Annotated in this window: 44 protein-coding genes and 3 pseudogenes; 21 read left to right on the plus strand and 26 right to left on the minus strand. The window is 52.5% G+C overall.

Going from position 1 to position 50,969, the window contains the following annotated elements; all coding sequences use genetic code 11:
• Window positions 1–62: 62 nt before the first annotated feature.
• The 5 genes from KO498_RS17820 to KO498_RS17840 all read right to left on the minus strand — a co-directional run bounded on the left by KO498_RS17820 (window position 63) and on the right by KO498_RS17840 (window position 6,543).
• Window positions 63–2,345 (minus strand): molybdopterin-dependent oxidoreductase, encoded by a 2,283-nt coding sequence (locus tag KO498_RS17820; protein ID WP_215961257.1) that lies wholly within the window; start codon window positions 2,343–2,345, stop codon window positions 63–65.
• A gap of 57 nt (window positions 2,346–2,402) precedes the next feature.
• Window positions 2,403–3,155 carry an amino acid ABC transporter ATP-binding protein gene (locus tag KO498_RS17825; RefSeq protein WP_215961258.1) on the minus strand — a complete coding sequence of 251 codons (753 nt, stop codon included), beginning with the start codon at window positions 3,153–3,155 and terminating at the stop codon, window positions 2,403–2,405.
• A 7-nt stretch (window positions 3,156–3,162) separates the two neighbouring features.
• A complete protein-coding gene (locus tag KO498_RS17830) occupies window positions 3,163–4,242 on the minus strand; it encodes an amino acid ABC transporter permease (RefSeq protein ID WP_215961259.1) in 1,080 nt (359 codons plus the stop codon).
• A gap of 11 nt (window positions 4,243–4,253) precedes the next feature.
• Window positions 4,254–5,420: an ABC transporter permease subunit gene (locus tag KO498_RS17835; RefSeq protein ID WP_215961260.1), complete on the minus strand. Its 1,167-nt coding sequence runs from the start codon at window positions 5,418–5,420 to the stop codon at window positions 4,254–4,256.
• 82 nt (window positions 5,421–5,502) lie between these two features.
• Complete coding sequence (locus KO498_RS17840; protein WP_215961261.1) at window positions 5,503–6,543, minus strand: amino acid ABC transporter substrate-binding protein; 1,041 nt, start codon at window positions 6,541–6,543, stop codon at window positions 5,503–5,505.
• 511 nt (window positions 6,544–7,054) lie between these two features.
• Here KO498_RS17840 and KO498_RS17845 point away from each other — a divergent pair.
• Together KO498_RS17845 and KO498_RS17850 are read left to right on the plus strand one after the other, a co-directional pair.
• Entirely contained in the window at window positions 7,055–7,960 is a 906-nt protein-coding gene (locus KO498_RS17845) for a LysR substrate-binding domain-containing protein (protein ID WP_215961262.1), read from the plus strand.
• A gap of 68 nt (window positions 7,961–8,028) precedes the next feature.
• A complete protein-coding gene (locus KO498_RS17850) occupies window positions 8,029–8,802 on the plus strand; it encodes an HpcH/HpaI aldolase family protein (protein WP_215961263.1) in 774 nt (257 codons plus the stop codon).
• 302 nt (window positions 8,803–9,104) lie between these two features.
• On the opposite strand, the gene KO498_RS17855 is transcribed toward KO498_RS17850, so the two are convergent.
• The 14 genes and pseudogenes from KO498_RS17855 to KO498_RS17920 form a co-directional block, all read right to left on the minus strand.
• Window positions 9,105–10,388: an NAD(P)/FAD-dependent oxidoreductase gene (locus KO498_RS17855; protein ID WP_215961264.1), complete on the minus strand. Its 1,284-nt coding sequence runs from the start codon at window positions 10,386–10,388 to the stop codon at window positions 9,105–9,107.
• Window positions 10,389–10,412: 24 nt separating this feature from the next.
• A complete protein-coding gene (locus KO498_RS17860) occupies window positions 10,413–11,315 on the minus strand; it encodes a dihydrodipicolinate synthase family protein (protein ID WP_215961265.1) in 903 nt (300 codons plus the stop codon).
• An 18-nt stretch (window positions 11,316–11,333) separates the two neighbouring features.
• Entirely contained in the window at window positions 11,334–12,131 is a 798-nt protein-coding gene (locus KO498_RS17865; protein WP_252731523.1) for an SDR family NAD(P)-dependent oxidoreductase, read from the minus strand.
• 3 nt (window positions 12,132–12,134) lie between these two features.
• On the minus strand, window positions 12,135–13,868 hold the full coding sequence (locus KO498_RS17870) for a hydantoinase B/oxoprolinase family protein (RefSeq protein WP_215961266.1): 1,734 nt from the start codon (window positions 13,866–13,868) through the stop codon (window positions 12,135–12,137).
• A complete protein-coding gene (locus tag KO498_RS17875) occupies window positions 13,865–15,970 on the minus strand; it encodes a hydantoinase/oxoprolinase family protein (RefSeq protein ID WP_215961267.1) in 2,106 nt (701 codons plus the stop codon). The genes KO498_RS17870 and KO498_RS17875 overlap by 4 nt, the downstream gene beginning before the upstream one ends.
• A complete protein-coding gene (locus KO498_RS17880) occupies window positions 15,967–16,719 on the minus strand; it encodes a ribonuclease activity regulator RraA (protein ID WP_215961268.1) in 753 nt (250 codons plus the stop codon). The genes KO498_RS17875 and KO498_RS17880 overlap by 4 nt, the downstream gene beginning before the upstream one ends.
• Window positions 16,720–16,728: 9 nt before the next feature.
• Window positions 16,729–17,952: a pyridoxal phosphate-dependent aminotransferase gene (locus tag KO498_RS17885; RefSeq protein WP_215961269.1), complete on the minus strand. Its 1,224-nt coding sequence runs from the start codon at window positions 17,950–17,952 to the stop codon at window positions 16,729–16,731.
• A 592-nt stretch (window positions 17,953–18,544) separates the two neighbouring features.
• Window positions 18,545–18,885: pseudogene (locus KO498_RS18485) on the minus strand (transposase); the annotation flags it as partial.
• A gap of 520 nt (window positions 18,886–19,405) precedes the next feature.
• On the minus strand, window positions 19,406–19,804 hold the full coding sequence (locus KO498_RS17895) for a RidA family protein (protein WP_215961270.1): 399 nt from the start codon (window positions 19,802–19,804) through the stop codon (window positions 19,406–19,408).
• 264 nt (window positions 19,805–20,068) lie between these two features.
• A pseudogene (locus KO498_RS17900) lies at window positions 20,069–20,964 on the minus strand (IS481 family transposase).
• A gap of 90 nt (window positions 20,965–21,054) precedes the next feature.
• Window positions 21,055–21,711, minus strand: coding sequence for an EamA family transporter (locus tag KO498_RS17905; protein WP_215961271.1), 657 nt, complete (start codon window positions 21,709–21,711; stop codon window positions 21,055–21,057).
• Between the two features lie 640 nt (window positions 21,712–22,351).
• Window positions 22,352–23,131, minus strand: coding sequence for a carnitinyl-CoA dehydratase (locus tag KO498_RS17910; protein WP_215961272.1), 780 nt, complete (start codon window positions 23,129–23,131; stop codon window positions 22,352–22,354).
• A 1-nt stretch (window position 23,132) separates the two neighbouring features.
• Complete coding sequence (locus KO498_RS17915) at window positions 23,133–25,148, minus strand: acetate--CoA ligase family protein (RefSeq protein ID WP_215961273.1); 2,016 nt, start codon at window positions 25,146–25,148, stop codon at window positions 23,133–23,135.
• A 45-nt stretch (window positions 25,149–25,193) separates the two neighbouring features.
• Window positions 25,194–26,354 (minus strand): acyl-CoA dehydrogenase family protein, encoded by a 1,161-nt coding sequence (locus KO498_RS17920; RefSeq protein ID WP_215961274.1) that lies wholly within the window; start codon window positions 26,352–26,354, stop codon window positions 25,194–25,196.
• Between the two features lie 78 nt (window positions 26,355–26,432).
• Here KO498_RS17920 and KO498_RS17925 point away from each other — a divergent pair, with 78 nt between their 5' ends.
• Entirely contained in the window at window positions 26,433–27,374 is a 942-nt protein-coding gene (locus KO498_RS17925) for a GlxA family transcriptional regulator (RefSeq protein ID WP_215961275.1), read from the plus strand.
• On the opposite strand, the gene KO498_RS17930 is transcribed toward KO498_RS17925, so the two are convergent.
• Entirely contained in the window at window positions 27,358–28,326 is a 969-nt protein-coding gene (locus KO498_RS17930) for a GlxA family transcriptional regulator (protein WP_252731524.1), read from the minus strand. The genes KO498_RS17925 and KO498_RS17930 overlap by 17 nt on opposite strands.
• A gap of 249 nt (window positions 28,327–28,575) precedes the next feature.
• Between KO498_RS17930 and KO498_RS17935 the strand changes: the two genes are divergently transcribed.
• From KO498_RS17935 to KO498_RS17945, 3 genes are read left to right on the plus strand one after another with little or no spacing between them, the layout of a single operon-like run.
• The gene (locus KO498_RS17935) at window positions 28,576–29,271 is read left to right on the plus strand and encodes an AMP-binding protein (RefSeq protein ID WP_252731525.1); all 696 of its coding nucleotides are present in this window, start codon (window positions 28,576–28,578) and stop codon (window positions 29,269–29,271) included.
• 16 nt (window positions 29,272–29,287) lie between these two features.
• The gene (locus KO498_RS17940; protein WP_215961278.1) at window positions 29,288–30,205 is read left to right on the plus strand and encodes a 3-keto-5-aminohexanoate cleavage protein; all 918 of its coding nucleotides are present in this window, start codon (window positions 29,288–29,290) and stop codon (window positions 30,203–30,205) included.
• Entirely contained in the window at window positions 30,202–31,653 is a 1,452-nt protein-coding gene (locus KO498_RS17945; protein ID WP_215961279.1) for a carnitine 3-dehydrogenase, read from the plus strand. The genes KO498_RS17940 and KO498_RS17945 overlap by 4 nt, the downstream gene beginning before the upstream one ends.
• Window positions 31,654–31,771: 118 nt before the next feature.
• Here KO498_RS17945 and KO498_RS17950 read toward each other — a convergent pair whose 3' ends face one another.
• The 3 genes from KO498_RS17950 to KO498_RS17960 are packed head-to-tail and all read right to left on the minus strand — an operon-like array spanning window position 31,772 to window position 34,432.
• Entirely contained in the window at window positions 31,772–32,482 is a 711-nt protein-coding gene (locus KO498_RS17950; protein ID WP_215961280.1) for a TetR/AcrR family transcriptional regulator, read from the minus strand.
• Window positions 32,406–32,894 carry a flavin reductase gene (locus KO498_RS17955; protein ID WP_215961281.1) on the minus strand — a complete coding sequence of 163 codons (489 nt, stop codon included), beginning with the start codon at window positions 32,892–32,894 and terminating at the stop codon, window positions 32,406–32,408. Before KO498_RS17955 ends, KO498_RS17950 begins: the two co-directional genes overlap by 77 nt.
• A gap of 5 nt (window positions 32,895–32,899) precedes the next feature.
• Complete coding sequence (locus tag KO498_RS17960; RefSeq protein ID WP_215961282.1) at window positions 32,900–34,432, minus strand: 4-hydroxyphenylacetate 3-hydroxylase N-terminal domain-containing protein; 1,533 nt, start codon at window positions 34,430–34,432, stop codon at window positions 32,900–32,902.
• Window positions 34,433–34,642: 210 nt separating this feature from the next.
• Between KO498_RS17960 and KO498_RS17965 the strand changes: the two genes are divergently transcribed.
• Window positions 34,643–35,530 (plus strand): LysR family transcriptional regulator, encoded by an 888-nt coding sequence (locus KO498_RS17965; protein ID WP_215961283.1) that lies wholly within the window; start codon window positions 34,643–34,645, stop codon window positions 35,528–35,530.
• 75 nt (window positions 35,531–35,605) lie between these two features.
• Here the strand turns inward: KO498_RS17965 and KO498_RS17970 are convergent, their stop codons facing one another.
• Entirely contained in the window at window positions 35,606–36,499 is an 894-nt protein-coding gene (locus KO498_RS17970) for a VOC family protein (protein ID WP_215961284.1), read from the minus strand.
• A 159-nt stretch (window positions 36,500–36,658) separates the two neighbouring features.
• On the opposite strand from KO498_RS17970, the gene KO498_RS17975 reads away from it, so the two are divergent.
• The 7 genes from KO498_RS17975 to KO498_RS18005 all read left to right on the plus strand — a co-directional run bounded on the left by KO498_RS17975 (window position 36,659) and on the right by KO498_RS18005 (window position 43,551).
• Complete coding sequence (locus KO498_RS17975; RefSeq protein WP_215961285.1) at window positions 36,659–37,453, plus strand: 2-keto-4-pentenoate hydratase; 795 nt, start codon at window positions 36,659–36,661, stop codon at window positions 37,451–37,453.
• A 10-nt stretch (window positions 37,454–37,463) separates the two neighbouring features.
• The gene (locus KO498_RS17980; RefSeq protein ID WP_215961286.1) at window positions 37,464–38,222 is read left to right on the plus strand and encodes an HpcH/HpaI aldolase family protein; all 759 of its coding nucleotides are present in this window, start codon (window positions 37,464–37,466) and stop codon (window positions 38,220–38,222) included.
• 235 nt (window positions 38,223–38,457) lie between these two features.
• On the plus strand, window positions 38,458–39,402 hold the full coding sequence (locus KO498_RS17985; protein ID WP_215961287.1) for a tripartite tricarboxylate transporter substrate binding protein: 945 nt from the start codon (window positions 38,458–38,460) through the stop codon (window positions 39,400–39,402).
• 76 nt (window positions 39,403–39,478) lie between these two features.
• Window positions 39,479–40,045, plus strand: a complete 567-nt coding sequence (locus KO498_RS17990) for a tripartite tricarboxylate transporter TctB family protein (protein ID WP_215961288.1) — start codon at window positions 39,479–39,481, stop codon at window positions 40,043–40,045.
• Between the two features lie 7 nt (window positions 40,046–40,052).
• On the plus strand, window positions 40,053–41,543 hold the full coding sequence (locus KO498_RS17995) for a tripartite tricarboxylate transporter permease (RefSeq protein WP_215961289.1): 1,491 nt from the start codon (window positions 40,053–40,055) through the stop codon (window positions 41,541–41,543).
• Window positions 41,544–41,561: 18 nt separating this feature from the next.
• Window positions 41,562–41,858, plus strand: coding sequence for a DUF2218 domain-containing protein (locus KO498_RS18000; protein WP_215961290.1), 297 nt, complete (start codon window positions 41,562–41,564; stop codon window positions 41,856–41,858).
• Window positions 41,859–41,889: 31 nt separating this feature from the next.
• The gene (locus tag KO498_RS18005; protein ID WP_215961291.1) at window positions 41,890–43,551 is read left to right on the plus strand and encodes a sulfatase-like hydrolase/transferase; all 1,662 of its coding nucleotides are present in this window, start codon (window positions 41,890–41,892) and stop codon (window positions 43,549–43,551) included.
• Window positions 43,552–43,965: 414 nt separating this feature from the next.
• Here the strand turns inward: KO498_RS18005 and KO498_RS18010 are convergent, their stop codons facing one another.
• Both KO498_RS18010 and KO498_RS18015 read right to left on the minus strand, forming a co-directional pair.
• Complete coding sequence (locus tag KO498_RS18010) at window positions 43,966–45,399, minus strand: aldehyde dehydrogenase family protein (protein WP_215961292.1); 1,434 nt, start codon at window positions 45,397–45,399, stop codon at window positions 43,966–43,968.
• Entirely contained in the window at window positions 45,392–46,879 is a 1,488-nt protein-coding gene (locus KO498_RS18015; protein WP_215961293.1) for an aldehyde dehydrogenase, read from the minus strand. Before KO498_RS18015 ends, KO498_RS18010 begins: the two co-directional genes overlap by 8 nt.
• 209 nt (window positions 46,880–47,088) lie before the next feature.
• On the opposite strand from KO498_RS18015, the gene KO498_RS18020 reads away from it, so the two are divergent.
• The 7 genes and pseudogenes from KO498_RS18020 (at window position 47,089) to KO498_RS18050 (ending at window position 50,966) form a co-directional block, all read left to right on the plus strand.
• Window positions 47,089–47,811 carry a ribonuclease activity regulator RraA gene (locus KO498_RS18020; RefSeq protein WP_215961294.1) on the plus strand — a complete coding sequence of 241 codons (723 nt, stop codon included), beginning with the start codon at window positions 47,089–47,091 and terminating at the stop codon, window positions 47,809–47,811.
• 67 nt (window positions 47,812–47,878) lie between these two features.
• A complete protein-coding gene (locus tag KO498_RS18025) occupies window positions 47,879–48,202 on the plus strand; it encodes a RidA family protein (RefSeq protein ID WP_354667686.1) in 324 nt (107 codons plus the stop codon).
• A 4-nt stretch (window positions 48,203–48,206) separates the two neighbouring features.
• Complete coding sequence (locus tag KO498_RS18030; protein ID WP_215961296.1) at window positions 48,207–48,632, plus strand: GlcG/HbpS family heme-binding protein; 426 nt, start codon at window positions 48,207–48,209, stop codon at window positions 48,630–48,632.
• Between the two features lie 122 nt (window positions 48,633–48,754).
• Window positions 48,755–48,895, plus strand: coding sequence for a LysR family transcriptional regulator (locus KO498_RS18455; protein ID WP_354667687.1), 141 nt, complete (start codon window positions 48,755–48,757; stop codon window positions 48,893–48,895).
• A 198-nt stretch (window positions 48,896–49,093) separates the two neighbouring features.
• Window positions 49,094–49,774: pseudogene (locus KO498_RS18040) on the plus strand (IS6 family transposase); the annotation flags it as partial.
• Between the two features lie 50 nt (window positions 49,775–49,824).
• Window positions 49,825–50,112, plus strand: a complete 288-nt coding sequence (locus tag KO498_RS18045) for a transposase (protein ID WP_215958660.1) — start codon at window positions 49,825–49,827, stop codon at window positions 50,110–50,112.
• Between the two features lie 23 nt (window positions 50,113–50,135).
• Window positions 50,136–50,966, plus strand: a complete 831-nt coding sequence (locus KO498_RS18050; protein ID WP_215961298.1) for an IS3 family transposase — start codon at window positions 50,136–50,138, stop codon at window positions 50,964–50,966.
• Window positions 50,967–50,969: the final 3 nt, after the last annotated feature.

Here is a 50,969-nt window from a genome sequence, read left to right on the forward strand (position 1 = left end):
GGCCGCTTTTAGGGTGTTCGTCAGATAGCGATCTGTCGGCCTGACTGTTAGCATCAAGTTACTCAGATGATAACCGGACCATCATAAGCCCGAACCGCCGGGGCCGGGTCTGGCGCAGCCGCAATTTCAACCAAACAAGTAAGTGCGCTCGGCCCTTGTGCCAGACTCGATGTGCCCTTGTCCGGTGTCAGGACGTTTGGATTGCCATTGCGACAAAGCTCACCGTCTGGATCATACCAGGCGCCAGTGGGCATCTGGACGACACCTTTGCGTAGCCCATCGCTGATTTGCAGCCCCGCAATGCAGGCTCCGCGCTTATTGAACACGCGCACAAGTTGCCCGGATTTCAAGCCACGCGCTGCGGCGTCTTCGGGGTGCATGTATACCGCTTCACGCCCTGACACCTTCGCCGCGCGGCTGACCGAGCCGTGATCAAGTTGCGAATGCAACTTCGTGCTAGGTTGGTTGGATACCAGATGAAGCGGACAGTCGGTTACTTTACCGAGCCACTCGAGAGGCTCCAACCACGCCGGATGACCGGGACAATCCACATATCCAAACGCCGCAACAGTCTCTGAGAATATCTCGATTTTGCCGCTGGGAGTCGAAAGCGGGTTGGCCACTGGATCGGCGCGGAACGCTTGTAACAATATTGTCGGTTTAGCTGGTGCTGCAACTTTGAACCAACCCTTGTCTTGAAAGCTGTCCCAGTCTGGCATGTCGATTTCTTCACGTGCTGCCGACTGCCGGGTGACTTCATAGATCCAGCGCTGCCAATCTTCGGGCGATTTGTCTTCAGTAAAGGCATTTTCCACGCCCATTTGCGCGGCGATGCCTTTACAAATGTCGTGATCCGATTTTGCCTCTCCGACAGGTTCGATCGCTTGATCCATGACCGTCTGATAAGGATCGTGCGGCGTCAACGCGATATCCGCCCGCTCCAATGTCGTGGTGGCGGGCAACACAATATCGGCATGTCTCGCGTTGGAATTCCAACACCATTCATTAACGATGATCGCTTCAGGTCGCGCCCAGGCCGCCCGTAGGTTGTTGAGGTCTTGATGGTGGTGAAAGGGATTGCCGCCCGCCCACCAGACAAGTTTGATATCAGGATAAGTAAGCCGCTTGCCATTGAAGTCGATTTCAGCACCCGGATTCTGCAACATGTCAGCAATCCGTGCAACGGGGATATGGTCTGCAACTGAATTCCGCCCCTGCGGCATGGCGGCAACGGGCAGTTTCCGCATGCTCAGACCAACCTGATTTTCGGCACCATAACCGAATCCGATACCACCGCCGGACAGGCCAATCTGGCCGAGCATGGCAGCAAGAGCTATCCCAGCCCAATATGGTTGCTCACCATGATCCTGCCGCGTCAGTGACCATGCAACGGAAATCATCGTGCGGCCACTCGCCATACGACGAGCCAAATCGCGGATATCCTGTACCGGTAAGTCACAGATCTCGGCCGCCCATTCCGCCGACTTTGGTATGCCGTCATTTTCACCGTTTAGATAACTTGCATATATATCGAAACCAACGGCATAGTTTTCTAGAAAATCTCGATCATGCAGGTTCTGCGACATAAGCTCGTGCGCGAGGCCCAGCATCAACGCGGTATCAGTCGAAGGCCGCAGGGCCATCCAGTCTGCCTCGACTTCTGCCATCAGATCGCCGCGCACAGGCGAGATATTTACGAAGTCGACACCTGCCGCTTTTGCGCTGCGCAGGCTGGCTTGCTGAATGTGACACCCTACACCGCCAGCCGCAATTTGTCCGTTTTTCAGGGCGACCCCACCGAAGGCAACAAAAAGCGTCGAATCCTTAGCAATCGAATCCCATCCGGTCGTATCGGTGAACATGGCTTTGAAATTGCCGAGTACATGAGGTACGACGACTTCGGCAGCGGCATAGCTATAGGTATTAACTGACTTGGTGAAGCCGCCGATGCAGTTCAGAAGCCGTTTCAGTTGGCTTTGTGCGTGATGAAACCGTCCGGCACTTGCCCACCCGTATGACCCTGCGAAAATCGCCTGATTGCCGTATTCGGTGCGCACCCGCTCCAATTCCTGGGCGACAAGCGCGTTTGCCTGTTCCCAGCTGACTTTGACGAAAGGCTCGTCACCCCTGCCCGTCTTCCGGCGACCTTCTAGCCAACCTTTTCGTACCATTGGTGACGTAATTCGGGTGGGCCCGTCGAGCACATCCACAATGCCCGATCCAATGGGCGATGGATCAGTGTCCTCGCCAAAAGGCCTAAGCTTGCTCAATACTCCATCTTTGACTTCAGGATGGTATGCACCCCAGTGATTATTCGTTAATAATGGACGGTTTGGCTTGTTCATGTTTCTGTTCCGCATCCGTTAGCGTCATTTATCCGCCTTTACTACTATCGTTGGGCCCTAGTGCCCCAACACCTGCGACAGAAAGGTTTTCGCACGTGCCGTTTTTGGATCCTTAAAGAACTCTTCAGGCGGCGCTTCTTCCACGATCTCTCCTTCAGCCATGAAAACCACCCTGTCCGCGATTTCGCGGGCAAACCCCATTTCGTGTGTCACGCAGACCATTGTCATCCCATCCCGCGCAAGCGACGCCATGACGTCAAGCACTTCGGCGATCATCTCGGGGTCCAACGCAGATGTCGGTTCATCGAACAACATAATCTTAGGGTTCATCGACAACGCCCGCGCAATCGCGACGCGTTGTTGTTGGCCACCTGAAAGCTGCCCGGGAAATTTATCGGCCTGCTCAGGTATCTGGACTTTCTCCAGAAAGCCAAGCGCAATCTTCTCAGCCACGGTCCTTGACATTTTGCGCACCAACATGGGCGCAAGCGTACAATTTTCCAGTACTGTCATATGGGGGAACAGATTGAAGTTCTGAAAAACCATTCCTGTTTCACACCGGATTTCGTCGATGTTGGACAGGTCATCATTCAGCTCGGTTCCGTAGACCGTGATGGTCCCGCTGCGATGCTCTTCAAGCCGGTTAATACAGCGGATCATCGTTGATTTCCCTGACCCCGAGGGGCCGCAGACGACGATACGCTCACCAGTCTTAACCTTTAGATTGATATCTTTCAGCGCATGAAAGTTGCCATAGAACATGTTCATTTCGCTGATCTCGATCGCGATTTCTTCGGGAGCTGTGGTCATGGGTCACCTACCTCGTGGCAATTGTGTGGCGTCGTTCCAGATAAGCGCCATATCGGGACAGACAGAAGACAAAGGAAAAATAGATCAAACCGATGAAGACATAGACTTCAACGTAGGCGAAACCCCATTCGGCTGACCCGAAAGCAGCAGCACCAGATGCCAAAATTTCAAAAAAGCCGATGATCGTGATGATCGAGGTATCCTTGAATGTCACAACGAATTGGTTGATCGTGGGCGGTAAGGCGGCGCGAAATGCCTGTGGCAAGACGATGCGCGAGACACGGTGCCAATAGCTAAGCCCAAGTGCCTTGGCTGCCTCTTCTTGTCCAGCAGCGACGGCTTGCACACCGCCGCGCAGAATTTCTGCCTGATAGCAGGCGAAGAACAATGCAAACCCCAAGATGACCCGATAAAGCTTGTCTCCGTGCATCCAACCAGGAATGACAAAGGGCAACACCACTGCTGCAGCGAACAGGATTGTTAGCAATGGCAACGCCCGAACGACATCAATAATAACGCCGGTGGTTTGGCTGATTATTGGCATTTCAGAACGTCGCATCAGCAACAGAATAACTGCCAACGGCATCCCAATAACCGCAACAGAAGCAAAGACAAACACGGTCAAGGCCAGGCCGCCCCATTGATCAATGGAAACTGAGGAAAGTCCAAAAATGCCGCCTTGCATCAGGATATAGAACGATCCGTATCCAAGCAGCCAAATCGTACCGATTTTCTTGGCGCTCCAGAAACGGGGAATACATGATAACACAACCGTTAGAACGACAGCGAAGCACCCCAAGGCGGATCTCCAATGTTCGTCATAGGGGTAGAGCCCGAATAGGATCAACCGCCAGCGAGCTGCGATGACAGACCAGCACGCACCGGCATCGTCCAATTTGCACAATTGGTGATCTTCAGCCAGCCAAATGGCACGCAAAATAGCCCAATCGAAGGCTGTCCAAAGGACAAAAATCAGGAGCGTAAGCAATAAGAGTGAGACAGTGCCACCAATTTTGCTAGAAAAGAAGTCGCGTCGTAGGTTCAGAAACGTCGACTGAAAGAACGAAGCGGATTGCGATGATGTCATAGTTGTCTCCATCAGATTCGTAGCTGCGTGCCCTGCAGCTTGATCGCGTCATTCAAACGGTTTAAAGCCCAAGCAATAAAGTAATTGACCAGAACAAACCCACCCATCAACAAACCGATCAGTTCAAGTGTTTGACCGCTTTGGCTAATGGACGTCGAGATAACCGCAAAATAGTCTGAAAAACCAATGGCGACCCCCAAAGTCGTTGCTTTCATGAGCCATACATATTGGTTTATCAGCGTCGGCATTACGATCCGCACTGCCAACGGCAGGCGTATGCGCGAAAAGATATTCCATTCCGAGAGACCCACTGCTCTGCCAGCTTCGGCCTGACCTGAGGGAACCGCATTAAAGCCTGCGCGAATGATTTCGGCAATATAGGCCCCGCCATAGACTGAAATCGCAAGGATCATAGCCGAAATTTCCGTCGTAAGATTAAGACCACCACGGAAGTTCAATCCTTTAAGCGAGGGAAAAGTGACTAAGGGCAGCCCGGCCTCGCGGGTGGCTGTAATAATACCGGCAGCCACGACGAGTCCGATACCTATGATGGCCAACGACCCATTGCGTTTTGTTTGGGCCGCAACATGATAAAAGCGCCGCGCTTTTCGAAACCATTGCATGACAAACAAACTGGTGAGCAGAATTAGAAAAGCGGCTATTGTCCAGAGCGCTGGTACATTGAAACCTGGCATAAAGATGCCTCGACCTGTCAAAAACACGCTTTCGCCAATAGAAATTGCAGAACGCGGAGGCGGAAGCGCTCGCAACAACGCGTACCAAACGAGAAGTTGAAGAATGAGAGGGATGTTTCTGAAAATTTCGACGTAGGTCGTGCCGACGATACGTGACATCTTGTTGTCGAGGGTCCGCATGACCCCCACAATCACACCGAGCACTGTCGCCAACGGTAATGTAATTGCGCCAAGAAGAAGTGTGTTGAGGAACCCGACGAGAATGACCCGACCATAGTTGTCCCCGGCCTCGTAAGGGATCAGCGAAAAGCCGACTTCCCAACCGGTTGTTCTTTGCAAAAAGGCAAACCCAGAGGTAATCCCTTGTGCGGCAAGATTATCCCGTGCGATTAGTATCGAGAAAATGAGAAGAAAAAGCAGTGAGCCCAAAAATCCATATTGGATGAATAGGCGTTGCACCTTTTGGTTTCGAATGGTTTTCATCGCAGCGGTCTCTTCCAGTTCTGCTAATTATCTACGCCTCTGGGTACATCCAGAGGCGTAGAACAGGTTTTCCGCCTTAGGTTCAATCGAGAACAAGTGCGTAGAAAAGTCCGCCGTCGGACCAAAGACCATTCAGCCCTCGATCAAGTCCGTATACGCTCTCTTGGCCAAGGGAGCGTTCAAAGATTTCACCGTAGTTTCCCACTTCTTTGATCATGGTGTATACCCAGTCATCCGATAGACCGAGCTGCTCGCCCATTCCTGGCGTCACACCCAACAATTTGGCCAAAGCAGGGGTTGGGGGGTTCGCTCTGATTTCGTCAACATTGGCTTGCGTGATACCGTTTTCTTCGGCCATCAACAAAGTTGAGAACGTCCAGTTCACCACATCGACCCAATTGTCATCGCCTTGACGCATCGCCGCGGCGGTTGGCTCCATTTCCAGAACATCGGGCAAGATCATGTGGTTTTCTGCGCCATCGGGCGCTTCATTACGAACCACAGCGAGGTTTGGTCCCCACCCAGCGTACGCATCGCAACGCTGACTGAAATATGCCGCAAGGGTTTCTTCAGATTTTTCAAACGGCACCATGTCGACTTCGATACCTAGCGCTTGCATGTGGTTCGTCACTGTACGCTCAGTGGATGTGCCCCCTTCAACGCAAACGGTTCCGCCATCCAGATCGGCAGTGGACGTGGCTCCAAGTTCCCGGCGAACGACTAACTGAGTGCCACCGATAAAGTATGGTCGACTAAATTGCAGTCCGACATCTGTATCACGTCCGAGCGTCCACCCAGTAACCTTGATGATGACATCAATGTCGCCCGATTGAATTGCTGGAAATCGCTGCGCCCAGCTGATCGGAACAAACTGCACCGCTTCCGCTGATCCAAGAACTGCGGCAGCAAGAGCACGGCACAGGTCAATATCAAGGCCCTGCCAATTCCCTTTGTCGTCTACTTCTGCGAAGCCCTTGAAGCTGCCGTTGTGGCCGGTACACAAAAGCGTTCCACGCTCTTGCACCATTTTCAAGGTTTCTCCGGCCTCAGCCATTACCTGGCTGGGTAAAACCATAGCGCCCGCAACCGCCAACGTCGCCAAAGTCCGCTTCATTCTTCTCATTTTGGAATCCTTCCTATTGTGGTTCGTGGCTTTCAACGCACACTTGCTGAAACAGTAGGGTGCGTTTCGGATCGCGGACAATTTACATCGACGCAACAAACTGTTCCGATAGATCATGAGACGACTCGAGTGGAGATGAATGCACGCAATCAATCTCTCTACAGCGCTTCCACGCTCACCGATAATATGACGCGTAGGCAAGCTCTGCCGGGGTGCCGGGTGAAATGTGCTGTGCTGGTCACAGAATGCATGAATCCATCGGAGAAAATTAATGCCTATAGATGTGATTCAAAGTGCCTTCCCAACGTCACCTCAAAACAAATTTCTATTTTATAATTAGTTAAGGGATGGGCATATGGGTTTCAAAACTGGACGTAAGGAATGTCGGGAAGCGATATTTCAAAAAACCCCCTTCATTCATTCCATTCAGTACTATGTTAGTGACAAGGCACCTAATGTTGATGTAGAGCTTTAGCGTAAATATTCCCCGCTCCTAAGGCCGGAGGTTCAGATGCTTGATCGACAACATATACCTTCACTGAGTATTCTTTTCGCTTTCGATGCGGCAATGCGGCATCAGAGTTTTACATTGGCCGCAGAAGAGCTGAATGTGACTCAAAGTGCGATCAGCCGCCAGATCAAGCAACTTGAGGCCATTCTCGGAATGCAACTCTTCTTGAAGAGCGGGCGTAATGTCCGATCGACTGATGCTGCGGCGCTTTATGCAAAAAGAGTGCATAGCGGTTTAAAGGAAATCGCTGATGGCACAAAGTTCATCATGGGTCATCAAGGCGCAGAAACCGTCAAGCTCGGTGTTCTGCCAACGACATCCAGCCGTTGGCTTGTGCCACGGCTTTCCACATTTATTGAAGAGAACCCACGAATTTCAGTAGTGCTTTCGGTCCAGACCCGCCAATTTGACTTCTCAAATGCCAATATCGACTCCGCGATCCATTGCGGCTTACCTGATTGGGAAGGCGTTGAGTATGATTTGCTCGGCGAAGAAGAACTGCTTGTTGTTTGTTCGCCCGACCTCATCTCTAACCGAAAGGTCAGGTCGGTTGAGGATCTTTCACGCCACACGCTTATTACAACCAACACACGGCAAGATGACTGGCACCGCTTTTTCCCGAAAGGTGTTGGAACACCTGAAGGCAATCGTCGGCTAGAGTTCGAGACATTTTCATCCGTCATCAAAGCCACGATGGCGGGACTAGGTCTTGCTATCATCCCGACATTCTTGATCCGAAATGAGTTGGCGGATCGGCGGCTCGTGTCAGCATACGGCAAGAAATATCTTTCAGGCCGCGGCTACTATCACGTCTACCCCAAGGACAGGTTGGACTATCAGGCATTTCGGTCGTTTCGAATGTGGCTCTTGAAACAGGCCCGCGAAAGCCTTCAACCGACGCAGTGATACGCGCAAGAAACGCTCAGAACAACATCTTCCCAGAATGCAGTCTTACTAAGAAAGCCAAGAAATCTATGCAACTTCAGAAAAATGAGTTTACGCACGCAATTACAGCCGGAAAAAAGCAGTTGGGTCTTTGGATAAGCCTTTGCAGCCCATTTGCTGCCGAAATAACGGGTCCCGCCGGTTTTGATTGGCTGCTTATCGATATGGAGCATTCGCCTAACGACTATTTCAGTGTACTTGGGCAATTGCAGGCATTTACAGCAACAAATTCCACTGCGATCGTGCGGCCTGAATGGAACGATCCAGTCATAGTCAAACGTCTTCTAGATCTCGGCGCACCCGGTCTGTTGTTCCCGATGATCCAAAACGTAGAAGAAGCGGAAAAAGCTGTGGCCGCCACACGCTATCCACCGCACGGCGTACGCGGAGTTTCTGGTGCGACCCGCGCCAACAAATTCGGACGAGTCAAAGACTACGTTGCAAAAATCGAAGAAGAAACAACCGTCATTTTGCAGCTTGAAACGCGCCACGCAATCGAAAATGCCGAACAGATCGCAGAAGTTGAAGGCGTTTCCGGCATCTTCTTTGGTCCAGCCGATATCGCAGCGGATATTGGAAAGGTCGGTAAACCGATGGACCCCGAGGTATGGGATCTTATTAAACCGGTTGCTCAAAAGCTGATCAAAAAGGGAATGCCCGTTGGTACGTTGGTGCTTGACCCTGCGTTTGCCGCAGAACTTTTGAACGAGGGATTCACCTTTGTAGCCTGCGGCACGGATACCGGATTGCTGGCAAAATCTTCGGATAACCTGTTGGCAGATGTTCGCGGAAAGTTGTCCTAATACCGGGGACCATGCCACCACGGTGATCCCAAATTGGATTCATCAAAACGCATCACCGCGCTGCCAAAAACAAAGTAGGCAGCGCGGCACACGCACCAAAATAGCATCTAATACTTGTGGCATTCTGGCCGTTAACAAGACATTCCCCAGAACGATGTATGCGCAGCCGTGCGATTCCGCTATGGCCAAGCGGGTTAAATGGCCCTGTTTTCGGACCATGTTCCGGCAAGTTTTTGAAACCCTGTTAGCTGGCCATCCAGGAAACAGCAGCACGCTTCCCAGATAACACTGCTATGGTGATCTTACCCGCGGTCTGTAACAAACTGCATCGCAGCACTGCCAAATTCATAATAAGCAGAGCGCGCCGTACGCATTCCAACCGTACTCAATTCATGCAACGGAAGCGGGAAGTCAGACAAGGGTGCCCCTTGCACATAATCTGCGCAGGCTTTGCCAATGACCGTTCCGTTGCCGATACCACGCCCATTATATCCCAGCGGAATGATCAGCCCTGCTTCAGGGCTGTGCACTCTTGGCAAATGATTGGGCGTAAATCCAACAGTGCCGGACCAGTGGAAAGACCACTTTGCGCCCTTAACCTGAGGATAAAGACGATCCCGTGCACGCGTGACCCATGCTTGCTTGATCGCTTTGAAGGCCCACTTGAGGGATCCAGCGGAACACATTATCAGACGTCCTTTGGGATCAATGCGCGTTGAAAGCATCACAGTTCTTGTATCCCAAACGCCGTGACGTTCCGGCACGATAGAGGCTGCCACTTCGGGATCAAGAACATCCGTAGCAACGTGAAACATCCCAACAGGAATCGTTGCTTCGCGTGTTTTCGGCAATACATTGTCTGAATACGCGTTGGTCGCGAGAATAACTTGTTCGGCGGAAATGGTGCCGGTGCCATGCGTGGCAACCCATTTCCCCCCAGATTTAGCAAGCGAGCCTATGCGAGCGTTCTGAAAGAGCCGCGCACCGAACTGTTGAGCCACCCTTGCCATTTCTCGGGTATAGGACATCGGGTGGATCGTGCCAGCGCGGGGATCAAACAGACCTCCGTGCCGATAAAGCTGTGATCCGGTGAGACGTACTGTTTCCTCACCCCCAACAACCTCGCAAGTAGCGCCACGCTCCGACATTTGGGCATGGCGTTGTTTGAGATAATCAACTTTGCCCGCATTATGCGCGAGATAGATCGTCCCGCCGTTGTAGGCATCGCAGTTCAGATTATGTCGCTTAACAAGTCCAAAGACGGCCTCTGGCCCTTGGTCCAGTGCCGCGTTCAGCTTGTCACCGGCTTTTGCACCGATCCGTTGGTCTACTTCTTGCGGGGTCAGCCAGACACCGGGATTAACAAGTCCGGCATTCCGTCCTGATCCGCCAAAACCAAATTCTTCGGCCTCGATGACGATGACGTCGGCGCCGCCCTCCGCGAGGTGGAGCGCAGCAGAAAGTCCTGTATATCCAGCACCCACGATCAAAACATCCGCGTTTAGATCACTTATTAATTGCGGCGTTTCAACCCGTGGGACAGCTGTATGCGGCCAGAGAGGTATTTCATTTAGTTCTGACGGCATCAGATATTCTTTCGACGTTATGATTTAGATTGAAAGTGGGACATCGAACGAAAGGCCGGCTCTGGCAATTGTTCGCTCGAACTCATCGATGGTGTACTGATCAACCGGACCTGTTGGGGGGCGGATATAATCAGATGTGAAGATGCCACGTTTCTTGTAGACATGCTTGCGGAATGCAAGACCGGGGCCAGGCTGGAACTCATAGCGTAACAAAGACACGTATTTGTCGAAACACTCTGCGGCACCTTCGCGGTCGCCTGTTTCAAAAAGGTTGTAGATTTTGACCAACACTTCCGGGAAGGAGAAGCCAGACATGATCCCTTTGGCGCCACGCTCCATTTCTTCTAGCATATACATGGCTCCAAGCCCGCCGAATACACCCATTTTGCCATCAGCCAACGCAAGAGTCTTGGACGTCTTTGGGCCAGTAGGGATCTCTTCGAGTTTGATATAGTTCGAAACATCATCTTTCGCCATCCGCGCGATCAATTCAGGTGACATCACGATGGCATCAAACATATCTGGCAAGTCATGCAGTGCTACGGGTATGTTCACCGCGTCGTTGATGGCCTTATAGTGTGCATAGATCGCATTGTCGTTTTGAATGCTGACCGGAGCAACGAATACAGCATCCGCGCCAAGCGCCTCTGCTTCGATGGCTTGCTCAACCGCGCCCATCGTTCCCATCGTGCGAATGCCGACCCAAACTTCCAAACCATCGCGTTTGGTGTCCATCGTCACGTTGATGATGTCTTTGCGCTCAGCGTTGGCTAACTTATGAGATTCACCCATGAACCCCATGATGTTAACACCATTGACACCCACTTCATTTTGAAATTTGATGAGCCGCTCCATGCTTTCCAGATCAACTTTGCCGTCATCTGTAAAGGGAGTGGGTAGAATTGGATAAACGCCTTTAGGGTCCATTTCAGAGATACCTTTTGATTAGTTGTTTTTGACAGGAACGGTATAACCAAGAGCCAATCGACCCCCGTCCGCATAAATAGTTTCACCGGTAATATAGCTGGAATAATCGCTAGCCAGATAAAGCGCGATATCGCCGATCTCCGATGGTTCTCCCAAACGACCCAATGGGGTCCTTGCGAGAATCCCGGTTAGGTTTTCAGGGTTGGCTTTGATCGCAGCCTGCAACAACTCTGTTCCGATGGAACCGGGGCCAATTGCGTTGACACGAACCCCCTCTGCGGCAAGCCGCACGGACATTGCACGGGTCATTTGCGCGATGCCGCCCTTGGCCATGCAATAGGCAAGCTGGTTGGGCAGTGACATCACCGAGTTAACAGAGGACATGTTGATGATTGAACCCTGCTTGCCCGCTGCTACCATTTGCCGGGCGACTGCCTGAGCCATCAAAAATGCACCACGTAGGTTGACGCCCATTAGTTTGTCAAAGTCGGCAACCTCCAGCGTCAGAATATCGCCCGCAATAGCAATGCCCGCGTTATTGACTAACACGTCCAGACTACCGGTTTGCGACACGATGCTTTCAACCAGCCTGGTACAAGCGTCAGCGTCACTAACATCCGACTGCATGGCAATCGGCTTCACCGAGGCACCGACAGCCAAAGTATCAGCTGCCTTTGTCACCGCTTCGCCGTTAATATCCGACATGCAGACAGTCGCGCCATGTTTTACAAAAGCCTCTGCACAAGCATAGCCGATACCCTGCGCAGCACCTGTAATCAGAACCGTTTTGCCCGAGAAATCCATCCGGTTTTCCATACTTTAAGTCCTTTCCATTTTGGCACGCGCCGCTTCGGTGGCTTGCACATCAACGTTGCCTAGTTTGTCAGAGATCACACCATAGGCATCGCGAGCTTCTTCTACGCTCACAAAACCAAGCCGGACATCTTCGCCAACAGCTTCAGGTGCACGGGTCTGTGCTTGGCCGTAACCACCCCCACCAGGAGTGTGGAGCACAAGGCGATCGCCCGCTTCAACTGTCTGCTTGCCTTTAGACCTCAGGGTCTCGCCGTTAACTGTAAAGACCCGACCACGGTGTCCAGATGCGCCGCCTGCTTGTCCGCGCGCAGGATGATCGACCCGATCAAACATTGCAGAAATCGCAAACGGTGCTTCTTCACGGTGAGCAACTTCAATGTGCTGTCCGGCACCACCACGGTACTTACCTGCGCCGCCTGAGTTTTCCAGATAGACCTTGCGCCAAACCACAATCGGAGCGAGTGCTTCGGAAATCTCAACTGGAACACTACGGATACCTGTCGGAAAGCCAGTCGTGTTCAAACCATCCAGCATAGGACGCGCGCCAGTACCGCCGGTATTAAACATAGTGACTGTGAAGTTTTCGCCACGTTTGTCACTGGCAGACGTTCCGTGCCCCCCCATCAAAACAGGTGCCCAAACACTGGACGCCCCTTCTGCTGGAGCCAATGTAGGATCAACCTGATGCAAACAGCCAAGCATCACGTCGGGCAACATTTGCCCAATCACGTGGCGTGCGCAAACGGCACAGGGTGGTTGCGCGTTTGTGATTGTTCCTTCTGGTGCAGTCACAGTGATGACACCCAAGGAACCGGAGTTGTTAGGCACTCGGTTCCCGACAACGACGCGGATACCGAACGAAGCGTAGGCCTTGGTATAGCAAAGTGGCACGTTGATACCGAAGGACGACACGCCAGATGTTCCAGCAAAATCAACACCAACCTGGTCACCCTTGATGGTCAAGGTCGCCATGATTGTGATCGGGCTTTCATATCCGTCAGTTGTCATTGAATTGGTATAAACGCCATCGGGCAACGCACGCACAGCATCTTGCATAGCAGTACGCGAGGTCTCGATGATTTTGTCGCCCAACCCATCAATCGTTTCGAGTTGGTATTCCGCCATCATATCTATCAGGCGGCGTCCACCGTCTTCGTTACAAGCAACCAGAGAATAGAGATCACCAACCACCTGCGCGGGTTCGCGCACGTTGGCATTTACCATTTCCAGCAAGTCCGCGTTCATTTGACCGTCTGAGGCCAAACGCATCAAGGGAATATAGAGACCCTCCTCAAATACCTGCCGTCCATCAGCGGTAAAGCCCAGACCGCCAACGTCAACGACGTGGGTTGTACAGGCAAACAGGGCCACTGGCTCTGTGCCCCGGAAAACCGGTGTGACAACTGTGAAATCGTGCAGGTGGCCCGTACCCTTCCAAGGGTCGTTGGTCATATAGCTTTCACCGGGCTTCATCGTTTCGATCGGGAACTTATCAAGAAAGTGCCCTACCGATTCCGCCATAGCGTTCACGTGACCCGGTGTACCGGTCACAGCTTGAGCCAACATCTGTCCGCGAGTATTGTATACCCCGGCAGACACATCGCCCGCCTCACGTGTGGAGCTTGAAAATGCGGTGCGGATCAGCGTTTGAGCCTGCTCTTCGACCACAGCGATCAAGCGATCCCACATGATCTGCATTTGAATCTTGTTCAGCGAAGATGAGAATGTGTCGCTCATTGTGCTGCCCCTTCTGTTTTGCGCCGAATATCCAAGTAACCAAAATCGTTAGTGTAAGCCGTAAAGCGTTTGGTCAGGATCGTCGTGGTTTGGTCTTCGACAATTGCGGCGGGTCCTTCGATCTTTTGGCCAGCACTCAGCTCTGTTCTGTTATAGACCTGTGCTGTTAGGAACTGCCCGGTATCGGCATCGAAAATCTCGCGAGTTCCTTGCGATTGCGGCACCACTGATTCAGATTTAGTGGGATCTTCCGCAGTTCTGATGCTGTCTGTGCTGGCAGTTCTGACGGTCATCGTCCATGTCAGTGCTTCTGTCCCGACTGAGGGTACTGAGCGGCTATAGTTTTTCTCGTATTGACGATCGAAACTCTTAGCCAAATCAGCCACGTCATCTTCGGTCAGTGTGCGCGCAGGAAACGAGACCGACAATTCGTGGCCCTGTCCGATGTAACGCATAAGAGCAAAGCATTCCGCTTCAAGAGGTGCCCCGAAAGAACCCTGCTCTACCACGGCTGTCGCTTCTGCACGCATGTCCTCAATCATCGTATTGATTTCAGCGATATTCGGATGAGCGAGATTCACGTGACGACTGCGAACAACTTCGTACGCAACAGGCGCGCGCAAGAAGCCGACTGCGGAACCAACACCCGCGTTATTGGGAACGATGATACGATCAATACCAAGCTTTTCGGCCATGCGTGTCGCGTGCAAAGGTGCGCCGCCGCCTGTCGCAACGATGGTACAGGTCGCGATGTTTTTGCCGATTTCGATGGCATGTACGCGCGCTGCGTTCGCCATGTTCTCATCCACGACTTCGCCAACCGCAAATGCGGCCATAGGAGTCTCGAGGCCAAGTGCGGTGCCAATTTTTTCGTCCAAAGCACTGCCAGACTTAGAGGCGTCCAGCGTCATACGGCCACCCGCAAAGTTTGACGGGTCGATCCGGCCCATGATGACATTTGAATCAGTCACAGTAGGTTCTGTTCCGCCAAGATCATAGCAGGCCGGTCCCGGTTCTGAGCCAGCAGACTGTGGTCCGACTTTGACCCGTGCAAGTTCATCAATATGCGCGATTGAACCGCCACCAGCACCGATTTCAACCATCTCGATTACAGGGATTCGAATTGGCATACCTGAACCTTTGAGAAAGCGATACTGGCGGTCAACTTCAAAGGCACGTGACGTGGTTGGTCTGCCATCGTCGATGAAACAAATCTTGGCCGTTGTGCCGCCCATATCATAGGCCAGAACACTGGGCAGATCACACTCACGCGCGATTTCCGCACCAAGGATCGCGCCACCGGCCGGTCCTGATTCCACCAAACGGACAGGGTACAATGACGCGGTCTCTACTGTGGTCAAACCACCACCAGAGGTCATCAACAGAAGTGGGCACGTCGAACCCAAGTCACGCAATGCAGCCTTCAACCGCATCAGATAACTTTCCATCATCGGCCGCACATACGCGTTGGCAACGGTTGTGCAGCTGCGCTCATATTCCCGAATTTCCGGTGCCACGTCGCTGGACAAGCTGATCGGCATTCCGGGCATAAGTTTGGATAGGATTGCGGCTGCCCTGTCTTCATGTTCCCGGTTGGCATACGCATTCAAGAACATGATGGCGACGCTTTCAATTCCTGCGGCCTTCAGTGTTGGCACGACGGCAGCCACTGCTGCTTCATCGATGTCCATAAGCACATCGCCTTGCGCCGACATCCGCTCTGGGATCGGCAGGCGCAGAGTGCGGTCAACCAATGGTTTTGGCTTCACAATATTGATGTCATATTGTTCAAATCGGTTTTCCATCGCCATTTCAATGACATCAACAAAACCATCCGTCGTGATCAGCGCCGTCTTCGCCCCGTTGCGTTGAATCAGCGTGTTCGTGGCAAGCGTTGTGCCATGAATCACCAAATCCACGTCCTTGATTGTCAGCCCTGCTTGATCCAAGACGATGCCGACGCCTTCCATCAACCCGCGTTCTGGCGCATCATAATCCGTCAGAACTTTGGTTGCGCGGATACCTTGAGGTGTCTCGAGAACAACATCTGTAAACGTGCCTCCAATATCTGCAGAAAGTTTAATTCCCCCTTTATCGCTCATTCTGGTTCTCCCGCGGCCAACCATTCTTGGTATTCAAGCTGAACTGCCTCGTTTGGCGGATAAGTACCAAGTGCTGGGCGCCCGTCTTTTTCGATCAATTTACGTACGAAGCGCTCTAGCCTCTCCTGCTCAAACGCTGCGTCAGCAACGTCGTTAGCCATTGCTCGTGGAATAAGAATAACACCGTCTTGGTCACCCATAACAATATCGCCAGGGATGACAGCCGTGTTTCCGCAAGAGATTGGGTTCTGATAATCAGAGCTATAATGAGCATGCAGGCTGGCAGGCGCCGCTGGGCCAGTGCAATAGACAGGCAACGTGCCTTCACGCAGATCGCGCACATCACGCATCGCGCCATCAGACACAATCGCCTTAACACCCCGGTCCGTCAGTCGAATGCCAAGGATACCACCAATAGTACCAACGTCAGTTACGCCGCGCGCATCGATAACCAGAGCGTGGCCCTCACCAACCTCTTCGATCAATTTGCGTTGTGCGTATTCTGGATCTCCAAGAACTTCCGGCACACTCAGGTCTTCGCGCATCGGGATAAACCGCAAGGTAAATGCCTCCGCAACAAATTCGCACCCTTCAATCACCAGCGGCATTGCACCACTAATATGGCAAGCACGAATGCCACTCTTGAGGAGAATAAGCGAAACAGTAGCAGTTGATACTGCGGCAAGTCGCGAGAGAGTAGTTTCTTTCAAAACAATTTTTTGATTTGCGAGTACGAGACGGTCAGTCATGATATTCCCTTAATTTAGATTAGCGATAGCAGCGGCCATACGATCCAAGCCCTTAGAGAGCTCTGATTGACTTGCCGCAAAAGACATTCGGAAATGGTGCTCCGCACCAAAAGGCGCACCGGGCACGATAGCGACTTTTGCCACATCCAGCATGTAGCGAACAAAATCGAGATCGGTATTAATAGTGTGCTCACCCGCGGACTTGCCAACCAATCCGGCCATTGAGGCAAACAGATAGAAGGCGCCTGCTGGGGCTTGGCAACTTAGGCCCGGCATGGCGCGGATTCGATCCACCACCATATTCCGGCGGGATTGATATTCGGCGCATTGCTCTGCCAAGATATCCTGCGGTCCTGTCAACGCGGCAATCGTGGCCGCTTGGCTGATCGAACAAGGGTTCGTGGTCGATTGACTTTGCAGAGCAGCCATAGCCGACACCAGGTCTGCTGGGCCTGCGCCATACCCAACGCGCCAACCCGTCATGGCATAGGCTTTGGAAACCCCATTCACCAAAAGGATCCGCCCAACAAGATCAGGCGCAGCTTCCACAAAAGAGACAAACTTCTTATCATCAAAAATGATTTTTTCGTACATTTCGTCACTCAGGACCATAACCTTTGGGTGCCGACGCAATACTTCAGCCAACCCCTCAAGGTCCTGTCGGCCATATACTGCACCTGTCGGATTATTGGGCGAGTTGATCATCAGCCAGCGGGTCCGATCTGTGATCGCCCGCTCAAGATCCTCAGGTTGTACCAGAAAGCCATCTTCTGCGCGTGCAGGAACTTTGACAGGTATCCCGCCAGCAATCTTAACCATCGCACCATAGGAGCCCCAAACTGGCGTTGGGACAACAACCTCGTCGCCTTCACTCAAGGTGACAGAAAGCGCATTGAACAAGAGTTGCTTGGCACCGGCGCCAACGCAAATTTGATCAATTGCATAGTCAACGCCTTGGTCATGTATAAATTTCTGACGAACAGCTTCTCGCAGTTCCAGTGTTCCATGTACGGAAGTATACTTTGTTTGACCGGCGTGAATTGCTGCTATGGCAGCTTCCTTTACATGCACTGGCGTGTCGAAATCCGGTTCACCAGTGACAAATGCTACAATATCTTCGCCCGCAGCTTGTCGCATCGTCGCCATCTCGAGGATGGCCATGATTGGCGACATGGGGCGTTCAGAAAATCGCACATTCAACTCCACCGATATTTGGTCAAAATCTTCGAGCATCGCCAGCTTCCTCCATTAGCAACGGTCCCATAGATGGGCCCTAAAAGCTTGGAGAAACAAGCGAGAAAGCCGCAAAGAACCATTCCGAATGGTCATGAACGGAGGCCTGAAACAAGTGCGGTCGCTAACCATTATTTGGGGTGGCGATCCCATGACGTTCTTCTCCCATAATGCTTCCTTCCATTCCAAAGAATAGTCCGCGCCATCAAACGATGGGATCAAACACCTAGTCGATTTCCTTTGCAACCAATCTGAGAAACTCGTTAGGGTCAGGGCTTCGGTAACGGGGGTGGTTCAGTCAAGCCCTTTCTTGCAAACGATTTGATCCGCTAGGTCGGGTCGTTCATGTTTCTTGCTGCCCCAAAATTCTGTCACAGGTGCCGCGTGAGGTCTTTCGGGTGCATGCTTCGGTTCGTGGTCAACGCTTTGGTTGCCAACATGATGCTAGTTCGATGTAATTCCGATGTGCCCACCTCATAGGCGTGCTCGACAAAGGCCGGCGACGGTCCTGACCGCGGCATCATCGGAACCACGTCCTCGTAGGACCTCATGAACCTGCGTTCAAACAGGTAACGGTTGGGGTATCATTTCATCAGGCCGCTTTTGGTGCGGCACCTGATTGGAAGACAGTGCCATCGATCCAAATCCGATGGAGTATGACCGCGATACGGCGAGCCAGGGCGAGCATGGCAATCTTGTTGCCCCGGCGCCGTGCGAGCTCGCTCCCCAAGTTCTCAGCCAGATCGACCGACCACGATTCATCATGACAGTTGCAGCTTGCCACTATGCCCGCCTCAGGTTGACATCACCGGCCTTGGTAATGCCGCCAGATACATCTCGCTCACCGGATTGGTTGCGCGAAGGCGTCAGACCGATCCAAGAACCAATCCTCTTTGAAGACCGGAAGAGTACCGGATCATCGACGGCTAGCCTGGCAGCAGCGTCTCTGACGCCAACTCGGTCACCAGTTCTAGGGGCTGAAACACAATGCGCTGTGGGCCACCTGAATAGGGTCCATTGGGTCGCTGTTTGATCCACGGCCAAGCACGCGCTCTTGATCCGCGACGCATTGGTGCAATCCTGTCCGAGAAACTTCAACGCAGTTGCGGCAAGATCGCCCACGCTTCGGAGCGCCTCTTGGCACGCGGCAGCGATGGCGGGTAGGTTGCCGCTGATCAAAGAACTTCCTGGCCAGAGCGGACTTTTTCGGCATTCGGGCACAGCCACTACGGATCAATGACCTGTCAGATTTTTGCAAGCTTGGTTACCAAAACACATATTAATCAGAACATCTCGAGATTCGAGGGCGACCATATTCTGGAGGAATATTTCAGGCTCGCGGGATCTTTCTTGCAAAAGTCAGAAAGCATGCCCGACCGATAGATGCCAACAATACCAACAACCGAGCTGATTGATTCAATCCAAAGTGTGTTTTCACACCCATAATCGATGATCAACCTTGACTGCTCCCGACTACGGCCATCGCCTCTATTTCGACAATCAGGTCTGGTGTAGCCAAAGCCGAAATGCCTACGGTCGAGCTCGCAGGAACACCATCAGGGAAAATCTCTGAGCGTGCGCGTGAGTATTCTTTGTAGTCATCCATGCTAGTTAGATAGGTTGTGATCTTAACAACTTCGTCAAGGGAGGAGCCGGCACTTTCGAGTGCTGCTTTGATGTTCTGAAAAATCTGTATGCTTTGAGCGTAAGCATCATTCTTGCCAACGACGTTGCCCGACTCATCAAACGCCACAAGGCCCGAAAGCTGTACGGTATCGCCCATCTTCCATCCGGCATGAAAATTGAATTTCTTAGTCCAGCCCCATCCGGGATCAACGCGCTGCCAATTCATATTTTTCTCCACTGTTTTACACATCATACAACATCAAAGTACTGATCAGCTCGAAGACTAGGATTCCGACTAGTCGAGAACCAGTGAATTATCTTGCGCGATTGGTGCCTTCTGCTCATGTTGCTGGTGGTCATTACTAGGTGTGCTGCATCGAACTCATCAAATTCCCCTGCAGGGGAATAGGCAACGGCCACTTGAATTGCCCTGGAGCATATGATGCAGCATCATTGTAGATATGGACAGACCCTCAGGACACTTTCCTCGTTATTGTAGCTTGTCTCTGAGCGCTTCGTAAGGGGTCTGACCGTTATGCGCGCCGTGGGGTCTGGCGAAGTTGTAGAACCGCTCCCATTCGTCAAGTTTAGCCTCCAGATCGACGTCGCCTTTGTAGCTAAGAAGTTGATAGAACTCTTGCTGATCAGAACGGTGGGATCGTTCGACTTTGCCGTTGAGTTGAGGAGTGCCGCGTTTGGTGTAAGCGTGCCTGATCCCGAGATCTTCGACATGCCAATGGAATTTGGCTTGGAACTCATGACCGTTGTCAGTTCGAACCTCGCGAATGCGGAATGGGAACTTTTCGATGATGTGGTCAATGATGTCGATGGCGTTTGCCTGCGTGTGTTTCTCGTATATCTTGAGGGCGCGAACTCTGGTGGCATCGTCGATCGTTGTGTATTGGAACCGACGAACCTTTTCGCCCATTTTTCCTTTGAAGGTCAGAAACTTAACATCCACTTGAATGTGGCGCCTGGGACCTGCTTCTGATAACGTTTAGTGTGCAGCTTGCGCATTCGTGTGCCTCTGGGCAACCGGTTAAGACCGTTGCGTTTGAGGATACGGTAGACACCAGCATCTGAGATTTTGATGCCGTGGTAGCGTGCCAAGTACCAGACGATCCTGATCGGCCCCAGATGATACTTCCGGCGCAGATACAGAACTTTCTCAACGATCTCGGGTGGCGTTTGATTAGCTGGGTTCTTGGGAATTGGCCTGGCATTCTTCAAACCCGCTTCGCCATCCTTTTGATAGGCATCGCGCCATCTATAAAAGCTGGATCTGCCAATTCCAAAATACCGGCACACCTTACGGACGTTGCCGATCTTCTCGGCGTGCTGGAGCACTCTAAGCTTGCGTTGAATGTCGCGTTCTTCGTTCGTCATGAATACTTCCTCCATCCCAAATTAGGGAATATACAGGAAGTGTCCCGAGAGTCCGGACATATCTACAACCAGCGAGGATCGCGGCCCCCATCAAAATGGAGGTGCCAGATGTGGGCAACACAAGAGGCGTGGCTTGCCAGATTGTGATGAGAATACCGGCAACGACCACAGAGAGGAAACCGTAAAACCCCAGCACAAGTGCGCCCAGAGATTTCGGGGCTGCCCTGCTCGCAAGGTCGCGCCCGGCGAAGCCGATCTTGCCGATAACCGCGAGGATCGACAGCATTGAAAAACTGTCGCTGCTCGGTTGGCTAATGACCAGCCCCCCCGCAAGCCCCAGAAAGATCGCGCCCACCTACGCCAGCCAACGCGTTCACCAAAGAACAACGATGCCCCTGCGACAACAATGAGCGGTGTGGCCTGCAAAATTACGGTGGCGGCAGACAGGGCCGACAACGAGATCGCCAGGACATAGAAAAGCCGGCCGATGATCTCGAACACCACGCGGATGCACATCGGTTTTGACAGTACATCAGGGGTCCACAGGCGTGCGCCCATAAGCAGGGCAAGACAGGCAAAGATGATGCTGCCGCCAAGCCCGAAGAGGATCAAAATTTGCCCTACCGGCAGGCTTTGCGAGACAGCTTTGACAAAGGCGTCCTCAATGGCGAACGGGGCCATTGCCCCCACAATCCACACGCTGCCCACGCGGCTCGCCTTGGTATCTGTCGCGATGTCATTGCGCACAATTCTATCCAAAGGTTTGAAGGTTTAAGGCCCTGGCAGGCAAAACAAGGAGCCTGAACTTATGCCTTGGTGTTTGCATTTCTTTGAGTCTCTACTGGCCTCTCGTTGTGGTGAGGAATAACGCGCGCACTGCAGCTGGGCAATGTATCTTACGCGCGGTACTAATGAGTTTATGGTAAGCATTCCTTTTCAGATCTCTAGCTTCGCATCCGTGCGTAGTCGGGATCATATGGTGACGGCGCGATAACCTCTGCCGCGACCAGTTCACCGCAGAGGTCCAACTGCATCAAAGGAAGGCCTCAATTTTTTTACCTGAGGCGTGATGTGCCTCTTATGAGGAGTAGCCAGTGCAGCAGAAGAAATGCACCGCAGGCCACAACAAGCATGTTGCTGAGCGGCTAAGAATACCACCTAGGAATGGCCCTTGTTGAAAAGGCGGGACAGAGAAATAGACATTTTTAGTCTTTCCGAAGCTCGTCGCCTGCGCACCGTTTATTGCCATATTCTTGTACCGGAAGAGCCACATTGTTCTTTGGGCCAACGAAAAAAAGAGTTCAACGGACCTTGTGACTTTTTCGATAAGAGGCGAATTTGTTAAAGATAGAGACCTTCTGCAAACGTCGAGACGCTGAGTTCTGAGCTATGAACCCTTCCAAAGGGGTTCTCGCTTTTCGGCGAAAGCTATCGCCCCTTCTAGTTGGTCTTCCGACGTATATAGCGTCCGAACCGTCTTAAGCTGGCTCTTAGTTACACGGTTCATGCTATCTTGAAAGGTGCGGTCTTCGGCATCCCGCACAATCTCTTTGATGGCGGCGTAAACCAAAGGCGGACCGCTCGCCAGCAACCGTGCTAGGCTCCATGCCCGATCTAGCAGTTCACCGCCAGCGACAATCTCGTTCACCAATCCCCAACCCTGCGCCTCCTTGGCATCAAACCAACGGCCCGTCAGCAGCAGTTCCATCGCGATGTGATAGGGAATGCGTTTGGGCAGTTTGATGCTTGCAGCATCCGCAACTGTGCCGGATTTGATTTCTGGCAGTGCAAACGTCGCATGATCTGCCGCCAATATCATGTCAGCGGATAAGGCCAGCTCGAGCCCGCCACCGCAGGCAATGCCATTAACAGCCGCAATGACGGGTTTGTTCAGGTCGGGCAATTCCTGCAAGCCGCCAAAACCACCAACCCCATAGTCTCCATCAACCGCATCGCCACCTGCGGCGGCTTTCAGATCCCAACCAGGGCAGAAAAACTTATTGCCGCTGCCCGTCAAAATGGCAACGCGCAGCTCAGGGTCATCTCGGAAATCGCGGAAGACCTCGCCCATTAACCGGCTTGTCGCGAGATCAATGGCGTTGGCCTTGGGGCGATCTAGGGTGACTTCCAAAACAGCGCCCTCGCGCTTGATTTTAACAGGATCCATGTCAGGCCTTTCTAATAAGCGCATCGACCGCAATGGCACGGTCCGGAGTGCAGAGTAGCGGGTTAATTTCGACTTCACTGGCTGCTTCAGCATTTTCTAGAACGTAAGACTGGACTGCAAGTACCGCATCAATGATTGCTGCCATATTGGCGGCCGGCCTTCCACGATAGCCGTGTAGCAACGGGGCACAGTTCAAGCGGTTCAGCGCTGCCACAATGTCATCGGCATTGACGGGTAATAGCAATGAGGTCGTGTCGCGCAGTATTTCGGTCAGCACGCCACCGGCCCCTAAGGTCAATACATAGCCATGGGCCGGATCGCGGGTCACACCGACAAGCAATTCAGCGACCTGACCGACGATCATTTCCTCGATCAGTATTTCATCGGTCCCAATTGCTTTTGCGATGTCTGCGACATCCTTTGCCGCGATGCCAAGACGCACGGCTTCATGCTCAGACTTATGCGCCAACCCCACTCCCTTTACGGCAAATGGCGCGTGCAGTTCAGTGACCGCTTGGGATATTTCTGCATCGCCTCGCACAGAACGGCTTTGTGGAACCTGCAAACCATGTGCGGCCAAAGCCTCTTTGGAAACGGCCTCTGTCAGGGTCTGGGTTGCAGGCAATGTGCCGGGCAAACAAACGGGTTCCTGCTGGGGCGGACGCAGGCGTGCGGCGGCCTCTGTTGCGGCAAGGGCTTCGTTCAATCCAAGGAATGGGACAACGCCACCGGCCATCAATTCCGCCGCCACGTCTTGCGACAATAGCTCTGGCAATGTCGCCACTACGCCAAATCTGGCAGCGGTCTGTTTACGAACTTTCAATGCCGCATTTGTTGCACAGGCCCAATCGGTAGGATCAGTGGTCGGGTAGTCAACAACTGAAAACGTCATCGTAATGTCCCCGCCCGTCATACCGGACCACGCCCGTGCCATCGCGCCCTGATCACGCCAAATGTAAGTGTGATAATCCAGCGGATTGTTCAGTGCGACCATCGGGCCCAATGCCGTGCGCAACTGGGTTTTTTGATCCGCGGACAGTTTAGGGAAATTCAACTTTTTCCCCACAGCCATGTCGGCGATCAGGCTCGCCTCACCGCCCGAGCAGCTGATGGATGCAATGTTGCCATTGGGTAGCGGCCCGTAGCAATGCAGAACCTTAAGGGTTTCCAATAGGTCAGGCAGCGTTTTCAAACGGGGTACGCCCAACCGTTCCAAAAAGGCTTGCGCACCTGCGTCGCTTCCTGCAAGCGATGCGGTATGTGACACCGTGGCCTGCCGTGCCTGTTCAGACGCACCAACCTTCAGCGCAACCAGCGGCACACCTTTCGCATGAGCTTTGGCCGCAAGATGTTCCCATTCACGCAGATCAGAGAACCCTTCGATATGTAATCCAACAGCCGTGACACGCGGATCATCAATCAACGCGGATGCGATTTGCGCCTGCGAGGTTTGGGCCATGTTGCCACAGGTCACCATATAGGCAATCGGCAAACCGCGTTTTTGCATGGTCAGGTTGATCGAGATGTTGGAGCTTTGGGTCAGGATGGCCACCCCAGTTTCTACGCGGGTGCATCCGTGTTGGTCGGGCCATAACAACGCACCATCCAGCGCGTTGACAAAACCATAGCAATTCGGGCCAAGGATCGGCATGGCACCTGCCGCCGCAACCAATTGCGCCTGCAGATCATTCCCTGTTTCGTCTTCTGCTACCGCCTCTGAAAACCCAGATGCAAAGCAGACAGCGCCCCCTGCCCCTAGTTTCGACAATTCGGCGACAAGCGCGATGGTGGCGTGACGGTTCACCCCAATAAAAACGGCATCGGGCGGAGATGGCAATTCTGCGACGGATTTGAACGCAGGGTATTCGCAAACCATTTCGGCCCATGGGTGCACCGGCCAAATATCACCCGCATACCCCATTTTTGCCGACTGACGGATGACTTGCTCACACCATGCGCCACCACCAATGACGGCGATGGATTTTGGTTGAAGCAAACGACCAAGACTTAGCGACATTCTGCCTCCTTGAAGAACTGTGAAGAAACTGAAGAGGAACGGCTATCAGGCACCAAGCGGGCGTAATAAATCGCGAGAAATGATGTGACGCTGGATTTCAGACGTCCCGTCCCAAATGCGTTCAACACGCGCATCGCGCCAGAACCGCTCAATCGGAAAATCGTCCATCAAACCCATCCCGCCGAAAATCTGCAGGGTGGTATCCGTCACCCGCGCCAGCATTTCTGAGGCATAAAGCTTGGCCGAGGCGATCTCCCGGTTTGCGGGCAACCCTTGATCCAGACGCCAGGCTGCGGCCAATGTCAGCCAATCTGCCGCATCAATTTCGGTGATCATATCAGCGATCTGAAATCCGATGCCCTGGAATTTGCCGATCGCTTGCCCGAACTGTTTACGCTCCGCCGAATAGTTTAGCGCATAGTCAAAACACCGACGCGCACGGCCAACGGAAAACGCCGCAACCGTCAGGCGGGTGGCATAAAGCCATTCATTCATCACGGCAAAACCACCGTCCACCTCGCCCAAAACCTGTGCATCAGGCAGTCGGCAATCATCAAACGTAAGGATGTAATTCTTATAGCCTTTGTGGCTGACCGATTTGTACCCATCGCGTACCTCAAAACCGGGCGTGCCCCGATCTACGAGGAAGGTGGTGATCCGGCGCTTTGGACCTTTGGGTGTTTCATCAACGCCTGTCGCTATGAAGACGATGAAAAAATCGGCATGCTCCGCCCCGGAGATGAAATGCTTAGATCCGTTGACGACCCAATCGCCGCCATCGCGCACGGCCTGACATTTCATCCCGCGCACATCTGATCCCGCGTCGGGTTCCGTCATCGCCAACGCATCCATACTTTCGCCGCGCACCGCAGGCAAAAGATACCGTTCACGCTGTTCGTCGTTGCAGGCCATCAGGATGTTCTGGGGCCGCCCAAAGAAATGGGTAAGCGCCATGGAGCCGCGCCCCAGCTCACGTTCCACAAGGGTGAAATCTATGTGGTTAAGACCCGCGCCGCCGACCTCTTCGGGAAAGTTGCAGGCATAAAAGCCCAGATCTAAGCACTTCTGCTTGATCTCTTCACCCAGCTCATGGGGCACATGACCGGTTCTCTCCACTTCCGCTTCATGCGGATAAATTTCGTTTTCCACAAAGCTGCGGACAGTCGAAGAGATCATCTCTTGTTCTTCGGATAGGCCAAAATGCATTTCTCAGGCTCCTGTCATGCGTTTCGAAGATGAAATACCAACTTGCTCTTTCACAGCATGCGGTATTAGTATTTGATCATGCAGAATTGGAAAATTGAATCTCCCCCTAAGCAGGTCTTCGACATTCTTCTGTTTGATCAGTTTTCCAACCATTGTCTGGCGAATACAGTTGAACCCATGCGCGCGGTCAACGCTATAACGCGGGAAACGCGGTATAGCTGGCGGTTTTTGTCGCTGGACGGGACCACCGTGGAAAGCTCCAGCGGGATGCAGATTACGCCGCATGGATCGCTGAATAACGAAATTGGTAACATGCTATTCATAATGCCATCTTACGGTTTTCGCGATTTTGGGAATTGGAATACGTCGCGACATCTAAGATCTGCTGCACATAGGTATGACCGCCTGGCCGGGCTCGATACGGGCAGCTGGCTTATGGCCCAGGCGGGGCTACTGGACGGTCATCGTGCCACGATCCATTGGGACGAGTTTATAAATTTTGCCGAGACGTTTCCAAATGTTGATGCGCGACGTGAGCGGTTCATCATTGACCAAAACCGCATCACCTGTTCCGGGGCGACGGCAGCATTTGATCTGATCATGCATCTGATTGGGCAGGCCCATGGCCAGCGCCTAACAATGGAGGTTGCCCAACTGTTTATGACGCAGGATAACGCGCGTACATATGCGCCCTCCAACAGGAAAAAAAGCAAACTTGTTGATAAAGCGATCTCTGTGATGCAGGAAAATCTCGAAAAGCCACTGACCATTGGCGATGTTGCCCGCCGCGTGGGCGTGTCCCAGAAAACTCTGGAAAACCGGATGCGGGTCGAACTGAATGCCACGCCACAGATCGTCTACCGCACGCTCCGGCTTAATCTGGCGCGCAAACTAGTTTTGGATACCGACCAATCTGTCTTGGAAATCGCCAACCGCTGCGGGTACGATAACGCAAGCGCCATGACCCGCGCCTTCAAAGCGGAATTCAACCAGACACCCCGCGCTATGCGAGGCCTTTGACGGCCGATGGCCCCGCATCAGACTGCGGGCCCCGCCAGAGTTTATTGGGCTGTCGCAATTCGCGGATCGAGACGCCAAAGGTGTTGGACAGCGATCTGGCAAGGGATGAGGCCGTTGAAAAACCGCATCGCATCGCTATCTGCTCGGCGCTCAGTTCAGTTTCTTCGGCAAGATAACGCGCCCGCTGCAAGCGAAACATCCTATAGTATTTGCCTGGCGTGATCCCGAGTTCCCGAACGAAGGTCCGGTTGAACGCCCGCTCTGAGAGAGAGACCTTTGCAGCAAGTTCAAAGGTCGTCAGCGGGGTTTCCATGTTTTCAGCCATCTCATTCAGAGCCATCAGGACTTTGGGCGAACATTTATGCTGTAAACGTTGCGGCCCCTGATTGATTTCCGTTTGCTTTTCGCGATCAAAGACAAACATATTGGATGCCTCAAACGCCGCGGCTGAGCCAAACAGTTGGTGAATGAGGTCAAGCATCATATCCAGCGCTGCGCTTGCACCACCACAAGTGAGAAAACGGCCAGAGCGCACGTATCGTGTGACCGAGGTTTTCACTTTCGGAAACCCCTCTTCAAAAGCATCCAGTTCTTGCCAGTGGATCGTCGCCGTATGGCCATCCAAAAGGCCAGCCGCCGCCAGCAGCCAAGGCGCACTATCTACAGCGATGACCATATCTACGTTACGCGCCGCACGTCGAAGTTTTCCAAGCAGATCCGGCGCAATCAATTCCCTAACCTGATAGCCCGCGATGAGTATCAACTTCCGTCCAGATTCGTCGGGATCGAATGCGAGATCCGGCGATATTTTTAGACCGCTGGAGCTAAAAACCGGCCCGCCATCCAGTGTTGTAACGCGCCACGAGAAATTTGCCCCCGGTGAGCGCAATTTCACATCGCGCAGGGGTTCCATCGCATTTGCCAACACCATGTTGGAAAAACCGTTGAACAAGAGAAACTCAAACTCAGGGGCAAATTTTGACGACATTTGTTACCTTTATGACGATAAATGTGGCGAAGCAATCTAGTTGTTACGTTAGAGCTTCCTAAATCAAGCCTTCGGCGTCCTTGCCAAAACGCTTGTCCCTTATGGTGTGAATGTTCAATGACCGTAACCCGCGCACTTTGGCAACCGAATCTGACTAGTCACCGTGCCCCCCTTTTATCTAGCTTTCACGCCCGTGCGCGGGAGGTCAGCGAATTGGCTTTGCCCAACTTTGAAGACCTGCATGACTGGTCGATCCGCGAAACCGGCGCTTTCTGGTCATCGGCATGGGATTTCTGCGGATTGAAAGGGCTGCAAAGTGAGCCCCACTATGAGCACTCCGTTGACGCCATGCAGGCGCGGTTTTTTCCAAACGCGCGGCTTAACGTTGTCGAGACATTCTTGAAGAATGCTGATGATCGCAACGCAATTACCTTTATCGGCGAAGACGGCCGACATCAGCGCTGGCGTCGAGCACGCCTAAAGCGCGAAGTCGAGCAGCTTTCGGCGGCCCTGCGCCGCGAAGGCGTTACAAAGGGCGATCGTGTGGCTGGATATGCGCCCAACAGGCCCCAGACCGTCGCAGCGATGCTTGCGACGGCGTGCATCGGGGCGGTGTGGTCATCCTGCGCGCCAGACAGCGGACCGGATGTTGTGGTCACTGCTGACTGCGTCGTCCTAGATGATGATCTTATTAAACACATCAAAGAGTGCATCCACAAAAATGCTTCCCCTCGGCATGTACCCGCATTGATTGTCTCCGTCGGCGAGATACCTCGCACAAAATCCGGCAAGATCGCTGAACTAGCGGTCCGTGATGTCGTCAATAACCAACACATCCGCGATCTATCCGGCCTCGCCAATCCGCAAGCGCTTGATAACTTTGCGAACCTTCCCGAACTACTTATCTGACCAAAAGGAACACCTCATGCCTCTCACAATGAACCGCGAAGTCTTTATCACCGCAGCCATCACAGGATCAGGCGGCACGCAGGACAAATCCCCCCACGTGCCCCGCAGCCCGGAGCAGATTGCAAATGCGGCCATAGATGCGGCTAAGGCTGGTGCGGCGATTGCCCACTGCCATGTGCGTGACCCAGAAACCGGTGCGCCCAGCCGCGATCTGGCGCTTTATCGTGAGCTGACCGAACGCGTTCGCGATTCAGGAACCGATGTGGTTCTTAACCTGACAGCTGGCATGGGCGGTGACATCGTTTTTGGCAATGCCGAAGCCCCGTTTCCGCTGAACGAAGCGGCGACTGACATGGTCGGTGCAACAGAGCGGATGGCCCATATCGCCGAATGCCTGCCTGAAATTTGCACGCTGGATTGTGGTACGCTGAATTTTGCTGAGGCTGACTATGTGATGACCAACACGCCGGCCATGTTGCGCACGATGGGTCAATTGATGACTGATCTGGGTGTAAAACCAGAGATCGAAGCCTTTGACACAGGCCACCTTTGGTTTGCGACCCAATTGGTGAAAGAGGGTATTTTGACGTCACCTGCCTTGGTGCAGCTTTGTATGGGCGTGCCTTGGGGGGCACCCAACGATCTGAACACCTTCATGGCGATGGTTAACAACGTGCCGTCCGATTGGAACTGGTCTGCGTTCTCGCTTGGCCGCGATCAGATGCCTTATGCCGCTGCGGCAGTTATCGCGGGTGGCAACGTGCGTGTCGGTCTTGAGGACAATCTGTTCCTTGAGCGTGGCGTTCTGGCGACCAACGCCCAGCTGGTTGAAAAAGCAGTGGGCATCATCGAAGGCATGGGGGCCAACATCATCGGACCCGATGCGGTTCGTGCAAAACTGGGTTTGACCAAACGCGCTCCGGTGGCGAAATGAGCGCGGCAACCAAAAAGGCCACAATCGTTGGCGGCGGTGTCATTGGTGGTGGTTGGGTTGCTCGGTTTTTGCTTAACGGTTGGGACGTTTCGATATTTGATCCCGATCCACAGGCCAAACGCAAGGTTGGGGAAGTTCTGGCAAATGCCCGCCGCTCCCTGCCCTCGCTCTATGACAAAGCGATGCCCACCGAAGGCAAGCTGACCTTCCATGATACGATGGCCGAGGCGGTCGCAGGCGCGATTTGGATTCAGGAAAGCGTTCCTGAACGTCTGGACCTGAAACACAAGATCCACAGGCAAATTCAGAACCACGCACCGGCGGACGCGATTCTTGGATCATCCACGTCGGGATTTAAACCTTCGGAACTCCAAGACGGTGCGCTGCGCCCCGAACAAATTGTGGTCGCACATCCGTTCAACCCGGTTTACCTGTTGCCCTTGGTTGAATTTGTACCGTCCGCAGCGACCCCTGCCGAGGTGACACAACGCGCCTCTGATTTGCTGGTTTCGGTTGGCATGAAACCTTTGGTGGTTCGCAAGGAAATTGACGCTCATATCGCTGACCGGCTGTTAGAGGCTGTCTGGCGTGAAGGGTTGTGGCTGATCAAGGACGGCATTTGCACAACCGAAGAACTGGACGATTCCATCCGCTATGGTTTTGGCCTGCGGTGGGCGCAAATGGGTCTCTTTGAAACCTATCGTATCGCTGGCGGCGAAGCGGGTATGAAGCATTTTATGGCGCAATTCGGTCCGGCACTGGAATGGCCTTGGACCAAACTGATGGACGTACCGGAATTTACCGATGAGCTGGTCGATCTGATCGCGAACCAATCCGACACACAATCTGGCCACATGTCCATTCGGGAGCTTGAACAACTGCGAGACGACAACCTTGTCGGTATAATGCGTGCTCTCAAGAAATCCGGCAGTGGTGCTGGCGGCACAATCAACACCCACGAGGCCACGCTGCCAAACCCAGCCCCGGTCGATCTACCGATTACTGTTCATCGCCAAGTGCCGCAAAGCTGGACCGATTACAACGGCCATATGAATGAGGCGAATTATTTGGAAGCTTCCGCTCAGGCAACCGACCGTTTCATGGAAATGATCGGGTGTGATGCAGCCTATATCGCGGCGGGGAACAGCTATTTCACGGTCGAAAACCACGTTCGGTTCCTGGATGAGGTGCACGAAGGTGACCCGCTGATCATCACCACACAGGTTCTGCAGGCCGAGGGAAAAAAGATGCATCTTTTCCATCGATTGTCCGGGGCGGATGGGAAATTGGCGGCTACGGTCGAAACTCTGCTTTTGCATATGGACTTGAATGTACGCGGCACATCGCTGCCCTCAGATGAAGTGGCGAGAAAGCTGCGGGATTTTGCTGACGGTCATGCCGCCCTTCCCATTCCAGAGGGTGCAGGCCGCTATGTGGGACAAAAATAGTCAATTTCTTGGCTGGTTATGCTTCCTCTTCTCGCAGGAGGCATGGCCAACCCTGATGGCACCTAGGAAGTTAACTCAGTGGAATCGAGGGGCGTGTTTGCGCTGGCCAAGTCAGTAATTACATCGTGTCAATTGGGTCTTCTCCCAAAAGCGTTTGAAACGCGTGAACAACATCAGTAGCGCGATATTGTTGGCCAAATTTTGCACTATGTAAAAACATGCCTTCAAGGACATACATTAACAGGCCCGCTTGCATGCGTGGCAGATATTCAGACAGCATCACTTGGGTGTCTTTGGACCATTCCATGCACATTGGTCTTAGGTCGGAATCGTCCAGCCCCGACAAGTAAAAATCATAATCAACCATCATCTCGGCATGAGAATGGCAAGTGATGTGTTCCAACACATTTGCGAGCACCGCAGAAAGAGTGCCCCCCTCCTCTGTATCATCAAGTGCAGCCCGGAACCGGTTAAAGTACCTTTCGCGCGCGGCAATAGTAGCTTCACGTATGAGTTCTTTGCGACTCTTGTAGTGGTAAGTCAATGTACCCAAACCAATGCCGGATTCCTTTGCCACCGCGCGAAAAGTAACGTTTGCAGCGCCATCTCTCTGTGCAACAGCATGTGTTGCGGCAGTAACCGTTATCCTTGAGAATGGGACTGAAGCCTTCAATGAGGTCACCTTATGGGTCGGGTTACAAACTTCAAGGCCGACATAACAGCCTCCACAATCTGGGTCGAACAAGCGGGTATCAAGCCTGTTCAAAGCGGCCAAAACTTCGATCAAAATAGAGCAGCGACTTGCCGGCTTCACGAAGCCTTTGATCAACGATATGTCCGATGAAAATATTGTGTGTGCCTACCGTTTGCACTTCAGCAATCTCGCAATCGCACGATACCAAGGATGTCCTCAAAGCTGGAGATCCAGTACGCAATGTTTCCCACTCCGCATGAGCATAGCGCTCGTCCATATCCTGAACCTTGCCAGCGAATACCGATGCAAGATCGGTGCTGTCATGGCGCATCACATTCACGCAGAAGCAGCCGTTGTCGACAAAGGTCCGGGTCTGCGCCGACTTTGTATTCATACAAACCAACAAGGTCGGCGGATCATCCGTCACACTGCACATGGCGGTGGCGACAAAACCGCCACGCCCCGCGGATCCATCGGTGGTAATCAGATTTACCGACCCGCAGACCCGCGCCATGCCCTCGCGGAACTGATCTATACTCAGCTCCATTGCCACTACCTCCGCTTGACTGTTGAGACATCATTCGGGTTGAACATGTCATCAACGGTCCAGCCCTGCAGATCATATTCGCTCATGCAGGCTTCGACCATGCCACGTGCATGATCAAGATATCCATTCTGGCGCGCATTCGCGAGACCCAACATATGACTGACTTCAGGTTGACCAAAGTAGTTTAATTCATACAATTCGTGCCGCGCACCAAACTCGCTCCCGATCGCATCCCACAGCAGCTTCATGGTTTTGGAACGGTCATACACCGTATGACCATCGCTACCTCGCAAGTATTTTTCAAGGTCCGGTGTGATTTCCGGGTTTTGGAGATCGACCGCATGGCTGTTCAAATAGATGAGGCCTGATGCAACCACACTTTCGATCAGGTGACGAACACGGCTGTACAACTGCGGAGCCAAAGCCGCGTAAGCGCGTCCATAGGCTTTTGAAGGAACAAAAGAATCACCGGGCCCCGGGCGGGCGTCTTCGATCATTCCGTCCCGAATAGCTGTCAGTGCGTTGCGCCAGCTCAGAACTTCACCCAAAGAAGTTTCAACGCCGCGGAATTGACCGGCACCAGTGATGTCCAGCGCCTTGCTCAGCGCGCCAACCAGAAAGTCGAGTTTGACGCTCATACGGGTAGATGCCTGCATCAAAGCACGCCCTTCCCAAGCGGTGCCAAATTCCAAGTTATTGATCGTATCTACGTCATACACGATCACATTTTCCCAAGGGATCAACGCCTTATCCAACACCAGCACCGCGTCGTTTTCATCGCAGCGGCTAGACAGTGGATTGTCGAACGGACTGGTCGCGACAGCAGCGTTGTACTCATACGAGGACCGGCAGTACATTTTGACGCCTTGCCCGTTGGTTGGGCAGATGAAGGCCAGCGCAAATTTCTTATCCCGTACCGGCGCACCTGTGTGAGAGATAAACAAAAACTGAGTATGGGGTGATCCAGTTGCCACTACTTTGGCACCGCTGATAACCAGCCCTGCGTCGGTTTCCTTCTCGACATGCATGAAAACATCGCCAACTTCTTCGATAGGCTTGGAACGGTCCACCGGAGGATTCACGATGGCATGCGCCATATGCAGCACATTTTCCTGCGCCTTTTGGTACCAGTTCAAGGCGTTGTCTTTGTACTCACCAAAATAGTCAGAATTCGTGCCCATCCCGACCAACAGTGCAGCTTTGTAGTCAGGTGTCCGCCCCATCCAACCAAACGACAGTTCCTGCCAAGCCTGAATGGCATCGCGCGACTTGCGCAGGTCATCTTTATTGCGCTGGACGCGGAAGGAAGCATGCGTCAAGCCGCCATTTCCAGTATCGGTAGGAACCAAAATGCGCTTGCTGAGGTTTTCGTCATGCATGGCATCGTAGAGGCGGGCCATGGATCGAGCAGAGTTGCGAAAGCCAGGGTGCGTTGTAACATCGTCAACACGTTCTCCGTGGAACCAGACTTCACGTCCATCGCGCAGAGATTCCAAGTAGTCTGCCCCTGTTGGCAGTTTTAATGTGTGAGTGTTCATGCAGCCCTCCTTTGGCCTAAATAGCGCGTTCGTACAGATGTACAGTACATGACGATTTGGAATCTGCATGGTGCAAAATACGCACCATACTGGTGCTAGAAAAGGACAGGTGGCCTGGAGGGGTAATCCTCCCTAAAGGGGATTGAGTTCGTCGCGCGCATCGAACATTGTTGTCCAAAGTGAACAAAACAAAGTTAGATATGCATCAAGATGGATACGGTTGAGGCTATAAGAACCCTAATAGCGGTTGTTGAACACGGCAGTTTTTCTGCAGCCGGGCGCCGCATTCGCGTTAACCGCTCAGTAGTTAGTCGCAGCATTGAGGCCTTGGAAGCAAGCATCGGTGTTCGCTTGGTCAACCGCACGACACGGTCTCTTAGCTTAACTGAAGCTGGGCGAATCTATTATGAAGGTGCCAAAAAGATTCTATCCGAATTGGATCAGCTGAAAGATTCTGTCGTCGAAACAAAGACCCGGCTCAAAGGATCAATGCGAGTTTCCGCTCCTGTTCACTTTGGGGAATGGCAGTTGCTTCCGATCGTCCAAGAATTCTTGAAGCGGCATCCCGGTATCAATATGCGCTTGGAGCTAAACAATGAACACGTTGATATCATAGATGGTAGGTACGATTTGGTCGTGCGTACAGCGCCGCTTCTCGAAGATTCCTCATTTGTCGCGCGCAGAATTTCAATGAACAGCTTTGTACCCTGCGCGTCTCCTGCATATTGTGAAAGATATGGTCAACCCAAGACACCCGATGAACTGTCCAAGCACTTTTGTATCGCTTCTATCGGTCACTCGGGCTCAAAAAATTGGGTATTTTCCGGACCTGACCAAGTCCTCGTGTCAGTCCCTATTACGCCAAGATTGACGCTCAACGCGGGATCCGCACAAATTCGCGCTGTGAAAGAGGGAATGGGCATTGCTCTGCTGCCTGAGTATGTTGCCAAAGCTGGCGTATCTTCAGGAGAACTCGTATCTTTGTTGGAAGACTTCGAACATCAAAATTATCCGATATTTGCCATATACCCGCACAAGGACATGCTACCAATTCGGACACGCAAGTTTCTAGATGTACTCAGTGAAGCGCTCCGATAACCTCCCCTAAAAGGTTCGTCCGACAAGCTGTGCCGGACGAACAGGTGGGGCGAGATCGCCGTCAGGGAGGTAAGGTTAACTAAGTTTACTTAAACTGCCATCTTTATGTTGATGATGGTGGCCGAATATATCATCGGGATAATATTCAGATTGCGGCTTGGGACCGACATTGCCGCCCCAGCCCATTTCGATCAGCCAGTCCGAGGGCGTATGCACATAAAACGACACCATGTTATCATTTGAGTGGCGACCTGGGTGGAAGAAGAAGCCCACACCTTTTTCCATAGCTGTATCGTAAGTCAGGCCAAAGTCGTCGAAGCTTTCGAACTGTAAGCCCAAATGATAGATGCGATGTTCGTCTCCCATACCAAAAGCAATTGTATGATCACGGTCATTGCAGCCCATGAATGTTGGGCCGTTCTCAATCCCACCCTGCTCGTTGGGATACTCAACATCGCCGCGCATGCCCAACGCCGTGTAAAAACGATAGGCCGCCTCAACATCCTTTTGCCCAAGAACAATATGGCCAAGACCCGCAGTCCCCAACACATAGTTGTGGTGCATCCTGCGTCCCGGATGGAACGGCTTGTGCCTTTCAACGCAGGGCCCATGAAAAATTTCGACGTTATATCCGTCGGGATCCTTCATTTTCAAAATCGCAGTGACCTTGCGTTCTTGAGCCTCCTCGACTGTGCCGACCCGAAAATCGATGCCAGCGGCAGTAAGCTGATCCTGCATTTGTGAAAACTCTTCACGCCCCGCGACGCGAAGGCCAAAGTAAGCAATGTTATCCTCACCAGTGGCAACAAGATCAATCCGGCGATGCCAATAGTCAGCGCGAAGTTGGCAAAGTTGATCCGTGGCGCCTTCAGCGATCTCCATTGCGAGAATATCTGTTGCAAACGCTTTCCAAGCGGGCATGTCGCTTACGCTCAACCCTAGATAGCCAAGTTCTGTTACCTGAACCATTTTTTGCCTCCCGACTTTACGAATTGCTGTTACAAACAAACTATGTTGCCGCAGGTCACATGCGTAGCAGAAATTCGGAACCACTGCTGCACGATCATCGCAACAATCGATTTCGAATGTACTGCTATACTTGACAACAACACAGTAGGGATACGAAATTTGACACTTAGCAACCAACAGCGGCAAGCCTATGCGAAACAGCTTTATGAGGCTGAACTGACGGGCAATTGGATCGACTATCCCACAAAGGTATTTCCAGAGGTCGACATTGAAGACGCCTATGCCATCGGTCAGCACGTCACGGACCTCAAGGTCGCGGATGGACGAGTCATCAAGGGTCACAAAGTTGGATATACTTCCGCTGCGATGCGGCGGGCATTTGGTGCGGTTGAACCCGATTATGGCACTTTGTTCGATGACTGGTTCGTCGACGAAGGCACCATGATCGACAAGTCCCGGTTGAACTTGCCTTGGGTTGAAATCGAACTTCTGTTTGCACTGAAAGCCCCACTTGGCGGTCCGCATGTCAATGCGATTGATGTGATACAGGCGACCGATTTTATCGTTCCTGCGATCGAAATATGCGACAACCGTTACAAGACGGATGATTACACAGGCGTCATCGATTCCATTGCTGATGCGGCTTCTTGTGGTTTGGTCGTCGTCGGCGGCAACCCTGTCCGGTTGACTGACGTAGATCCACGGGCACTATCGGGTGCCCTATTTATCAACGGTGAGCCCGTCGAAAGTGGCGCCGCCGCTGCCGTCATGGGGAACCCTGTAAATGCGGTTGCTTGGCTTGCACGCAAGTTGCATTCATTTGGTGTAACGATGCAGCCTGGCCATTCAATCCTGTCAGGCTCATTCATCGCTGCGCGTTCCATCAAACCTGGGGATGCGATATTGGCCGATTTCGGGCAACTTGGCCAAGTCAGCTTTGGTGTAACATCCTGAGGATACCGATATGAACAAGTCTTTGTCACTGTTAGACCGAATCGAAACCGAGCAGACGGTTTTGGGCGCTTGGATGTTCTTTCGTGAACCGGTGATCGCCGGAACGGCCTCCAAACAGGGGTATGATTTCGTCTGCATCGACATGCAGCACGGTATGCAAAGCTTCGGCGACATGACCAGCATGATCAATGCTGTACGGCTAGGCGACGCATTGCCGCTCGTGCGCACAGCATCAGCGGATGAAGGACTGGCAGGGCGGTATCTGGATGCAGGTGCCGCCGGTGTCATCTTCCCCATGATTGAGACACGGGAACAAGCCGAAGCCTGTGTTAGCGCATGTTTTTACCCGCCCAAGGGAGCGCGCAGTATGGGAGCCATTGGGGCCACGCTGCTCTACGGTGATGATTATTTTGATGTCGCCAATAGCATCACCAGTGCCATCCCGATGATTGAAACCCGCTTGGCTGTGGAAAACCTAGATGAGATTCTCGCAGTTGAGGGGGTGGATATTATTTTCGTCGGGCCATCAGATTTGGCGATTTCCTATGGTTTGCCGCCCGCCAATGACAGCCCCGATCCAGAATATCAGGCAGCCCTCACCCGGATTGTTAACCGTTGCCGTGCCCACAATGTTATTGCGGGTATCTATAGCTCGGCTCTGCTGGGCCCACAACGAATCGAACAAGGGTTTCGACTGCTTTCAATCACAACTGATTGGGACAGTGCGGTTGCTGGTATCACCGCAGATTTGAATGCAGTTCGACGTTAGTACCGAGACGCAACATCAGCATGCCGGGCGTTTCGTCCTAATATGTTTCTAATTTCCTTGAACCGGCATTTCAGGCTATTTCACATGCGTGGTCGAGAGCACGCTGAGGCCCGGCGGCCCTTGCACAGGTGCTGTCCTAATCATGCACGCATCTGCAATGATCTAACAACAAACATGCCGAGTTTTTGCAACAAGTTACGGTTAATGATCGGTGAACTTTAGGGAGAAAGAGAAAATGAAATCACTTTGTAAATTCGTAGTCGGATTGGGTGTGGCACTCGGCGCACCTTCGTTCGCGTTGGCGGAAGGCTATCCAGAAAAGCCCGTGTCATTTGTCGTGCCATGGGCACCGGGGGATCTTGAAGACCTGCTGACAAGAATGATCGCTGAGGAATTCCAGAACGAATATGGCGTGGCGGCGGCCGTGGTCAACAAGCCAAGTGGAGGCGGCGGCCCGTTCCCGGGTGCTGCCGAAGTCGCCAAGGCACCAGCTGATGGTTACACTGTCGGTTCCTTTGTATCTGGCGTTCCGCTTGTTGGCCCTTACGTGGGCATCCCAGAACTGACACCTGATCCGTTTGATGCTATCGGTATTTTCCTGACATACCCCTTTGTCATAGCTGCAGCAAAAGATGCACCGTATAGCAATATGGAAGAACTGGCTGCCTATTCACAAGAAAACAAAATAGTCTTGGGTCACTACGGTAACTTCCTTCTGCCAACAAAAGTGACGAAGGCGCACGCGCAACGTGCAGGCATTCGTTACTACACAGACGCCGCTTACGATGTTCTGGACTGCAATTCGATCAGGTCCGGCGACGTGGATGTTATGAACACCACAATTCCCGCGATATTGCCCTGCCTCGACAAAATTCAAGTTTTGGCAGCCATCACCGAAGAGCGCACCAGTTATGCACCTGACGCACCGACCATTGGTGAGGTTTATCCAGATCTGACGCTCACACTTTGGAATGGTTTGTTTGTGCACAAAGACACACCACAAGACGTGCGCGACAAGATCGCTGTAGTCGCCGAACGAGTGATGGCAGGTGAAGCCGCTCAAAAATTGGCCGCTGATACAGGTGCCGGTGTTTACTGGCAGGACGCTGAAACCTCTCTTGCACGGATACTGAAGGACGGCGAAACCAGCGCGCAGGTCGACGAAGCACTCAAAGAGTAAGCCTCACACCATTGCCAAACACGGCGTTTGCGAGCCCGTGTTTGGCCCAACTACCTTACAGAAGTGGGAGCATCAGATGACGGAAAAAATCAAATCTAAAACTCTTGCGGTGTCAGATATTTTTCAACCGAAGTTTCATTCTTCGGAGATCGTATTCGCAACGGTAATTGTCTTGCTTTCGTTGTTTCTAGCTGCACAATATAACACACAAACCAAGATCCTGGACAATCGAGAGCTGCTTGGCCAACCAGGCTTTTGGTCTTGGCTAAGTGTCTTTGGTATGGTCGTATTTGGCCTGCCCTATTTCGGGACGGTCTTGAAAAAGTTCCGCACTATCGACAGCCCGGAACCAATTGGCAAAGAAATTATCTATTGGTTCTTGAGCCTCGAGTTTGCCTTGTGGTTCCTCGCGTATGTCATGCTGGTACCGATCGTAGGTTACATTCTTGCGACCATCCTGTTTAGTCTCGCGCTGACGTTTCGCACGGGCTACACAGACAAGCGCTTCTATTTCTGGGCGGTCGTATTTTCTTTTGCGAATGTGATCATTTTCAAGGGTTTCCTCAAAGTCAGCATCCCCGGTGGGCAACTGTATGAGCTACTTCCCGCAGCACTCCGCAATTTCATGATCACATACTTCTGAGGGAACTATGGAAACTTTATTTTCCAGTATCAGCATTATCGCAAATTGGCAGGTGATGGCTGCTCTTGTCGCCGGTTCCATCGGTGGGGTTATCATCGGGGCTATGCCCGGCGTTGGCCCTGCTATGGCCATTGCGATCCTCTTGCCTGCAACCTTTTCAATGGAACCAATCGTCGGTCTGACTTTGTTAATGGGGGTATACGGCGCGGCCATGTTTGGCGGCGCGATACCCGCGATCTTGATGAATGTTCCAGGGACAGCCGTTAACGCTCTTACCACCTACGACGGTTACCCGATGACCCAGAAAGGGCAAGCGGGTCGCGCGCTGTCTCTTGCCTATGGTGCTTCGTTTGTTGGTGGTGTGTTCTCGATCGTCTGTTTGATGTTGTTCTCCCCCGGACTGGCGGAAATTGCACCGTTGTTTGGCTCACGGGAAATTTTCATGGCCGCGTTGCTTGGGGCCGTGCTGGTCGTCGTTGCACATCCGGGACAAGCGCTTCTTTCCGGTCTCTTGTTCTTTTTTGGGATGTTCTTGGCATCGGTAGGGCTTGAGAATTTTCAGATGTCGCAACGCTACACATTTGATCAGCCATGGCTCTCGTCCGGCTTCGACATGATTGTTGTTATTCTGGGCCTTTTTGCTTTGAGCCAAGCGTTCTATTTGCTGATGTCCAAGGACAAATCTTTGGAAAGCCTTGAAACGCCCAAAAATTTACGCAGCGGTTTGTGGGAAGTTTTTCGCCTTCCTAAGGCCAGCATAATCTCATCATGCTTTGGTGTGGTCATGGGCGTTGTACCGGGCGTTGGTCAGTTTATCGCTCAGTTCTTCGCTTACACAGTTATTCAAGGTACATCAAAAAAACCCGAGACTTTTGGTGCCGGTGCTCCAGAAGGTATCATCGCATCAGAAGCGGCCAATAACGCCGTTCCTGCGTCTGCGATGATCCCACTGCTTGCGCTTGGTATCCCCGGAGAAGCAGTGACTGCAATGATGCTAGCAGTGTTCTACGTCCACAATGTTGTCCCCGGCCCCCAGCTTTTTGTCGAAGAATTTGACTTTGTTCTGGCGCTTTACCTCTGCCTGCTGCTGGCAAATGTTATCACTCTTCTATTCTTGTTGGTGTCGACTGGCGTTGTCGTCAAGATTGCGAAAATTCCAAATCGCTACCTTGGAATGCTGACACTCACCATGTCGTTCATCGGGGTGTATACACTCCGGAATTCATTCACGGACTGCATCATCGCGTCAGTGTTTGGATTTATCGGCCTGATTCTAAAGCGTATGGAACTGCCGACCACGCCAATCGTTTTGGGAATGGTTCTCGGCCCGATCATGGAAGCGAAGTTCCGGACCTCAATGGCCCGCGTAGAAACGCCTCTCGATTTCATCAATCGGCCGATTTCGGGAACTATCTTTGGCATCATCGTTCTTTGCATTGTCGCTCAGATATTTTTGAAAGTTCGTGCCGCTAGACGCCAGAAGGCTGCACAAGCCTAACATCAAGTGGAGTGAGAAATGAGAGCAGACACAACCGCACAGGGTGTTGCCGATACAAAAATGGCAAGCCGCTACCTTCAGCAGCTATGCAAGCATTGGTCGCACAAGGCTGAAACTGCATTTGACGCTGAAAAGGGTACGATTGTCTTTGAGAGCGGAGAATCCGTATCGTTGAAAGCAGCGTTTGATCAACTCCATGTCGAAGTAACAACCAAGGACAGCGCAGGACTTGATCCTTTTTGTAAAGTTGTTGCAGAACATCTTGAGAGGTTTGGGTTTCGAGAAGATTTTTCTGTGACTTGGCAGACCGTCTAGTATCCATAAACTACGATTACAGGACCATCAAATGAACGTACTTTGGATCATGTGTGATCAGCTGCGCTATGACTATCTTGGCTGTACAGGGCACCCCCACATCAAAACACCGAATATTGATGCGCTGGCAAATGACGGATTGTTGTTTTCCCATGCGTATGCGCAGTCAACGATTTGTGGTCCCAGCCGTATGAGCGCGTACACAGGACGGTACATGCGCTCGCACGGATCGACGACAAATGCCTCGCCATTGCGTGTGGGAGAGCCAACTCTTGGCGATCATCTGGCCGATGTGGATGTGGCGGCCGTGCTGATCGGAAAGACCCATATGACACCTGATGTGGAAGGTATGCGTCATTTTGGGATAGAAGCAGATAGCCTCATTGGTGTCAGAACAGCAGAATGCGGATTCATACCCTATCACCGCGACGACGGGCTGCATCCCGCAACGTCCAATCCGGACCCGGATACCGATTACTTCAATCACTTGCGCGATAATGGGCTTGAGGCTGACAACCCTTGGGAGGCTTTTGCCAATTCCGTCGAAGGTGAAGATGGCGAAACGCTGAGCGGGTGGTTTATGCGCCATGCCGGCAAGCCTGCGAAGGTGCCGGCAGAACTTTCGGAAAGTGCATATCTGACGGATCAAGCCATAAACTTCATGGATCAGGCAAAAGGACCATGGGTTGCGCACGTAAGCTATATCAAACCGCACTGGCCCTACATTGCGCCCGCGCCTTATCATAATATGTACAGTGTAGATGATGTCCTGCCAGCAGTACGGACGGTGGCAGAACGGCATGAAAAACATCCAGTCATAAAGGCGTATCAGGACGAACGACATTCGCGGGCTTTCTCACGTGATGAAGTACGCGACACCGTTGTTCCAACCTATATGGGCCTGATCTCCGAAGTTGATACCCAGATTGGCCGCATTATCTCGCACCTAAAAGAGAACGATCAGTATTACAAAACGATGATCGTGTTCTGCTCGGACCACGGTGACTATTTAGGCGATCACTGGTTGGGTGAAAAAAGCCTGTTCCACGATCCTTCGGTTCGGATACCTTTTATCGTGCGGGACCCCCGTATAGAGGCAAATGTTACACGTGGGCAGATATGCAATGAGTTGGTCGAGATGATAGATATCGCGCCGACAGTGCTCGACCTATACAACTCCGAGCCCAAGGATCACATTTTGGAAGGGCAAAGCCTGCTCCCGCTCCTTGAAGGCCGCAACTATCAATTCACCCGGTCACATGTCATTTCTGAAAGTCACTATGTAGAAGATCGTGCCGGTTGGAGCCTAAACCACCCAATTCAGACCTCGATGGCGAGGATGGTCGCGAACAGGCGTTGGAAGCTGATACATTTTGAGCATGCCAATCCGATCCTGTTTGATCTAGAAGCAGATCCGGATGAGTTGCTTAATGTCGCATTGGACCCCAAAAATGCAAATATCCTGCAAGAATTGCTCGACGTTCTTCACACATGGAGTCGCAATCCTAAATCGAACATCTGTACCCCTTATGCCTATTTTGAGGACTATCAGGAACTGCAGCGGCATTACGACGAATGTGCGATGCTCGGCTACAAGATCGGCTATTGGACAGAGGATGAGTTCAAGGAAGAGCACCGCAAACGTGATGTGTATCGACGTGGTCGATCCAAAATTGCCGATCAAGAAGGCTAAGGCAAAAGACCACGGACATGATTGCGAACAAAAGAACTGTCAGGGTTTTCAACTATGGAACCCCTGACTAGATTTAGCACCTTCCAAACGCCAACGCGGCGAATTGCGGCTAAGGCACAGACTACTTTTTGATATTCTTGTCCACAGGTTTGACCACAACACCTGCCAATTCATTCGGATGGTCAATGTTTTCCCACCGTTTATTGCTTCTGCGGTAATGAAGTATTAACTGGTGAGCGGCACAAGATAGGTGTGCCACGATGCGCCGATGGCATCCTTTTGTTAGGCCTCTAGCGTAACCATTTCACAGTTTCCGGATTTGAAGACGAAACTCACCTCAAAATTTGCCATCTAATTCTCCTCTCAAGCATCTCCTCCGTCTGGTACCAGGAGATGTTCAGTTATCGCCGTCGCTTAACGATGAACGGCCTTCACTTCGAGAAAGTCATCCAATCCAAATGATCCACCTTCGCGGCTGTTGCCAGACATGCGATATCCACCGAACGGGCTTCCGTATTTAAATTCGCCGCCATTCACATGAACCATCCCGGCGCGCAAATTCCGGATCAGACGCTCCTGCCGGACTTCATCAGTGGTATGCAGATATGCCGCCAGCCCGTAGGGCGTTGTATTGGCAATCTTCACAGCCTCGTCTTCGGTTTGGAATGGAATGATGACCAAAACCGGGCCAAACACTTCTTCCTGAGCAATACGCATGTCATTGCCCACTTGGGCAAAAACCGTTGGCTCGATGTAATAGCCAGCCTCGATGGCGTCAGGAGCTTTAGGCCCACCTGCAACTAGTTGTGCGCCTTCTGCGATCGCTACATTTATCAGGGTCAGAACACGGTCTAGCTGCAGGTCACTTACCAGTGGCCCAATATGTTTACCCATCATGCTTGGATCACCAATTTCAATAGCAGAGGCCATTTCGGCCGCCATAGCAACAACTTCGTCATGCACGCTTTGTTCAACCAAAAGACGCGTTGGCGCGTCACAAGATTGGCCGGTGTTGTTCATGCAATCGTTGACTGTGCTGGCGATCGCCGCTTTCAGATCGGCATCTGCAAATATCAATGAGGGTGACTTGCCGCCCAACTCAAGCGACACACGTTTTACCGTCTCGGAGGCGGCTTTGCTGATGGCGATGCCGGCACGGGTCGATCCTGTGAAGCTGACCATGTCGACTTCTGGGTGTGTTGTCAGTGATGTCCCGACACCGACGCCGTCACCTTGAATCAAATTGAAGACACCGGGTGGCACACCAGCGGCATCCAACATCTCGGCATATACCACCGCAGACAAAGGCGTAATTTCAGAGGGTTTCAGGATGCAGGTACATCCAGTTGCAAGTGCGGGAATAACCTTGAGCGCAATCTGATTGACCGGCCAGTTCCACGGTGTGATTAGCGCGCATACCCCAATTGGTTCAAACAGAAGCGTGTCGCCGTTTGCCAAAACCTCACGATCTTCGTGCGCCTCAAGAGCATCGATAAATGCGTCTAAATGTCCCAAGCCTGTTTCTGTTTGTTGTTCGCGCGCCATATCTATTGGAGCGCCCAATTCAGCAGAAATAGTCTGTGCCATCTCTTCATACCGCTCAACATAGGCTGCGCGGAAACGTCGAAGCAGGTCCAAGCGTTCTGATTTTGTGGTTTGCTTATACGTGGCGGATGCAGCCGCCGCTGCGGATACTGCCCGCTCCACGTCGCTGGAATTGCCAAGGGTAATTTTGGCAATCTCAACTTCTGTCGCCGGATTTATGACCGGAATGATCGTATCACCCACCGGCTCACACCATTCTCCGTTGATGTAGAATCGGCGTGCATTTCCCAATAAGTCAGTCATCGCGGCGGGGATTTAGAGGGAAACTTGCAAACCGGGTTTCAGTGTAGAACTCGCGGCTGAACATGCCGCCTTCACGGCCCTGTCCGCTGTCCTTCACTCCCCCAAACGGCTGGCGCAAATCGCGGGCAAATCCAGAATTGATCCAGATCATGCCGGTTTCCAGCCTAAGGGCCGCATTGTGCGCGCGCTCTATTGAATTTGACCAGATGTACCCCGCAAGACCAAAGGGAGAGTCGTTTGCCATACTCAACGCCTCAGCATCATCCTTGAAAGGCAAGATCACAGCAACAGGCCCAAACACCTCTTCCTGACAAATCCGGGAAGAATTCGGGGCATCGACAATCGCGGTTGGTTCAATGAAGTAGCCTTTGTCCAATCCTTCGGGACGGCCGCCACCGAAAAGCACGCGACCTTCACCCCGTGCGATATCAATATAGCTCATCACGCGGTCATACTGGCCTTCTGAAACCACAGGTCCCAGTGTTGTTTCGCTTTCCAAAGGATCGCCGATGGTCCATGTTTTTGCCTCCGCTTCAAATTTTTTCAAGAATTCGTCGTAGATGCTTTCCTGAACTAAAATGCGCGATCCTGCGACACAGGATTGCCCCGTCGTGGAATAGATCGCAAGCGAGGCTTCTTTTGCGGCGAGGTCAATGTCGGCATCGTCAAAGATGATGCAAGCCGATTTGCCCCCAAGTTCGAACGACGTACGCTTGAGCTGTGACGCAACACGCCCAGATATATCGCGAGCCGTGGCAGGAGATCCGGTAAAGGACACCCCCGCGACATCTTTGTGACTGACCAGCGGCGGGCCTACCTCTGCGCCGTACCCCATGAGAGAGTTATAAACGCCGTCTGGCAGACCTGCCTCCTGAAATATCTCGCAAAGCACCTGAATTGACAGCGGCGACAGTTCGGATGACTTGTGAACAGCAGAGTTCCCGTAGGCGAGACAAGGAGCCATCTTCCATGTGGACAGCATAAACGGTCCATTCCATGGCGTAATCAATGCATAAACCCCCACAGGGTCTGTCATTGTGTACGTCATCAACCGGTCTTCATGGTTGAATGCATGGTCCCCGGCCTGTGCCTGCTCATCTGCAAAAAACCGAAAGTTCTGTGCCGAGCGTGCGACATAAAATGCAACCTTGCCAGAGCTGTCCAAGACAGGTTCACCCATCTCCTTTGCCTGCAAATAGGTGATTTCATCAGACCGTTTTTCAATCAAATCTGCGACCCGGTACAACACTTCTTTGCGGAACGACGGTTTCGCACGGGACCAATCACCACGCATGAATGAATCCTTGGCCGCCTTTACGGCCAGTTCAGCATCGGCGGCATTGCCGCGCTCCACTGTGCTGATGGCTTCCTCCGATGTCGGGTCTATGACCTGAAAACTTTCGCCAGACACGGAATCGCAAAACTGACCGTTTATGAAATGTTTGGCGTATGGCACTGAAAAGAAGGGAAATGTGGTCATCAGAATGACGTCCTTGATATTGAACTTGAGCTGCGAAAGTGTGAAACGCCTGAGGTATCAAACATGCAAGCGAAAGATAGACCACCTATTGTTGCAGATGTTAGGCAAGTATGTTGTTTATCCTAGTCTTTTCGCCCCCCCAAACGATCACGTATAGTTTCCTTTGTAACACGCGGCGAAGTCTCGGCGCCAAGTCTGTGGAGAATAGGATGTCTGAGAATACTAGTTCGGTGCTAACGGCTGAAATCAAATCTAAACTGGCTCGTGTAACAACGGCCTCAATCAGTAGCCAATTGCAGGCGCGTGGGTACCTGAACTGCGTTATGAACAAGCTCAAACCATTGCAGGAAAACCAACGTATGATCGGTATCGCCCATACTTTGCGCTACCTCCCTGTCCGACCTGATCTCAATCAGTGGCACATCCGCGACGTTCAGCGTGAAACTGTCGAGGCCATAAAACCGGGCGAAATTCTGGTTATTGACGCACGGAACGAGCCTGATGCAGGCACGGTCGGCGATATCTACGCGCTGCGTGTCACAAAACTGGGCGGAGAAGGCGTCATCACAGATGGCGCGATCCGGGACACGCCAGCAATCAAAAAGCTAGGTGTGCCAGTTTATCATCAGGCATCGAATTCGTCGACGCTTGGCCGCCGCCATGCCGCTGTAGATTCCCAAATTCCGATCGCATGCGGTGGCGCGGCTGTTGTGCCCGGTGATGTCATTGTCGGTGACGGCGAAGGTGCGATTGTGATTCCAATCGCCATGGTTGAAGAAATCGCCGACGCCGCCTTGGCGATGGAAATCGAAGAGGAATTTGTGATCACACGGATTGCGGTCGGTGGCTCTACCGTTGATTATTTTCCGCTGACAGAAGAAAAGCGCGCAGAATACGAGGAATGGCTGGCTGCCAAAGAAGCGGCAGAATAGTTAGGTGCGTCGCTCCATCAATATAGCTGGTCTATCGCATTTGACCCCTATCCCTGCGGCAACGCGGGTGGGTCCTATTATCACCTGCTCTATCACCGCACCGTACACGCCCGGGACACGCGACTGTCCCGAAGGAGCCGAAGCGCAGGTGAAGACAGTTTTTGGTCATGTTGGCGAAATGTTGGAGGCAGCAGGAGGCGATTTTTCCAACGTGGCAAAAATGACCTTTTACGCCCCCGACCCTTCAGCGATTTTCGCTGCTTTGAATTCCGTCTGGGTGGAGCATTTCCCTGATCCAGCTTCGCGCCCCTCACGTCACACAATGAAGGTGGCAGAGGATTGGGGCGACATGCTGCTGTGCGCTGATTTCTTGGCATATGTCGAGGAATAGGTAATTGGCTGCCGATACGGCTCAGCTCACCACATTGTCTTTTATGGGCGCGCAGAAGGTGCTTAGCGCTGCCATACAACATGCACAGGAAATTGGAGTGCCGATGTGCATCGCAATAGTAGATGTACGTGCCGTACCAATTCTGACCGCCCGCATGGATGAGGCACCCTTTGGAGCTGTTCCGATATGCCTCAACAAGGCACGCACGGTTGTTGGCTTCAATGGATTTGCAACGGCTGAGTGGTGGCCTTCTATTCAAGACGATCCAGCCATGGTGCACGGAATCACGCATACTCCGGGCCTTGTTATTTTTGGCGGTGGTGTAGGGCTTTTCAAAGGCGATATCCTGTTGGGGGCTATCGGGGTCAGCGGCGGCGAATCATCCGAAGATGAAACAGTCGCAGCAATTGGTGCTTCTGCATTGCCTTGAGAACCACGTGCTTTTTTGGCCGCGCAATTAGTTTGGGTATTCTTAAACGACTTTTCTTGACACCAAAAGTACCAGAGAGCCGCGATCAGTAATGACAAAAAAACCTTCCATCCCTGAACCCCATTCGCGCGTCTGAATCTGCTGGACGTTTGGGCAGTTTTACCCGTGCGGCCGAAGAACTGAACGTCATCCATTCTTCAATTTCCCGTCACATCCGTGGGTTGGAGAAACGTTTGAACGCAAAGCTCTTTCTTCTACATTAATCTGGCGTCGCCTTGACCGGTGAGGGGGAACACAATCTTGCTCAGATCACCACAGCCCTAGATCAGATTGCCATCGCAACTGATGCGCTGACCGCTGCACCATCAGGTGTAGTCACGTTGGCGATTGAGAGTACAGAGGCAAGCACTGTCAGATTAAACTTGCTTGAGGCGGGCAGGTCGAGCAATTAGCGTCTCCGGATGACAAATCACTCTCCTTTCCGCTACTTCAAGACGCGCCCAGAGATCATCCGCTTGGCCGTTATGATGTATCTTCGGTTTCCGCTTTCGCTTCGGAACGTGGATGACCTTCTGAACGAACGCGGCATCGACATCAGCCACGAAACGGCTCGATTTTGGTGGAACAGATTTGGCCCTCTGTTTCCCGCAGAGATCCGCAAGAAAAGGGTCAGCCAGATGCGCACATATTCAAATTAGCAGTGGCACCTGGATGAAGTGTTTGTAAAAATAAATGGGGAGCAGCACTACCTTTGGCGCGCTGTTGATCACGAAGGGGAAGTCCTGGAGAGCTTTGTCACAAAGCGCCGGGATCGCAAGGCAGCATTGAAATTCCTCAGGAAAATCATGAAACGCCATGGTCGCGCACATATCTTCGACACCGACAAGCTACGTTCCTACGGTGCGGCGATGAAGGTAATTGGCAAAGTGGACAGACAGGAAACCGGCCGGTGGCTCAACAATCGAGCCGAGAATTCACACCAGCCATTTAGACGAAGAGAGCGGGCCATGCTGCGCTTCCGCCGAACACGAAGTTTGCAAAAATTCGTCTCGGTCCACGCCACGGTCCACAACCATTTCAACCAAGAAAGACATCTCTACTCACGTGCCAATTTCAAACTCAACCGCACCGCCGCTCTGTCTTGGCCCCTTAAAAGTGTGCCACTAATTGAGTGTCACAGGAGGAAGAAGGGATGGCTCGGAAACGGTATTCGGACGAGGATGCGCTTAAGATACTGCGCGAGATCGATGTGCATTTGCATGATGGATTGGATGTTGTAAGCGCGTGCCGAAAAGCGGGGATTTCGGATAAGACCTATTACTATTGGCGCAAGAGGTTTGGAGGCATGGGACGTCCTCAGCTTTCTGAGATGCGCGCTCTGCAGAAAGAGAACGAGCGACTAAAGAAGATCGTCGCAGAGCTGCAGCTCGACAAGTTGATCCTGAAGGAAAGCCTGGATCATCTAAAGCCGAAGGCCTGACGGTTGATGGGTTGCGTCAGGCCGTGATCCACACCCGTAAAAAGCTGAACACATCAGAACGCCGCACATGCTTGGTTTTGGGGCTATCGCGTTCCAGCCTTCGGTATCGGGCGCAACCAACAAATGATGAGCAATTGCGCCTAGCTATGATCCGATTGGCCAAACAGTATGGGCGATACGGTTACAGGAAGGTCACTGCGCTATTGCGAATGGAAGGCTGGCGGGTCAATCACAAGAAGATCGAACGTTTATGGGGCGAAGAAGGCCTGCAGCTCCCCCAACGACACAAGAAGAAGCGGCGGCTTTATCACAAAGACAGCTCCATCATCAGGCTACGCCCCACACACCGGAACCACATCTGGGCGATAGACTTTGTTCATGACAAGCTCAGCAATGGGCGCAGCTATAAGATGCTGACGGTACTGGATGAGTATACCCGCGAGGCGCTCTGCGTGGCGGTGCGCCCCAGAATGAACGCAAACGATGTTCTTGATGCGTTGCACAGGCTTCTCATGAAGCATGGAAAGCCTGAGTTCATACGTTCTGACAACGGCCCGGAGTTCATAGCCGGGCATCTGCAGGGGTGGTTGAAAAAAGTCGGCATCCAGCCGATGCAGATCTACCCCGGGAGCCCCCGGGAGAACGGATACAATGAACGCTTCAACGGAACATTAAGACGGGAGGTTCTGAATGCAGAGTGGTTCCACAGCACAAGACAGGCGCAGGTCGCGATCAATGTTTGGCTCAAGCAATACAATCGGATCAGGCCCCATCACGCATTAGGTATGCGCCCTCCGGTGCCTGAAACCCTAATAGAGAAAACGAAAATTACTGGTACTGAAATTGGGGGCTAGACA

The sequence above is a fragment of the Lentibacter algarum genome (genome assembly GCF_018860975.1).
GTDB classification, from domain to species: Bacteria; Pseudomonadota; Alphaproteobacteria; order Rhodobacterales; family Rhodobacteraceae; genus Lentibacter; species Lentibacter algarum_A.

What these genes read in the sequence shown, in the direction of transcription:
- KO498_RS17820 (WP_215961257.1), bottom strand. Translation starts at nt 2,345, where the DNA reads ATGAACAAGCCAAACCGTCCATTATTAACGAATAATCACTGGGGTGCA.
- KO498_RS17825 (WP_215961258.1), bottom strand. Translation starts at nt 3,155, where the DNA reads ATGACCACAGCTCCCGAAGAAATCGCGATCGAGATCAGCGAAATGAAC.
- KO498_RS17830 (WP_215961259.1), bottom strand. Translation starts at nt 4,242, where the DNA reads ATGACATCATCGCAATCCGCTTCGTTCTTTCAGTCGACGTTTCTGAAC.
- KO498_RS17835 (WP_215961260.1), bottom strand. Translation starts at nt 5,420, where the DNA reads ATGAAAACCATTCGAAACCAAAAGGTGCAACGCCTATTCATCCAATAT.
- KO498_RS17840 (WP_215961261.1), bottom strand. Translation starts at nt 6,543, where the DNA reads ATGAGAAGAATGAAGCGGACTTTGGCGACGTTGGCGGTTGCGGGCGCT.
- KO498_RS17845 (WP_215961262.1), top strand. Translation starts at nt 7,055, where the DNA reads ATGCTTGATCGACAACATATACCTTCACTGAGTATTCTTTTCGCTTTC.
- KO498_RS17850 (WP_215961263.1), top strand. Translation starts at nt 8,029, where the DNA reads ATGCAACTTCAGAAAAATGAGTTTACGCACGCAATTACAGCCGGAAAA.
- KO498_RS17855 (WP_215961264.1), bottom strand. Translation starts at nt 10,388, where the DNA reads ATGCCGTCAGAACTAAATGAAATACCTCTCTGGCCGCATACAGCTGTC.
- KO498_RS17860 (WP_215961265.1), bottom strand. Translation starts at nt 11,315, where the DNA reads ATGGACCCTAAAGGCGTTTATCCAATTCTACCCACTCCCTTTACAGAT.
- KO498_RS17865 (WP_252731523.1), bottom strand. Translation starts at nt 12,131, where the DNA reads ATGGAAAACCGGATGGATTTCTCGGGCAAAACGGTTCTGATTACAGGT.
- KO498_RS17870 (WP_215961266.1), bottom strand. Translation starts at nt 13,868, where the DNA reads ATGAGCGACACATTCTCATCTTCGCTGAACAAGATTCAAATGCAGATC.
- KO498_RS17875 (WP_215961267.1), bottom strand. Translation starts at nt 15,970, where the DNA reads ATGAGCGATAAAGGGGGAATTAAACTTTCTGCAGATATTGGAGGCACG.
- KO498_RS17880 (WP_215961268.1), bottom strand. Translation starts at nt 16,719, where the DNA reads ATGACTGACCGTCTCGTACTCGCAAATCAAAAAATTGTTTTGAAAGAA.
- KO498_RS17885 (WP_215961269.1), bottom strand. Translation starts at nt 17,952, where the DNA reads ATGCTCGAAGATTTTGACCAAATATCGGTGGAGTTGAATGTGCGATTT.
- KO498_RS17895 (WP_215961270.1), bottom strand. Translation starts at nt 19,804, where the DNA reads ATGAATTGGCAGCGCGTTGATCCCGGATGGGGCTGGACTAAGAAATTC.
- KO498_RS17910 (WP_215961272.1), bottom strand. Translation starts at nt 23,131, where the DNA reads ATGGATCCTGTTAAAATCAAGCGCGAGGGCGCTGTTTTGGAAGTCACC.
- KO498_RS17915 (WP_215961273.1), bottom strand. Translation starts at nt 25,148, where the DNA reads ATGTCGCTAAGTCTTGGTCGTTTGCTTCAACCAAAATCCATCGCCGTC.
- KO498_RS17920 (WP_215961274.1), bottom strand. Translation starts at nt 26,354, where the DNA reads ATGCATTTTGGCCTATCCGAAGAACAAGAGATGATCTCTTCGACTGTC.
- KO498_RS17925 (WP_215961275.1), top strand. Translation starts at nt 26,433, where the DNA reads ATGCAGAATTGGAAAATTGAATCTCCCCCTAAGCAGGTCTTCGACATT.
- KO498_RS17940 (WP_215961278.1), top strand. Translation starts at nt 29,288, where the DNA reads ATGCCTCTCACAATGAACCGCGAAGTCTTTATCACCGCAGCCATCACA.
- KO498_RS17945 (WP_215961279.1), top strand. Translation starts at nt 30,202, where the DNA reads ATGAGCGCGGCAACCAAAAAGGCCACAATCGTTGGCGGCGGTGTCATT.
- KO498_RS17955 (WP_215961281.1), bottom strand. Translation starts at nt 32,894, where the DNA reads ATGGAGCTGAGTATAGATCAGTTCCGCGAGGGCATGGCGCGGGTCTGC.
- KO498_RS17960 (WP_215961282.1), bottom strand. Translation starts at nt 34,432, where the DNA reads ATGAACACTCACACATTAAAACTGCCAACAGGGGCAGACTACTTGGAA.
- KO498_RS17965 (WP_215961283.1), top strand. Translation starts at nt 34,643, where the DNA reads ATGGATACGGTTGAGGCTATAAGAACCCTAATAGCGGTTGTTGAACAC.
- KO498_RS17970 (WP_215961284.1), bottom strand. Translation starts at nt 36,499, where the DNA reads ATGGTTCAGGTAACAGAACTTGGCTATCTAGGGTTGAGCGTAAGCGAC.
- KO498_RS17980 (WP_215961286.1), top strand. Translation starts at nt 37,464, where the DNA reads ATGAACAAGTCTTTGTCACTGTTAGACCGAATCGAAACCGAGCAGACG.
- KO498_RS17985 (WP_215961287.1), top strand. Translation starts at nt 38,458, where the DNA reads ATGAAATCACTTTGTAAATTCGTAGTCGGATTGGGTGTGGCACTCGGC.
- KO498_RS17990 (WP_215961288.1), top strand. Translation starts at nt 39,479, where the DNA reads ATGACGGAAAAAATCAAATCTAAAACTCTTGCGGTGTCAGATATTTTT.
- KO498_RS17995 (WP_215961289.1), top strand. Translation starts at nt 40,053, where the DNA reads ATGGAAACTTTATTTTCCAGTATCAGCATTATCGCAAATTGGCAGGTG.
- KO498_RS18000 (WP_215961290.1), top strand. Translation starts at nt 41,562, where the DNA reads ATGAGAGCAGACACAACCGCACAGGGTGTTGCCGATACAAAAATGGCA.
- KO498_RS18005 (WP_215961291.1), top strand. Translation starts at nt 41,890, where the DNA reads ATGAACGTACTTTGGATCATGTGTGATCAGCTGCGCTATGACTATCTT.
- KO498_RS18010 (WP_215961292.1), bottom strand. Translation starts at nt 45,399, where the DNA reads ATGACTGACTTATTGGGAAATGCACGCCGATTCTACATCAACGGAGAA.
- KO498_RS18015 (WP_215961293.1), bottom strand. Translation starts at nt 46,879, where the DNA reads ATGACCACATTTCCCTTCTTTTCAGTGCCATACGCCAAACATTTCATA.
- KO498_RS18020 (WP_215961294.1), top strand. Translation starts at nt 47,089, where the DNA reads ATGTCTGAGAATACTAGTTCGGTGCTAACGGCTGAAATCAAATCTAAA.
- KO498_RS18045 (WP_215958660.1), top strand. Translation starts at nt 49,825, where the DNA reads ATGGCTCGGAAACGGTATTCGGACGAGGATGCGCTTAAGATACTGCGC.